Source organism: Aeromonas sp. 600886, assembly GCF_049174935.1.
GTDB classification, from domain to species: Bacteria; Pseudomonadota; Gammaproteobacteria; order Enterobacterales; family Aeromonadaceae; genus Aeromonas; species Aeromonas veronii_A.
The window spans coordinates 113,379-170,878 of the sequence record NZ_JAAKUB010000007.1; the positions used below are offsets into that span (position 1 = coordinate 113,379).

At 58.1% G+C, this 57,500-nt stretch carries 47 protein-coding genes (1 of these 47 only partly in view); 30 read left to right on the top strand and 17 right to left on the bottom strand.

Annotation, left to right across the window (positions count from 1 at the left end; all coding sequences use genetic code 11):
* The 8 genes from G5179_RS07855 to G5179_RS07890 all read left to right on the top strand — a co-directional run.
* Positions 1–1,396: the 3' portion of a nucleoside-diphosphate sugar epimerase/dehydratase gene (locus G5179_RS07855; RefSeq protein WP_227340924.1), read on the top strand. It extends 590 nt beyond the left edge of the window; 1,396 of the gene's 1,986 nt are visible here — the last part of the coding sequence; its start codon lies off the left edge, out of view; it ends in the stop codon at positions 1,394–1,396.
* A gap of 30 nt (positions 1,397–1,426) precedes the next feature.
* Positions 1,427–2,683: a lipopolysaccharide biosynthesis protein gene (locus tag G5179_RS07860; protein ID WP_421258151.1), complete on the top strand. Its 1,257-nt coding sequence runs from the start codon at positions 1,427–1,429 to the stop codon at positions 2,681–2,683.
* Between the two features lie 8 nt (positions 2,684–2,691).
* Complete coding sequence (locus tag G5179_RS07865; RefSeq protein ID WP_421171999.1) at positions 2,692–3,459, top strand: glycosyltransferase family A protein; 768 nt, start codon at positions 2,692–2,694, stop codon at positions 3,457–3,459.
* A 1-nt stretch (position 3,460) separates the two neighbouring features.
* Positions 3,461–4,555, top strand: coding sequence for a glycosyltransferase (locus G5179_RS07870; protein WP_421258152.1), 1,095 nt, complete (start codon positions 3,461–3,463; stop codon positions 4,553–4,555).
* Positions 4,552–5,685: a glycosyltransferase family 4 protein gene (locus tag G5179_RS07875; protein ID WP_227340920.1), complete on the top strand. Its 1,134-nt coding sequence runs from the start codon at positions 4,552–4,554 to the stop codon at positions 5,683–5,685. Before G5179_RS07870 ends, G5179_RS07875 begins: the two co-directional genes overlap by 4 nt.
* Before the next feature lie 18 nt (positions 5,686–5,703).
* The gene (locus G5179_RS07880) at positions 5,704–6,984 is read left to right on the top strand and encodes a sugar transferase (RefSeq protein WP_421258153.1); all 1,281 of its coding nucleotides are present in this window, start codon (positions 5,704–5,706) and stop codon (positions 6,982–6,984) included.
* A 17-nt stretch (positions 6,985–7,001) separates the two neighbouring features.
* Complete coding sequence (locus G5179_RS07885; protein WP_421258154.1) at positions 7,002–8,729, top strand: Wzy polymerase domain-containing protein; 1,728 nt, start codon at positions 7,002–7,004, stop codon at positions 8,727–8,729.
* 459 nt (positions 8,730–9,188) lie between these two features.
* Positions 9,189–9,599, top strand: coding sequence for an H-NS family nucleoid-associated regulatory protein (locus G5179_RS07890; protein ID WP_216954269.1), 411 nt, complete (start codon positions 9,189–9,191; stop codon positions 9,597–9,599).
* A 535-nt stretch (positions 9,600–10,134) separates the two neighbouring features.
* Here G5179_RS07890 and G5179_RS07895 read toward each other — a convergent pair.
* The 6 genes from G5179_RS07895 to nadK form a co-directional block, all read right to left on the bottom strand.
* Positions 10,135–11,499, bottom strand: a complete 1,365-nt coding sequence (locus tag G5179_RS07895) for an efflux transporter outer membrane subunit (protein WP_421258155.1) — start codon at positions 11,497–11,499, stop codon at positions 10,135–10,137.
* 2 nt (positions 11,500–11,501) lie between these two features.
* Entirely contained in the window at positions 11,502–13,475 is a 1,974-nt protein-coding gene (locus G5179_RS07900; RefSeq protein WP_421258156.1) for a MacB family efflux pump subunit, read from the bottom strand.
* Complete coding sequence (gene macA, locus G5179_RS07905; RefSeq protein WP_421258157.1) at positions 13,472–14,635, bottom strand: macrolide transporter subunit MacA; 1,164 nt, start codon at positions 14,633–14,635, stop codon at positions 13,472–13,474. Before macA ends, G5179_RS07900 begins: the two co-directional genes overlap by 4 nt.
* Before the next feature lie 250 nt (positions 14,636–14,885).
* Entirely contained in the window at positions 14,886–15,776 is an 891-nt protein-coding gene (locus G5179_RS07910) for a manganese-dependent inorganic pyrophosphatase (protein WP_323874835.1), read from the bottom strand.
* Positions 15,777–16,124: 348 nt separating this feature from the next.
* On the bottom strand, positions 16,125–17,789 hold the full coding sequence (recN, locus tag G5179_RS07915) for a DNA repair protein RecN (protein WP_227340913.1): 1,665 nt from the start codon (positions 17,787–17,789) through the stop codon (positions 16,125–16,127).
* Positions 17,790–18,039: 250 nt separating this feature from the next.
* On the bottom strand, positions 18,040–18,924 hold the full coding sequence (nadK, locus tag G5179_RS07920; protein WP_005338038.1) for an NAD(+) kinase: 885 nt from the start codon (positions 18,922–18,924) through the stop codon (positions 18,040–18,042).
* A 291-nt stretch (positions 18,925–19,215) separates the two neighbouring features.
* On the opposite strand from nadK, the gene grpE reads away from it, so the two are divergent.
* The 3 genes from grpE (at position 19,216) to dnaJ (ending at position 23,262) form a co-directional block, all read left to right on the top strand.
* The gene (grpE, locus tag G5179_RS07925; protein ID WP_005338036.1) at positions 19,216–19,791 is read left to right on the top strand and encodes a nucleotide exchange factor GrpE; all 576 of its coding nucleotides are present in this window, start codon (positions 19,216–19,218) and stop codon (positions 19,789–19,791) included.
* A gap of 298 nt (positions 19,792–20,089) precedes the next feature.
* Complete coding sequence (gene dnaK, locus G5179_RS07930; protein ID WP_103422676.1) at positions 20,090–22,018, top strand: molecular chaperone DnaK; 1,929 nt, start codon at positions 20,090–20,092, stop codon at positions 22,016–22,018.
* A gap of 101 nt (positions 22,019–22,119) precedes the next feature.
* Positions 22,120–23,262 (top strand): molecular chaperone DnaJ, encoded by a 1,143-nt coding sequence (gene dnaJ / locus G5179_RS07935; RefSeq protein WP_216954258.1) that lies wholly within the window; start codon positions 22,120–22,122, stop codon positions 23,260–23,262.
* Between the two features lie 113 nt (positions 23,263–23,375).
* Here the strand turns inward: dnaJ and mgtE are convergent, their stop codons facing one another.
* Positions 23,376–24,755 (bottom strand): magnesium transporter, encoded by a 1,380-nt coding sequence (gene mgtE / locus G5179_RS07940; RefSeq protein WP_216954257.1) that lies wholly within the window; start codon positions 24,753–24,755, stop codon positions 23,376–23,378.
* 1,192 nt (positions 24,756–25,947) lie between these two features.
* Here mgtE and G5179_RS07945 point away from each other — a divergent pair.
* From G5179_RS07945 to G5179_RS07965, 5 genes are all read left to right on the top strand, one after another.
* On the top strand, positions 25,948–27,453 hold the full coding sequence (locus tag G5179_RS07945) for a carbohydrate porin (RefSeq protein ID WP_421258158.1): 1,506 nt from the start codon (positions 25,948–25,950) through the stop codon (positions 27,451–27,453).
* Positions 27,454–27,568: 115 nt separating this feature from the next.
* The gene (locus G5179_RS07950; protein WP_421258159.1) at positions 27,569–28,525 is read left to right on the top strand and encodes an aminoimidazole riboside kinase; all 957 of its coding nucleotides are present in this window, start codon (positions 27,569–27,571) and stop codon (positions 28,523–28,525) included.
* Between the two features lie 83 nt (positions 28,526–28,608).
* Positions 28,609–29,973: a sucrose-specific PTS transporter subunit IIBC gene (locus G5179_RS07955; protein ID WP_421258160.1), complete on the top strand. Its 1,365-nt coding sequence runs from the start codon at positions 28,609–28,611 to the stop codon at positions 29,971–29,973.
* A complete protein-coding gene (locus tag G5179_RS07960) occupies positions 29,973–31,388 on the top strand; it encodes a glycoside hydrolase family 32 protein (protein ID WP_421258161.1) in 1,416 nt (471 codons plus the stop codon). The genes G5179_RS07955 and G5179_RS07960 overlap by 1 nt, the downstream gene beginning before the upstream one ends.
* Positions 31,389–31,415: 27 nt before the next feature.
* Positions 31,416–32,426: a substrate-binding domain-containing protein gene (locus tag G5179_RS07965; protein ID WP_100646367.1), complete on the top strand. Its 1,011-nt coding sequence runs from the start codon at positions 31,416–31,418 to the stop codon at positions 32,424–32,426.
* 92 nt (positions 32,427–32,518) lie between these two features.
* On the opposite strand, the gene G5179_RS07970 is transcribed toward G5179_RS07965, so the two are convergent.
* From G5179_RS07970 to G5179_RS07980, 3 genes are all read right to left on the bottom strand, one after another.
* Complete coding sequence (locus G5179_RS07970; protein WP_201990472.1) at positions 32,519–33,247, bottom strand: MgtC/SapB family protein; 729 nt, start codon at positions 33,245–33,247, stop codon at positions 32,519–32,521.
* Positions 33,248–33,475: 228 nt separating this feature from the next.
* Entirely contained in the window at positions 33,476–33,880 is a 405-nt protein-coding gene (locus G5179_RS07975; RefSeq protein WP_421258162.1) for a hypothetical protein, read from the bottom strand.
* Positions 33,881–34,302: 422 nt separating this feature from the next.
* Positions 34,303–34,488: a YgaP family membrane protein gene (locus tag G5179_RS07980; RefSeq protein ID WP_421258163.1), complete on the bottom strand. Its 186-nt coding sequence runs from the start codon at positions 34,486–34,488 to the stop codon at positions 34,303–34,305.
* Positions 34,489–34,576: 88 nt separating this feature from the next.
* Here G5179_RS07980 and G5179_RS07985 point away from each other — a divergent pair, with 88 nt between their 5' ends.
* From G5179_RS07985 to G5179_RS08025, 9 genes are read left to right on the top strand one after another with little or no spacing between them, the layout of a single operon-like run.
* Positions 34,577–34,891 carry an ArsR/SmtB family transcription factor gene (locus G5179_RS07985; RefSeq protein WP_005338008.1) on the top strand — a complete coding sequence of 105 codons (315 nt, stop codon included), beginning with the start codon at positions 34,577–34,579 and terminating at the stop codon, positions 34,889–34,891.
* Positions 34,891–35,304 (top strand): YeeE/YedE family protein, encoded by a 414-nt coding sequence (locus tag G5179_RS07990; RefSeq protein WP_064338373.1) that lies wholly within the window; start codon positions 34,891–34,893, stop codon positions 35,302–35,304. Before G5179_RS07985 ends, G5179_RS07990 begins: the two co-directional genes overlap by 1 nt.
* A 13-nt stretch (positions 35,305–35,317) precedes the next feature.
* Positions 35,318–35,788 (top strand): YeeE/YedE family protein, encoded by a 471-nt coding sequence (locus G5179_RS07995; protein WP_319889348.1) that lies wholly within the window; start codon positions 35,318–35,320, stop codon positions 35,786–35,788.
* 41 nt (positions 35,789–35,829) lie between these two features.
* On the top strand, positions 35,830–36,870 hold the full coding sequence (locus G5179_RS08000) for an efflux RND transporter periplasmic adaptor subunit (RefSeq protein ID WP_421258176.1): 1,041 nt from the start codon (positions 35,830–35,832) through the stop codon (positions 36,868–36,870).
* Positions 36,863–40,027 (top strand): efflux RND transporter permease subunit, encoded by a 3,165-nt coding sequence (locus G5179_RS08005; protein ID WP_421258164.1) that lies wholly within the window; start codon positions 36,863–36,865, stop codon positions 40,025–40,027. Before G5179_RS08000 ends, G5179_RS08005 begins: the two co-directional genes overlap by 8 nt.
* A gap of 27 nt (positions 40,028–40,054) precedes the next feature.
* A complete protein-coding gene (locus tag G5179_RS08010; protein ID WP_421258165.1) occupies positions 40,055–41,194 on the top strand; it encodes an efflux RND transporter periplasmic adaptor subunit in 1,140 nt (379 codons plus the stop codon).
* Positions 41,187–41,876, top strand: a complete 690-nt coding sequence (locus tag G5179_RS08015; RefSeq protein ID WP_421258166.1) for an ABC transporter ATP-binding protein — start codon at positions 41,187–41,189, stop codon at positions 41,874–41,876. The genes G5179_RS08010 and G5179_RS08015 overlap by 8 nt, the downstream gene beginning before the upstream one ends.
* Positions 41,877–43,091: an ABC transporter permease gene (locus G5179_RS08020; RefSeq protein ID WP_421258167.1), complete on the top strand. Its 1,215-nt coding sequence runs from the start codon at positions 41,877–41,879 to the stop codon at positions 43,089–43,091. It abuts the gene before it with no gap.
* Positions 43,091–44,290, top strand: coding sequence for an ABC transporter permease (locus tag G5179_RS08025; protein ID WP_100654134.1), 1,200 nt, complete (start codon positions 43,091–43,093; stop codon positions 44,288–44,290). The genes G5179_RS08020 and G5179_RS08025 overlap by 1 nt, the downstream gene beginning before the upstream one ends.
* Here G5179_RS08025 and G5179_RS08030 read toward each other — a convergent pair.
* Positions 44,287–46,749, bottom strand: coding sequence for a diguanylate cyclase domain-containing protein (locus G5179_RS08030; protein ID WP_421258168.1), 2,463 nt, complete (start codon positions 46,747–46,749; stop codon positions 44,287–44,289). The two genes, G5179_RS08025 and G5179_RS08030, sit on opposite strands and share 4 nt — an antisense overlap.
* A gap of 430 nt (positions 46,750–47,179) precedes the next feature.
* Here G5179_RS08030 and G5179_RS08035 point away from each other — a divergent pair, with 430 nt between their 5' ends.
* Positions 47,180–48,196 carry a lipoate--protein ligase A gene (locus G5179_RS08035; RefSeq protein ID WP_421258169.1) on the top strand — a complete coding sequence of 339 codons (1,017 nt, stop codon included), beginning with the start codon at positions 47,180–47,182 and terminating at the stop codon, positions 48,194–48,196.
* Between the two features lie 222 nt (positions 48,197–48,418).
* Entirely contained in the window at positions 48,419–50,113 is a 1,695-nt protein-coding gene (locus G5179_RS08040; RefSeq protein WP_421258170.1) for a pyridoxal phosphate-dependent decarboxylase family protein, read from the top strand.
* A gap of 144 nt (positions 50,114–50,257) precedes the next feature.
* On the opposite strand, the gene G5179_RS08045 is transcribed toward G5179_RS08040, so the two are convergent.
* The 3 genes from G5179_RS08045 to yiaY form a co-directional block, all read right to left on the bottom strand.
* A complete protein-coding gene (locus tag G5179_RS08045; RefSeq protein WP_421258171.1) occupies positions 50,258–50,887 on the bottom strand; it encodes an NAD(P)H-binding protein in 630 nt (209 codons plus the stop codon).
* A gap of 182 nt (positions 50,888–51,069) precedes the next feature.
* Positions 51,070–51,408, bottom strand: coding sequence for an outer membrane protein assembly factor BamE (gene bamE / locus G5179_RS08050; RefSeq protein ID WP_005337980.1), 339 nt, complete (start codon positions 51,406–51,408; stop codon positions 51,070–51,072).
* Between the two features lie 137 nt (positions 51,409–51,545).
* Positions 51,546–52,697, bottom strand: a complete 1,152-nt coding sequence (yiaY, locus tag G5179_RS08055; RefSeq protein WP_216954231.1) for an L-threonine dehydrogenase — start codon at positions 52,695–52,697, stop codon at positions 51,546–51,548.
* Positions 52,698–53,078: 381 nt separating this feature from the next.
* Between yiaY and udp the strand changes: the two genes are divergently transcribed.
* Positions 53,079–53,834 carry a uridine phosphorylase gene (gene udp, locus G5179_RS08060; protein WP_005337975.1) on the top strand — a complete coding sequence of 252 codons (756 nt, stop codon included), beginning with the start codon at positions 53,079–53,081 and terminating at the stop codon, positions 53,832–53,834.
* A 167-nt stretch (positions 53,835–54,001) separates the two neighbouring features.
* On the opposite strand, the gene G5179_RS08065 is transcribed toward udp, so the two are convergent.
* Positions 54,002–54,730, bottom strand: coding sequence for an RluA family pseudouridine synthase (locus G5179_RS08065; protein WP_421258172.1), 729 nt, complete (start codon positions 54,728–54,730; stop codon positions 54,002–54,004).
* A gap of 222 nt (positions 54,731–54,952) precedes the next feature.
* Between G5179_RS08065 and rihA the strand changes: the two genes are divergently transcribed.
* Together rihA and G5179_RS08075 are read left to right on the top strand one after the other, a co-directional pair.
* Complete coding sequence (gene rihA / locus G5179_RS08070) at positions 54,953–55,888, top strand: pyrimidine-specific ribonucleoside hydrolase RihA (RefSeq protein ID WP_421258173.1); 936 nt, start codon at positions 54,953–54,955, stop codon at positions 55,886–55,888.
* A gap of 33 nt (positions 55,889–55,921) precedes the next feature.
* A complete protein-coding gene (locus G5179_RS08075; RefSeq protein WP_335851567.1) occupies positions 55,922–56,389 on the top strand; it encodes a hypothetical protein in 468 nt (155 codons plus the stop codon).
* Between the two features lie 85 nt (positions 56,390–56,474).
* Here the strand turns inward: G5179_RS08075 and G5179_RS08080 are convergent, their stop codons facing one another.
* Both G5179_RS08080 and G5179_RS08085 read right to left on the bottom strand, forming a co-directional pair.
* Entirely contained in the window at positions 56,475–56,771 is a 297-nt protein-coding gene (locus G5179_RS08080; protein ID WP_005337957.1) for a winged helix-turn-helix domain-containing protein, read from the bottom strand.
* Complete coding sequence (locus tag G5179_RS08085) at positions 56,768–57,298, bottom strand: DUF1523 family protein (protein ID WP_005350438.1); 531 nt, start codon at positions 57,296–57,298, stop codon at positions 56,768–56,770. Before G5179_RS08085 ends, G5179_RS08080 begins: the two co-directional genes overlap by 4 nt.
* Positions 57,299–57,500 lie beyond the last annotated feature (202 nt).

Genomic DNA, 57,500 nt, shown 5'->3' on the forward strand with positions numbered 1-57,500 from the left:
CGTTTATCACAGTGCTCAGCTGCCAACTCTGATTGACCACCATGGGGTGCAGAAGATCTTGCTGGCTATGCCGAGCAGCACCAGGGCTCGTCGTCAGGAGGTGATTAATGCACTTGAGCCCCTCTCTTGCGAAGTGCTCTCTATCCCGGGAATGGCCGATCTGGTCAATGGCTCTGCTCGCATAGATCAGCTCAATGAGGTTTCCATCGACGATCTGTTGGGCAGAGATCCGGTAGAGCCTGTGACCACCTTGATGGAAGCCAATATCAAGGGCAAAGCGGTCATGGTGACAGGTGCCGGTGGCTCTATTGGTTCTGAGCTCTGTCGCCAAATCTTGCGGTGCCGTCCATCCACTCTGGTACTGTTCGAACTATCCGAATACGCCCTCTATGTCCTGCACAAGAACCTGCGGGAGCAGTGTCAGCGTGAAGAAATCGAAACGGATCTGGTGCCGTTATTGGGTTCAGTACAGCGCCAGCATCGTCTAAAAACGGTGATGCAGAGCTTCAGGATCCAGACCGTCTACCATACAGCTGCTTACAAACATGTCCCGCTGGTTGAGTTCAACATCATTGAAGGGGTACGTAACAATGTATTCGGCACTCTTTATGCGGCACAGGCGGCCATTGAGGCAGGGGTGGAAACATTCGTGCTGATCTCTACCGATAAAGCCGTGCGGCCAACCAATACCATGGGCGCCAGCAAGCGTCTGGCCGAATTGATCTTGCAAGCCTTGACCCGCGAGAAGCACAGCACCCGTTTTTGTATGGTGCGCTTTGGCAATGTTCTTGGATCTTCCGGCTCAGTGGTGCCGTTATTCAGACAGCAGATAGATAAGGGGGGGCCTATCACCCTGACTCACCCCGATATCATCCGTTACTTCATGACGATACCTGAGGCTGCCCAGTTGGTGATCCAGGCCGGCGCCATGGGGGAGGGGGGCGACGTCTTTGTGCTCGATATGGGGCAACCGGTACGGATCATGGAGCTGGCCAAGCGCATGATACGCCTCAGCGGCCTGACACTGCGTGATGAGCAGCGTCCCGATGGTGATATCGCCATAGAGGTGACGGGGTTGCGGCCGGGCGAAAAGCTCTACGAAGAGTTACTGATTGGTGATGATGCCAGAGGAACCGAACACCCCAGGATCATGGTGGCACAAGAGAGCTGGCTGCCCTGGTCCCGACTGCGCCCCTTGCTGGCCTCGCTGGATGATGCTTGTCACCGTTTTGATCAACAGCAAGTGCGCGAGATCCTGATGCATGCTCCTGCTGCATTCGAACCGACGGATGGTATCTGTGATCTGGTGTGGCTAGCGAAGCAGCAGCATACAATAACGGAGAACATCGTGAAGCTACCAGTACACAATGTTAATTTTTTGCTGGCTAGAAATTGAGTTACCTGTTTCTATAATGAGGCAACTTGGATGCGATTAGGCCTGGTTGTGGCATTTTATCGAGAATATGCCGCAATTATTACTAATGTTAGTATTCTATTATTTGAAAAAATGGTGACCATTGGGTTGGTTTTTTTTTGCGAGGGGGTAATTAGTCATCTACTCGGTGTGTCATTATATGGGAAATGGCTATATTCGCTTAATGCCGTCATTTTATTGTCATCAGTTACATTGATTGCCGGCTCGGAAGTTGTTGTTCCGGCATTAGTTCGGCATCCTCATTTGCGTTGGAAGATACTATCTTCAGTATTTGTTTTTCGTCTACTTTTCGCTTTGGTTGCTTTGCTTGTCACATTAATCTACGCAAATTTTATTGTCGCAGATCAAGATGTAAGATTAATGCTGATGCTATTGGCACTGGCGCTCATTTTTAATGAACCATTTTCAGTAATAGCCAACTACTATCAAGCCACCACAAATATAGGTGTTGTTGTAGCGATTCGTCTTGCAATTTTATTATTAAGGGTGCTTTTGGTAAGCCTCGCTTTTTTACTTTCATCTTATGTCATCATCTATTCAAGCAGGGCAATAGAAGCAATGTTTTTAGCTATGTCACTGAGTTGTGTTATTTATTTTAGAGGTGGCATCTGGGACTGGCATAAAAAAGTGGCAGTGGTAATGTTAAGTCGAGGTGGGGCGCTCTGGGTTCCATTAATGCTGATGCTGATTTATATGAGGATTGATCGCTTTTTCATCGAGCATTACTTAGGGTATGAACAACTAGCCATGTATGGTGTGGCTAGTCAAATGCTAGAGCAGGGCGTACTTGTACTTGGTATAGTTGTGCAGTCTATAGCCCCAATGATGTTATATGGGCGCAGAGTAAAAAAAATACATACGGTTTGTTTAGGACTGTTATTAGTTGCATGTATCTTGCAATTAATGGGTTGGTTATGGCTACATGAAATTGTCTATTTTATCTTTGGGAAAGATTATGAGTTAGCAGCAGATTTAGCCATTATGATGTTGCCTGCGCTTTCTTTTTTCGCTGTGGATAGCGTTTTAATGCAACGATTATACCGTGACAAAAAATATTTTTTGATAATGTGCAAGTGGTTCTTTCTATTAATTATAAGCATATTCAACTATTGGCTGTTGCTAAAAGTATTTCGTTCCGGTGACATTTACATCGTTTACATAACTAATGCTTTTTTGATGATGGCTGCGACGATGTCGATATACTTCATTCATCAATATAAAGGTTGCGTGTGTAAGGTCGTGCAATGATAACAATAATGACGCCAACTTATAACAGAGCATATGTTTTACCAAGGTTGTATGACAGTTTGTGTCAGCAGACAAGGCGGGACTTTGAATGGCTCGTAATCGATGACGGTAGCACTGATGGTACCGCCGAGCTTATTTTTGATTATAGAGTTAAATCTGACTTTCCAATCAATTATTTTTATAAAGAAAATGGAGGGAAGCATCGCGCTATAAATGAAGGTGTGGTTCATGCGACCGGTGATTGGATTATCATTGTGGATAGTGATGACTTATTAACTGGTGATGCTGTTGCCAAGCTATATGATGTTATGAATCATATTAGCTCGGAATTTGTTGGGATGTGTTTTAGAAGAGCAACATTATCTGGTCATATAATTGGTATCTCCGACACCGCATGGAGCAAGTCAATGGTAATGCAGCCCATCATGGCAGGGCATATATTACAAGGTGACTTGGCTTATGTTTTTCGCACTAATGTTATGCGTGAGTTTCCTTTTCCTCAGTTCCCGGGCGAAAAGTTTGTACCAGAGTTATATATATGGAATAAAATTGCCGATATAGGTAAGATAGTTTTTTATGTAGACCAAGTAATATACTTGTGTGAATATCTTCCTGATGGCTACACCTCAAATTTTAAAAAAAATCTAAGAAGTAATCCATGTGGTTTTGGTTTGTTTTATCGAGACCAGGTGATCCGAGATACTCGATTGTTCGGCAAGGTCAAAGCATGTGTCAGAAGTCTCCAGTGCATTCTTTACTGTTGGTTGAAGAGATAGCATGAAAATTGCGATGGTAATCACAGGCCTTGGTATGGGGGGCGCTGAACGACAAGTGTGCGATTTGGCAGATCAATTTATTAGGTTGGGCCACCATATATTAATTATCTCGATGACCAGTGAAATTAGCAATCGCCCACATTCGACTGCAGCAAACATCGTTTCACTGCAGATGAGGAAAACTCCATTTAGTGTTTTCAAAGCATACTGGCAGGCGATCAGGTTACTTAATCAATATAAACCGGATGTGGTGCATAGCCATATGGTGCATGCAAATATTTTTGCTCGGTTATTACGATTATTTGTATCATTTCCGAAGCTTATCTGCTCTGCACATAGTGTTAATGAGGGAAGAGGGTGGCGGATATTGGCATACCGGCTTACCGAAAGGTTATGTGATCTTAACACAAACGTAAGCCAAGAAGCTGTTGAGGCTTTTATTAAACAAGGTGCGGTATCTGCCGGGCGAATGAAAGTCATGTATAATGGTATTGATACGGAGCGTTTTTATTTTAACGCCACAGTCAGAAATAAATTACGCTCTCAGCTTGGGATTGATGACAATAACATATTGTTAATTTCAGTAGGCAGACTGACCGCTGCCAAGGACTATACAAATTTGCTTGTTGCATTTGCGATGTTATCTTCGAGATCCAATAATGTTAAGTTGGTCATCATAGGTGAGGGTGAGGAAAAAGAATACTTAACCACAATCGCTAGCGCACAAGGGATTAGCGAGCGAGTTCATTTCTTGGGGCTGCGCTATGATGTTGAAGATTGGATGAGTGCAGCAGATATATTTGTGTTGTCATCAGCTTGGGAGGGGTTTGGTTTAGTTGTGGCTGAGGCTATGGCTACTGAGCGGGTAGTGGTTGCCACCGATTGTGGTGGAGTGAGGGAAGTGGTTGGCTCTGCTGGATTGCTTGTCCCCTCTAAAAATAGTCAGCAGCTATTTACCGCGATTGAGCAGGCTATGATGCTTTCGCCGCTTGAGAAAGAGGTGATGACTAGGGAGGCTCGGATTCGGGTTATTAGCCATTATTCAATAGAGACTATCTGTCTGCGTTGGTTAAATTTGTACCAGGACTACACATGAGCAAACATCTTTGTATGGTGAGCAATACAGCGTGGTCAATGTGGAATTTTCGCCGCGGATTATTATCTGCACTTATACAACATGGATATCGCATAACCATTGTTGCTCCACCTGATAATACAGTTTTTTCGCTCTGTGATTTGGGGTGTTCATTTATACCGTTGGCACTATCCCCTAAAGGAGTCAATCCAATTGTTGAACTAAAATTAATATTTGATTTCGTAAGAATATATAGAAAAATTAATGCGGATTTAATTATCCATTATACGGTAAAACCAAATATATATGGTTCTTTTGCTGCACATCTTTGTCGCACACCTGCCTTGGCTATAACCACTGGGTTAGGATATGCCTTTATGAATGATGGTTGGGTGCCCAAAGTAGTAAGGTTGCTTTATAAATTCGCTTTTAAATATCCTAAGCTAGTCATTTTCTTAAATGAAGATGATCGCCTTGAATTTGTATCAAGACAGTTGGTAGATAAAAGAAAGACTCTGTTACTGCCTGGCGAGGGCGTTGATTTGAGTTTTTTTTATCCTTCAGAAAAATTTGCTGAAGATGACTCGGTTAGTTTTTTGCTCATTGCGCGGTTGTTATGGGATAAGGGGATTGGAGAATATGTAGCAGCCGCAAAGCAGATTCATATTCGTCATCCAAACATAAAGTTTAAATTGCTAGGCGATGTTCAGGCTGATAACCCACGAGCGATCGGATATGCACAGTTGCATGAATGGATCAATGACGGTGTGCTGGAATATCTCGGTACTACACATGATGTTAGGCCTATCATAATGGAAAGTGATTGTATTGTGTTACCTTCTTATCGCGAAGGATTGCCAAGAACTATGATCGAAGCTGCTGCAATGGCAAAGCCAATTATTGTTACCGATGTTCCTGGATGTAGAGATGTACTGCTACATGAGAAAACCGGGTTACTCTGTCAAGCTAGAAATGTTTCATCATTGGCTGATGCGATGATGACATTCATACGAATGACTACAGCTCAAAGAACCTTGATGGGTAATGCTGGGAGGCAATTAGTTAGTGCCAGATTCGATGAGAAAAAAATCATTGGCATATATTTTGACATATTGGCTCAGCATATCGATGGCGCTCAGCCCTGTGGTTGATAACTGAATGAGTTTTTCATGATAAATAATAGCTATTATCCATATGGTGGTCGTTGGTATGACCTTGTACGGTTTAATTATACAATAATGTTCTTTTTTACATCCTTGGTATCAACATTATTACCTGCATTTTTGTTTTGGGGCGAGGACTTTTGGAATTTCCTTGATGATGTAAAAATAAATTCACTTTTAGGAATCTTTATAACATGTATTACTACTGGTTTTTTCCTGAGTCGAGTGCTTTGCTATCCTGGAGTTAATGCTTTATCTTATATGATTCCAACAGTAACCGCTGTGTATGGAATATTATTCGGTGTGTTGCTGCTGTTTCGTCTTGAGTATAGTAGGCCAGTAATTATAAGCTCGTATATATTGGTTTTAGTATCTTGCTGGCTTATTTATTACTTAGGGGCACGATCTGGCAAGGTTAAGTATTCTATCATCCCGGTTGGTAATTATCAGAAACTGTGTGCCTTGACTGCTGTTGAATGGAATATTCTTCACAAACCCGATTTTTCTCTGTTTTGTGGTAATGCCGTAGTTGCTGACTTTCACTCATCTGATTTGACGAGTGAATGGCAAAGGTTATTAACTGATTTCGTTTTGTTAGGGATACCAATCTATCACAGCAAAACTATATATGCATCATTAACAGGCCGAGTGAGCGTTGAGCAATTATATGAAAATGACTTGGGTTCCGCTATTCCCTCGTTGTTTTATTTCTTTTTAAAAAGACTAGCTGATCTTTTGGTTGTTATAATGGCACTCCCCTTTTTTATGCCGGTGTTACTTATAACAGCAATATTAATAAAGCTGGAAAGCCCTGGCCCTGTTTTCTTTAAGCAAAAGAGAGTTGGGCTGGGTAATAAAGATTTTGTAATATATAAATTTCGTAGTATGCATGACAGTTCATCATCAGACAATGCATATTTTGCTCAGGAGGTTGACAAACGGATTACTCGTGTTGGTAATTTTATTCGTAAATATAGAATTGATGAGCTCCCGCAATTCTTTAATGTTCTTAAAGGGGATATGAGCTTGATTGGTCCACGGCCTGAACAGCGTTTTTTTGTGGAGAGGTTTGAGTCTGAATTACCATTCTATATGTATCGTCATATGGTTCGTCCTGGTATAAGTGGATGGGCTCAGGTGATGCATGGCTACTCAGCTGATACAGATAGTACTCGTATAAAATTAGAATATGATTTTTATTATATTAGAAATTTTTCGCTTTGGCTTGATCTATTAATAGTAATCAAAACTATTAAAACAATGCTGACAGGGTTTGGGGCTCGTTGAGTATACGGAAATAATATATGAGCAGCTTGTATTGGATTTTATCTTCATTATACTGGTTACTTGGAGTGCATTTTTTTATGCACAACCCGGGAGGAGCAGGGCTATATCTGCCCTTTAACGCATGGGGATGGGTGTTTGCCTCGCTGGCTATTGGATTAGGATTGTGGCAAGTGACGTTACGCCAGCGTCTGCTCTTTTCTCCATTACAAGCGGGCTTATGGATAGGGGCACTCTTGCTACTGCTGCCGATGTTCTATCCAGGTTTTGCACTCAGGGATTATGCCATTCCCAGATTATTGGGGCTTTTTGCTGGTCTGCTGTTTTTATTCGGGCTCTATCAATGGCGCTTCAATCGGTTGCAGCGTGATCGCTTGCTCTATATCGTCCTGATAGCGATCGCGATGGAGGCTTTACTCGGTCTGATACAGTTCTATCTGTTGACACCCGGTAACTGGATTGGCTACGACACTAAAACCAATCGTCCTTACGGGATCTTTCAACAGCCAAACGTGATGGCAACCTTTATGGCAACTGGTCTTGCCCTTGCTATTTGGCTGGAATTACGCCGAGAGGGTGGTCGTTTGCTGATGGCTCTGCGCTATGGCGTCATTCTATCAGCAACACTGTTGCTGGTTGTTTTGCAATCCCGAGTGGGTCAACTTGGCGGTCTGCTAGCTCTGTTTTTATTGATACCGCAACTCCATCGCCATCGATTGCTATGGCGTATGTTGGCGCTGGTTATTTTTGCGGTGGCCCTTGGCCTGCTATCACAGTACTGGATGGCAGGCGCAAAGCGCGGGTTGGAGATTTATCAATCTGGTGGTATGCGATCTATTTATTGGCCTTATGCAGCCAAGCTGATTGCCGAAGCACCATGGAGTGGTTGGGGATACGGCAGTTTTGAATCTGTTTTTCTCCATCACTACATGGCTGATAAGGCGCTGAATCCATCTATGGTGCAGATTGAGTACAATCTTGACCATCCCCACAACGAATTCCTTTATTGGGCTGTTGAGGGAGGGGTGGCTCCCATGGTTGGTATGGTGATTATGGGGTGCGCATTATTGTGGCGCCTTACGAAGGTGCGTTGGGTAAATGCCATGGCACTGCTTGCCCTGGTGACACCGATATTGCTCCATACTCAGACGGAATATCCCCTTTACCATGCAATCGTGTTGTGGTGGTTGTTGCTGACGCTGATCTATGTCGTTGACACCGAGATTGAAGAAACCCGTTTCGTGAGTTGCGGTAGCCCATCGTGGTTGGACATTGAGTATCGCCCCTGGTTGTTGCTCCGATTTATGGCAATAGCTATCCCTCTATTGGTTGTCCCATTTATGCTGACAGCCCTTCATACTGCCTGGGTCGTCACCAAATACGAGCGGGGAGGTTATAAGGAGCCGACGCTCTTGCTGGAGATTATCAATCCTATGGCATGGCTGACACGAGTTGAATTTGATGTGAACTCGGTTCGTCTGATGGTCGGTTTGCAGACAAACAACAAGGATGAACTGGAAGCTTATCTGGAGTGGGGGCAGGCCTTCGTACTTCATACACCACGTGCTAATATATACACCAATATGGTGACAGCACTTAACGCTCTGGGTCGCAAAGAGGCAGCCGATGCGATGCGTCTGGAAGCGCTCAGACTCTATCCTGCGGAACCTCTGCTGAGTGGCTCTGTAGCTATACCGGTGATCAGTGGTGTTGATCAATCTGCACAAAGTAATGCTCGCGCAAATTAGCGTAATTTAACAACCGGGTAAGATCGGTTATGTTAAAAAACAGATTGTTTATTTGTCTTTAGATATATGGGCTGGTGTTGTAAGCTTATGATTTTTATGGATAAAAATTATGGCCTTTTAAGTCGTCGTTGCTGAGGAATTGCTTTGTGGCTTTTTTATTTCACCTTGATGGGTAACTGGGCGGGGGGGGGAGGGCATATCGGGTGTCACTATAAAGAGAATCTTCTGACTGCATGCAGTGGGATATTAATGAGCCCTGTAATATCTGAGATCATCATCTGTCAGATTGTATAGCAATCACAACTGAGCATTGATTTGTTATCACGCTTCGCGTCAAGAGAGTATGGTGAGTGAAAAATAAAAAAAAGGAGTGTAAATACAGAAAACGGTATGTTGTTATCAATTGTCCATGCTATTCTGACACGGTAATCCCTGTGACCGACTTTTTGTGAGGAAATAATGAACGAGTTTCTGAAAGTTCTGCTGAACATTCGCAGTCTGCGTGCGGCTGTTCGTGAGCTGCCGTTTGAGCAACTGCTGGAAGCTAAAGAGAAGTTTGACCTGGTTTACCAAGAGCGCGCCGATTCTGTTGAACAGGAGCGTGCTGAACAGGAAGAGCGTCAGCGCAAGCTGAATGAATTCACCGAAATGCTGCAGCAGGCTGGTATTGATCCTCGTGAGCTACTGGCGACTGCCGCTGCTCCGGCTGCTGCAACTGGCGCAGCCAAGAGCAAGCGAGCTCCGCGTCCGGCTAAATACAAGTACGAAGAAGATGGCCAGGAAAAAACCTGGACCGGTCAAGGCCGTATGCCGAAAGCCATTGCTGCTCAAGTAGCATTGGGTAAAGACCTGAACGATTTCCTGATCTAATTCGTCAGGTTCAGAGATTGAATAATGCCGCCCTCGGGCGGCATTATTTTTGCCGTTTTACTCGTGGTTATCCAACCAGTATTTCCACCTCATTGTTATCTGCATTCCTCGTTTGTATCCTTTCTCTCTCGCCTTACCCGCAGTTCCTTTACTCAATATCATTCGTTGTTTACGATTAATTTTGTCCTGTGGCTCACCAACGCGATATCGCTATTTGTATGCGTTGTGCTGATACGAGCTTCGGATATGTTTCTCACGATTCACGGTGCGTCGTTCGGCAAGAGAGAAAGCCCTCTGCAGATGAAATATCCGGTAATCGTTATCTCCGTTCAGGGAGCGTGAGGGATAGAGAGCGCCCCAAGGTAAGGCCGGGATATTCTGGGTCGCCAATGCATGTAATTGGCTGCGCTGTCATACCTGCCCCTGATGATGGGCAATGGAGTTCGGTTGCCGTGTGGGCGAGGGAATTCTGTGCGGTCTATGGCGATGGCATCCCCCACTCTGCCGGCAGAGTGGGGGATGGCCAGGTGAAGTGCTATCGGGGCATCACACTATCGCTGCCACCCAGCGCACGATAGATTTTGGCAGTGGTGGTGAGCTGCTCTTTTTGCTGGGCCAGCAGGCTCTGCTGGGCATCCCACAGCCGGTTCTGCTCATCAAGCCAAGCCTGTACACCGGTCGCACCCGCCTGGAAGCGAGCCTTTGCCAGGCGTTCGGCCTCCTGGGCATAACTCAGCTGCTCCTGCAGATAATCGAGTCGCTGCTGGCCATAGTGGCGGGCGGACAGATTGTCTTCCACTTCCACCAGTGCGGTGTAGAGCTGTTTGCGAAACTCGGTTTCAGCGATCTGGTAATCCAGCTTTGAGCTTTCGATGGCGAGCTGGGTGCGGTTGTATTCAAGGAAGGGGAGGGTAAGGCTGGCTCCCAGCGTACCAACCGGATTTTGCAGCACTTGCGCCAATCTATCGGATGCGGTGCTGGCGCTGCCGGTCAGGGTCAGGCTGGGGTAGAAGCTGGTGCGGATCTCATCCCCTTTAGCCAGCGTCTTGCGCAGCCGCAATTCGGCCGCTTTGACATCGGGGCGGCGGGCCAGCACATCGGCCGGAATACCCACCGCAAGTTCAGGAATAGCCTGCTTTGCAAGGGAAGCGGGTGCATACTCCAGCGGCCCGTTGCTGCGGCCCAGCAACAGACGCAGGGCATTGCGAGCCTGCTCCTGCTGCGCCTTGAGGGAGGCCAGCTCAGCCTGCTTGCCTGCCAGTTGCTGGCGTGCCTGCGCCAGATCGAGTCGGGTGATGGCGCCTGCCTGGTATTTGGTTTGGGTCAGCTGCTCAGTTCGCGTCAGGTTGGCCAGCTGCTGTTCTCCGAGTGCGATGGCAGAGCCGAGATAGCCGAGCTGCCAATACTGCTCCAGAGTATTGCCAATCAGCAGGAGTCGGGTGCTGGCGAGATCCTGCTCGCTTGCCGCCGCCTCCCAGCTTGCCTGATCTCGCACCGAGGCAAGCTTGCCCCACAAATCCACATCGTAACTGAGGCTCAGCGAGGGGCCCAGACTGTTGGTGCCTTTGCCGCTTTTCAGATCCTTGTTGCCACTGGCTGCGATAGTGCCATTGACCGAGGGGGTGAGGTTGGTATCGGCCTGCTCGGCGCCCAGTCTGGCGCTTTTGAGCTTGAGGGCCGCCACACGCATGTCCGGGTTAGCGGCCAGAACCGCCTCGACCAATTTGTCGAGCTGGGGATCATGAAATTCCCGCCACCAGGGGCCAGCCTGCGTAGCCAGTTGGGTGCCCTCTGCCTGTTGCCATGTGGGGGCAATCGTCAGCTCGGGTCTTTGATAGGTGCTGTGCTGACTGCAGCCGCTGAGGGCCATGCAGAGAGCCAGCCAGGAGAGTTTGTGCATTGTTATTCCCTCGCCAGTGCGACAACAGGGTCGAGCCGAGCCGCATTGCGTGCCGGCAGGTAACCAAACAGGATCCCGATGAGTGACGAGCAGCCAAAGGCCATCAGGATGGAGAAGAGCGAGAACTGCATCTTGATGGAGTCCACCAGCAGTGAAAAGAGCGCGCCAATGCCTAGCGATAGGCCGACGCCGAAGATCCCCCCCAGCAGGCTCACCATCACGGCTTCAATCAGGAACTGCTGCAGAATATCTGACTGGCGGGCGCCCACGGCCATGCGAATGCCGATCTCGCGGGTGCGTTCGACCACCGACACCAGCATGATGTTCATCACGCCCACCCCGCCGACGATCAGCGAGATCACCGCGATGGCCGAGACCATCAAGGTCATGGTGGCGGTGGTTTTCTCCACCGATTTGATGATGCTGTCGCTACTGAAGGTGAAGAAATCCTTCACCCCGTGACGCTTGGTGATCAACTCGATCACCGCCTGCTCGGCCAGTGCCGGTTGTACCCCGTCTTTGACCCGGATGGTGATCTGGCTGAAGTGGTGCTGCGAGATGAGGCGACTCATCACCGCGCTGTAGGGCAGCCAGATATTGACTGACTGGCTGGTGGGGCCAAAGCCGGTCTCCTGCGAAACCACCCCGACAATCCGCACCGGCAAGGTGCCGACCAGTACTACCTTGCCTACAGGATCCTCCTTGCCAAGCAGACTGGTAATACTCTTTTTGTCCACCACGGCGACGGCGGCACGCTGCTGGATATCTTGCCACTCCAGTAAGCGACCACTGACCAGCGTCATCCCTTTCACCTTGAAATAATCGTTACCGACCCCGGTCACGTTGCCGCTGTTGGTCTTGTTGCGGTAGCGCAACTGGCCGGAGCTGCCGATCTCGGGGCTGGCGCCCGCAAGATAGGGTTGCCCCAACAGGGCATCGAGATCCCCCTTGTTGAGGGTCTGGATGCTGGCCATCTTCTCATCGCCCCATCCTTTACCCGGGAAGATTTCGATGGTGTTGGTGCCCATCGCATTGATCTGGTCGATCACCTTGGCGCGCGCCCCCTGACCAAGAGCGACCACGCTCACCACGGCGGCGATACCGATGATGATGCCGAGCATGGTGAGGAAGGTGCGCATCCGGTGGGCGAGCATGGCATGGATCGCCATCCGTCCCGCTTCCCGATAACGATCCCAGTCGTGGCCCTTGGCGCCTGTAGTGGGCTCTATTTTTTGAGGGGCTACAGCGGTGGCTGGAGCCAACACGGCCGTTTGGCAGGGGCCGCTATCTTGTTCAATCCGACCATCCTTGAGAGTGATGATCCGGTCGGCATGGCTGGCCACGTTCATATCGTGGGTGACCAGAATGATGGTATGGCCCTGAGCGTGCAGCTCCTTGAGGATCGCCATCACCTCCTTGCCGCTCTGGCTATCCAGTGCGCCGGTCGGTTCATCGGCGAGGATCACTTCGCCGCCATTGGCCAGCGCCCGGGCGATACTGACCCGCTGCTGCTGACCGCCGGAGAGTTGGCCCGGGGTATGGTGGCTGCGATCGGCCAGACCCAGTCTGCCCAGCAGCTGACGCGCACGTGCCTGGCGATCCGGGCGACTGGTGCCAGCATAGACGGCTGGGATCTCCACGTTGGCGGCGGCATCGAGGTGGGGCAGCAGGTGGTAGCGCTGAAAGATAAAGCCGAAGTGGTGGCAGCGCAGTCGGGCCAGCGCCAACGCATCCATGGTGGCGGTGTCCTGACCGCGAAACAGGTACTGGCCGCCGCTCGGGCTATCCAGACAACCCAGCAGGTTCATCAGGGTCGACTTACCGGAGCCGGACGCGCCGACAATGGCGATCATCTCTCCTGCCGTGATGGTGAGGTCAAGAGGGTGGAGCACGGTGACTTCGCTGTCGCCGCTCTGGTAGCGTCGCTCGACCCCTTTCAGCTGGATCAACGGCAGCTGGTTCAGGGGCTCACTCATAGCATCACCGCCATCTCATCATTGTCGGCGGGGGCTCCGTGATTGAGCTGCACCTCCTCCTTCTCACTCAGCCCGCTGATCACTTCAATGCGGATCTCGTCCTTCATACCGGTCTTGATATGACGGGTTTCGGTTGTCTCATCGTCATTGATCACGGTGACTTCATACTCGTTGTCCCCCAGCGACTTGCCGAGGGCGGTTTGCGGCACAGTGAGCACCTGCTTGCGCTCGCCGAGCACTATGGTCACCTGGGTGGTCATTGCCACCCGCAGGGTATGATCGGGATTGGGCACATCGAACAGGGCGTAGTAGTAAACGGCCGCATTGCTGGTGGTGGTACCTGTGGTGGCCTGATCGTTAATATTGGTAGGCGCTAACTCCACGGCGCGAAGGGTACCCTGATAGCGGGTATCCGGATCGCCGATCAGGGTGAAATAGACCGGCATGCCGGCTTTGACCTTGGTGACATCAGCTTCGGAGATCTGCGCCTTGACCGTCATGGTCTCGAGGTTGGCCAGCTTGAGCACGGTCGGCACCGTCTGGCTGGCAGCCAGGGTCTGGCCCTGACGGGTCACAATGCTGATGACGGTGCCATCCATCGGCGCCAGGATCTTGGTGTAGCCCAGCTCGGTCTTGGCCCGATCAACCTTGATCAGGGCATTGTCGATATTGGCCTGGCTGTTTTGCAGTTCGGCGCGGGTGACCGCCAGCAGTGCTTCGGCACTCTCCAGATCGGCCCGTGAGCTCGCCTCCTGCTTGAACATCTGCTGCTGGCGCCGCCAGGCGAGCTCGTTCTGTTTGAGTTGTGCCTGCTTGATCTTGAGCTGGGCGCGGTTGCTGGCAAGCTCCGCCTCGGCCGTCTTGAGGTTGTTCTGGGCAATCAGGGGATCGATCTCGGCCAGCAGGTCTCCCTGCTTGACCTGATCACCAGCCTCGACGGCCAGCTTGGTAACCTGACCGGAGACCTGGGCCCCCACATCCACCTGCTCCACGGCCTGCAGCACACCACTGGCCAGCACGGTCTGGGCAATATCCTCGCGGGTCACCTGAGCGGTTAGCATCGCCTTGGGTGGTTGACTGGGCCAGAGCAGCCAGCCGATGAGTACCACGGCGATCAGCATGGTGATGGCCAGGGTTCTCTGCTTGGGGGTTATGTTCATCGATCACCTGAATGGAAACGGAAAAGGTTGTGCGCGGCGATTATCCTGCAGCAAAGCCCTGATAAATAACAGCCGCAAATATGTAAGCAAAGTTATGGCGTTAACTGTCAATAAGCCGAGAAAGGAGTAAGCGATAGACCGCAGTCGTGAGCAAGATGGTCAACAAGAGGGTGGGGAGTGCGGCTGGCGGTGGCGATGAAAAAGCCCTGCGCAGAGGCAGGGCTTTGGAATAGGTGATGGCGAGGGAGGATCAGGCCTTGGCCAGCAGATCCATCACCCAGGGCAGACCCTGCTTCTTGCGGCTGACAAAGCCCGGGTGGTAGCTGGACTCTGCCGGTACTTTCGGGTGTGCAGTAAAGTAGATGCGGCTGGCTGCGGCCGTCAGGTCAGTCACCATCAGCACGAAGAAGTCGAGCCCTTCGCCTTCAACACGGTGTGCCATCTCTTGCAGCAGAGTGTCAATCTGGTCGGCAAGCTGTTGTTCGCTGCCCACTTCAATCTGGCTCATGATGAAGTTCAGACCTTCGGCCTGGAATGCTTTCTCATCCTGCTGCAGCAACTGCGCAGGAGTGAGGCCGCTCAGGTCGGTTTTTGCCATCAGCAGCTGTTGACCGAACTCGGCCAGCGATACTTCGGCCAGCGGTGCCAGACGCTCACAAGCGATCTTGTCCTGCTCGGTGGTGGTCGGCGAGGTGAGACAGAGGGTGTCGCTCATGATGGCACCCAGCATCAGGCGAGCCTGGCTGCGGGTCACGGTGCCTTGCTGGCTCAGCAGATCGAAGGCGATGGTGCAGGTGCAGCCGACGGCCCGGATCCAGGCATCCAGCGGAGACTGGGTGACCAGAGTGCCGAGACGGTGGTGATCCACCAGACCCAATACATTGGCTTGTGCCAGTGTGGCGGGGCCCTGTTCCAGATCACTGAAATCCACCAGCCAGACATTTTCACCGGTCAGATCTTTGGTCAGCAACTCGGGTTCGCTGACGCCAGCCTGCTCCAGAATAAAACGGGTTTCGGTGCGCAGGTCACCCAAACGCCATGGGGTGGCCTGACGGCCCTGGCCATTGAGCCAGTCGGTGATAACCAGCGCACTGCAGATACTGTCGCTATCAGGATTCTTGTGACCAAAAACGTGGATCATAGACAAAGCCTCACAATTGGATACCCATAAAGGGGGGCAACACTATGCGAAATCCGCCACATGAAGGCAACCGGATCCACGCCCATGTTGCTGCCAGCTTCGCCTAACTCGCCATTTTATTGATCTGGGTCGGTAATCCTGACGCGAGTTCGGTTCTCACAGTTGGCTATTGGCTATTGGCTATTGGCTATTGGCTATTGGCTATTGGCTATTGGCTATTGGCTATTGGCTATTGGCTATTACTGACTGCGCAGGCCATAGCTCTCGCCTGTGCCTGTGCCTGCGCAGTCAGCATGTTCTGTCAGCGCTATCAGTCGCCATCGCTGCAAATGGGCTTTATTGCCTGATTCAGCGACGCAGCAGCTCGCGAGCATTGGCCAGGGTGTTGTCGGTGATCTGGTCACCACCGAGCAGGCGCGCCAGCTCATTGAGACGGGCATTCTGGTCGAGCGAATCCATCCGGGTTTCGGTGGTTTTGCCATCGGTATGCTTGCTCACCACCATATGCTGGTGGCCGTTGCCTGCCACCTGAGGCAAGTGAGTGACCACCATCACCTGGGTTGACTCGCCGAGCTGGCGCAGCAGGCGACCCACCACGGCGGCAGTTGGGCCGCTGATCCCCACATCCACTTCATCGAAAATCAGGGTCGGAGTGGAGACCTTGCGGGCGCTGATCACCACGATGGCAAGGCTGATACGCGACAGTTCACCGCCGGAGGCCACCTTGCCAAGCGGCTGGATCGGTTGGCCCGGGTTGGTGGTGACCATAAATTCCACCCGATCTATACCCAGCGGAGAGAGGCTGCTCTGGGCATCGGGGCGCACCTCGATGGCAAAGCGGCCATCGGGCATCGCCAGTTCGTGCATGCTGCTGGTTACCTTGGCGCCCAGCTCCTGGGCGTAACGCTGACGGCTCTGACTCAGGGCTTCGGCGGCCTGGACAAAAGCCTGACGGGCCTCGGCCAGCTCATCTTCCATCCCCTCTAACCGCTCTTCATCGGAGTTGAGGCGAGCAAGATCAGAGGCCAGCTCCTGATGGTACTGAGCCAGATCCGCCGGTTTGACGTGGTGCTTGCGGGCCAGATTGATCGCCTTGGAGAGGCGAGCTTCCAGCTCGTTGAACCGCTCGGGATCCAGCTCCAGCCGATCGAGGTAGCTGCGCAGCTCGCTGTGGCTCTCCTGCACCCCGATCAGTGCTTCGTTAAGCATCTCCAGTACCGGGGTGAGGCGGCTGTCCATGCTGACCAGCCCCTCGGCACGATCGACGGCTGATTGCAGCAGCCCTGCGATAGTGGTCTCTTCGTTGTCATAGAGCAGGTCGAGGCAAGCCCCGCACTCCTGCATCAGCTCGGTGCCGTTGGCCAGACGCTGGTGCTCCTCTTCTATCTCTTCGAACTCCCCTGGTTGCAGGGCGAATTCGTCTAGCTCTTGCACCTGATACTCGATCAGCTGGCGGCGGGCTTCCCGCTGCTGCTGCTCGGCCTTGAGCCGGTTCAGCTCGTTTTGCAGTTGACGCCACTGCTGATAGTGCTGGCGCACCTCATCGAGCAGCAGATGGTGGCCGGCGTAGCCGTCGAGCAGGGCGAGCTGGTAGTCGGGTTTGAGCAGCATCTGGTGGGCATGCTGACCGTGTACGTTGACCAGCAGCTGACCCAGATTCTTGAGCTGGGTGAGGGGGACGGGCACGCCGTTGATATAGCTGCGTGAGCGGCCCTCGGCAGAGATGACTCGCCGCACGATACACTCACCTTCGTTTTCCAGTTCGTTGGTGGCGAGCCAGGCGCGGGCGGCCGGGTTGTTGTCCAGCAGGAAGCGGGCGCTGACCTCGCTTTTGTCGCTATCGGGTCGCACCATGCCGGCTTCGGCCCGCTCTCCAAGGCAGAGACCGAGAGCGTCGATGGCGATGGATTTACCGGCACCGGTCTCACCTGTGATGCAGGTCATGCCCGGTTGCAGATCGAGTTCGAGAAACTTGACGATGGCGAAGTTGTTGACGGTCAGCTGGGTCAGCATGGTCTCATCCTGTATAGGTCAACATTACTGTGTATGCATCCAGTATATACTGGTCTTATATACAGTAAAGAGGGCTCCGTCATTTTTAACAAAGGAAAGCCGCGCCAGTGCGGTATGGCTATGAAAATGCGGTACTGACTATTGGGACGCGGTACGGATATGAGAGTGCAGGGGACGTTGCCACGACAGAAAAGAGAAGGGCGCCAATTCAGGCGCCCTCTCTGGCAATGCCGTTGTCGGTCAGCGCCGATTAGAACAGCTTGCTGCCCCAGCCGAGCTTGTTGCGCAGCACGTGGAAGTAACTGTAGTCGAGCGGGTGAACCAGATGAAGCTGATGATGGCTCTTCTTGATGAGTATCTCGTCCCCCGGGTGGACCGCCAGCGTCACCTGGCCGTCACAGCTCACCTGCATGGCATCGTCCTGATTGTCCGGCGAGACCAGCAGCCGTACTTCGCTGTCGGCATCGAGCACTATGGGGCGACTGCTCAGGGTGTGCGGGAACATGGGTACCAGCGTGATGGCGTTGAGTTTGGGGGTGAGGATGGCGCCGCCCGCCGACAGGGAGTAGGCGGTCGAGCCCGTCGGGGTGGCCACTATGATGCCGTCCGAGCGCTGGCTATACATAAAGCTGCCATCGATATAGACCTCGAACTCGATCATGTGGGCGATCTTGCCCGGGTGCAGTACCGCCTCGTTGACCGCCAGATTGCTCGACTTGCGCTCGCCGTGGCGATAGACCGAGGCTTCCAGCAGGAAGCGGTGTTCGCTCTTGTAGTGACCGGAAAGCACCTGCTCCAGCGGCAGCAGATAATCCTGCGGCGAGAGATCGGTCAGAAAGCCGAGGTTGCCCCGGTTTACCCCGATCACCGCCACATCGAAGCGCGATAGTACCCGCGCCGCCCCCAGCATGTTGCCGTCGCCGCCCACCACGATGGCGAGATCGGCCTGCTGGCCCAGCTGCACCAGATCCATCACGTTTTCATCGAGGATGCTCAGGGTCTGGGCGACCCGGCTCTCCACCAGTACCCGAAAGCCGCGGGCGGTCAGGTATTGATGCAGGCCGGTCAGCGTCTGGTTGGCCCCCTCATGGTGGGGTTTGCCAATCAGGGCGATGGTTTTGAACGGAGAATCCATAGTCAGTCAGATCTGGGATGGGTATTGCGGGCCAGTATACAGTGCTTTGCTCCGCTTGTGACGCTCTCCCGTGTGAGGGTGCCGGCTATCCCCTTGAGGCTAATGGTTAAACGGTGAGCGGTAACCCGGATAAACCGATGGTTGCAGCTATTCAGCAACCCAGATTGCCCTTTACCCCTTGAAAGCCGGGGATGCATCCCCATAATAGCGCCAACATAGTCGGTCTGTTGTCGTCCGGTCGCTCAACCAGACGTCAGGGCCCTCATAAGTAACCCCGGAATTGGAGATGTCATGAACCACGAAGAGCAAAAGGTTGAAGCGATGGAGCAAGTGGAAGCCCAGCCAGTCGAGCCGACCGATGTAGACAGTGAAGTGACAGCCGAGCAGGCCCGTATTGCCGAACTGGAAGCGCAGCTGGAAACCGCCATCCAAAAAGCGGCGGAAGAGCGTGAACGCGCCCTGCGTACCGCCGCCGAGATGGAGAACCTGCGTCGTCGTACCGAGCTGGATGTGGAGAAGGCGCACAAATTCGCTCTGGAGAAGTTCGCCAATGAACTGCTGCCGGTGCTGGACAACCTTGAGCGTGCAATCGAACTGGCCGACAAGGAGAACGAAGCCCTCAAGCCGATGATCGAAGGTGTCGAGCTGACCCTGAAATCCATGCAGAGCGGCGTGGCCAAGTTTGGTCTGGTGGCGCTCGACCCGATCAACCAGCCGTTTGACCCCAACGCCCATCAGGCGATGAGCATGGTGCCGAGTGCCGATGTGGCGCCGAACACCGTGATCGCCGTAATGCAGAAGGGCTATGACCTCAACGGTCGGGTGATCCGTCCGGCCATGGTGATGATCGCCAAAGCGGTCGACTGATTGGCTGTGGGTGCCCGAGCCCGCCCTGTGGCGGGCTTTTTGTTTCGCAGTGCAGCACCTGTTCATCTTGCCCGGTTTTACGGCTCAACGTGACCGCGCAACCATGACAAAAGGTGTGGTTTTTTAGGGTTGGGGCTTGAAGCTGCGTCTGGCGACCCCATATAGGTAGCAAGGCCGCGGCGGCACAAAAAATTTGATGCCGGGAGCTTGAAAGCCAGATTGGCTGCCCCCACCTAGCCGTTAACGCATTAAGGCGAGTTCCTCGCCAGTTTATTCAAAGTATTTGGAGATTCGTCAAATGGGTAAAATCATCGGTATTGACCTGGGTACTACCAACTCCTGCGTCGCTATTCTGGATGGCGACACTGCTCGCGTGATCGAGAACGCAGAAGGCGATCGTACTACTCCGTCCATCATTGCCTATGCCGATGATGGCGAGATCCTGGTTGGTCAGCCGGCCAAGCGTCAGGCCATCACCAACCCGAAAAACACCCTGTTCGCCATCAAGCGTCTGATCGGCCGTCGTTTTGAAGATGACGAAGTGCAGCGTGACCTGAAAATCATGCCGTACGCCATTGCCAAGGCCGACAACGGTGACGCTTGGGTTGAGGTGAAGGGCAAGAAAATGGCACCGCCGCAGATCTCTGCCGAAGTGCTGAAAAAGATGAAAAAGACCGCCGAAGACTACCTGGGCGAGCCGGTAACCGAAGCAGTTATCACTGTTCCGGCATACTTCAACGACGCCCAGCGTCAGGCCACCAAGGATGCCGGTCGCATCGCCGGTCTGGATGTTAAGCGCATCATCAACGAACCGACTGCAGCTGCTTTCGCTTACGGCGTAAACAAGGTCAAGGGCGAGCGCAAGGTTGCCGTGTATGACCTGGGTGGCGGTACTTTCGATATCTCCATCATCGAGATCGACGAAGTCGAAGGCGAAACCACCTTCGAAGTACTGGCGACCAACGGTAACACCCACCTGGGTGGTGAAGACTTCGACAACCGCGTCATCAACTACCTGGTTGACGAGTTCAAGCGTGAGCAGGGCATCGACCTGCGCAACGACCAGCTGGCTCTGCAGCGTCTGAAAGATGCCGCCGAGAAAGCCAAAATCGAGCTCTCTTCTGCCCAGCAGACCGACGTCAACCTGCCGTACATCACTGCAGATGCCACCGGTCCGAAGCACATGAACATCAAGGTGACCCGCGCCAAGCTGGAATCCCTGGTAGAAGACATGGTGAAGGACTCTCTGGAGCCGGTTCGTGTTGCCCTGAAAGACTCCGGTCTGGCAGTTGGCGAGATCGACGACGTGATTCTGGTTGGTGGTCAGACCCGTATGCCGCTGGTTCAGAAGACCGTTGCCGAGTTCTTTGGCAAAGAGCCGCGTAAAGACGTCAACCCGGACGAAGCCGTGGCCATGGGTGCTGCCATCCAGGGCGCCGTACTGTCCGGTGACAAGACCGACGTACTGCTGCTGGACGTTACCCCGCTCTCCCTGGGTATCGAAACCATGGGTAGCGTGATGACTGCGCTGATCGAGAAGAACACCACCATCCCGACCAAGAAGTCCCAGGTGTTCTCCACTGCCGAAGACAACCAGTCTGCCGTGACCATTCACGTGCTGCAGGGTGAGCGCAAGCGCGCCAGCGACAACAAGTCTCTGGGCCAGTTCAACCTGGAAGGCATCCGTCCTGCACCGCGTGGTCTGCCGCAGATCGAAGTGACCTTCGACATCGATGCCAACGGTATCCTGCACGTCTCTGCGAAAGACAAAGAGACCAACAAAGAGCAGAAGATCACCATCCAGGCCTCCTCTGGTCTGTCTGATGACGAGATCGAGCGCATGGTACGCGAAGCCGAAGCCAACGCGGCCGAGGACAAGAAGTTTGAAGAGCTGGTACAGGCTCGCAACCAGGCTGATGGTCTGGTCCACTCCGTACGCAAGCAGATCACCGAAGCCGGTGAAGCCCTGCCTGCCGACGACAAGACCAAGATCGAAGCTGCTCTGAGCGAGCTGGAAGCGGCCATCAAGGGTGACGACAAGGCTGCCATCGAAGCCAAACAGCAGGCCCTGCTGGAAGCGTCCCAGAAGCTGATGGAAATTGCCCAGCAGCAGGCTCAGGCCCAGGGTGCAGCCGGTGCTGATGCCGGTCAGTCCTCTTCTTCTGCCAAGGCTGACGATGACGTAGTCGACGCCGAGTTCGAAGAAGTGAAAGACGACAAGAAGTAAGCCCTACCCAGATGGGCGAAGCAGGCTTCGCCCATCGGCTTGGTCAATGAATTCACGGGCGTTGGGTAACCAACGCCCGTCTGCGTAACCACAGGATGAGTATGTCGAAGCGCGATTTCTACGAAGTACTGGGTGTGGCGAAAGATGCCGACGATCGCGAGATCAAGAAGGCGTACAAGCGCCTGGCCATGAAGTATCACCCGGATCGTAACCAGGGTGATGCCGCATCCGAAGAGAAGTTCAAAGAGGTCAAGGAAGCCTACGAGGTCCTGACCGATGCCAACCTGCGTGCCCGTTACGACCAGTACGGCCATGCCGGTGTCGACCCGAGCCAGGGTGGCGGTGGCCACGGTGGCTTTGGCGGCGGTGCCGACTTCGCCGACATGTTTGGTGACGTATTCGGTGACATCTTCGGCGGTGGCCGTGGTGGTGCCCGTCGTGGCCCGGCCCGTGGCTCCGACCTGCGTTACACCATGGAGCTGACGCTGGAAGAGGCGGTACGCGGGGTCTCCAAGGAGATCAAGGTGCCGACTCTGGTCCACTGCGAAGTCTGTAACGGCTCCGGTGCCCACACCGGCAGCAGTGCCCAGACCTGCCCGACCTGCCACGGCTCCGGCCAGGTGCAGATGCGTCAGGGCTTCTTCGCGGTGCAGCAGGCGTGTCCGCACTGTCACGGTCGCGGCAAGATCATCAAGGATCCGTGCCGCAAGTGCCACGGTGAAGGTCGCTACCAGCGCACCAAGACCCTGTCGGTGAAAATTCCGGCGGGTGTCGATACCGGCGACCGCATCCGTCTCTCCGGTGAAGGGGAAGCGGGGGAAGCGGGAGCTCCGGCAGGGGATCTCTACGTACAGGTGCACGTCAAAGAGCACGAGATCTTCGTGCGTGACGGCAACAACCTCTACTGCGAAGTGCCCATCAGCTTCACCGCAGCTGCCCTGGGTGGCGAGATTGAAGTGCCGACCCTGGATGGCCGCGTCAAGCTCAAGGTCACTCCGGAGACCCAGACTGGCAAGATGTTCCGCATGCGTGGCAAGGGCGTGAAGTCAGTACGCTCCGGTCAGGTAGGGGATCTGATGTGCAAGGTGGTGATCGAGACTCCGGTCAACCTCACCGAGCAGCAGAAAGAGCTGCTGCGCCAGCTGGACGAATCCTTCAGCGGTGCCGCTGCCAAGACCCACAAGCCGAAATCGGAAGGCTTCTTCGAAGGGGTGAAACGCTTCTTCGACGATCTGACCAAGTGATGGCATAGACCCGTGTCGATATAAAGAGAGAGGGAGGCGTGATGCCTCCCTCTCTTTTATCTTGAACTATCGGAGATGGCGGTGGTTTGGCTGCCCCCATCTGCTGTGCGCTGTCAGGCAGCAGCCAGTGACCCACCGAGGAAGGCATAGGCGAAACCAAAATAGATCAGCACGCCCAACAGATCCATGATCGAGGTGAGCATGGGGGAGCTGAGGGTTGCCGGATCAGTCCCCATCTTCCGTGCGGCAAACGGCAGGACCAGACCAAGCAGGCTGCCAACCACAGTCACCGTCATGGCAGAGAGGCTGACAATCATGACGATGTCCCAGCCGATGCTCTTGCTCCAGAATGCCATCACCCCTTCCAGCAGGGCGACACCCAGCCCCAGAGCCATTGCGACGGGCAGATCGCGCCGCAGCACGAAAAAGAAGTCACGCATGCTCAGCTTGATCTGACCCATGCCCATTGCCCGGATCACCAAGGTGGCCGACTGGCTGCCCGAGTTGCCCCCCATGTCGATAATAGGGGCAATAAAGGCTGCGAGGATCAGTACTTCGCTGATGAGTTCTTCCTGAGCGGCGACCAGATTGCTGGTCAGTATGCCGAATACGGTCAAGACCGCCAGCCAGAAGAATCGGGCGCTGAACATGTTAAAGGTGCTGGATGCGCGAAGATCAAGTTCGGGACCTCCCAGCGCAGCCGTACCACCGAAGCGGGCAATCCGGTTGGCATCTTCCTCTTCGGCAACATCCATTGCATCATCCACGGTCACCATGCCGAGCAACTGCTGATCCTGATTCAATACGGGGAGGGCCAGCAGGTTGTAACGGGCGATCATCTCCGCGGCTTCGCCTTTGGGGGCATCGGCCTGAATACTCACCAGCTCGCGCTGCATAATGGCCGAGATGGGGGTTTTGCTGTCGGCGAGAAACAGTTCGCGCAGGGAGACAACCCCGATGAGGCGGCGCATTTCATCCACGACATACAGGGTATAGATGCTCTCCCTGTCGGCAGCAGTGCTGCGCAGCCGTTGCAGCCCCTCTCCCACAGTGATGTCAGCCGTCAGGCTGGCACAATCCGAGCTCATGATGGAGCCGACGAGGTTTTCCGGGTAAGAGGCCAACCGTTGCGTATCCTCACGTTCTTCATCTGTCATCGCATCGAGCAGGGTCTGGCGCAAGGCTGCGGGCAGACGATTGTAGAGATCGGCTCTGTCATCGGGGGATAGGCGGGTACACAACTCCTCCAATTGGGGCTTGGCCATGGAACGTACCAGGCTGGCCTGAATATCGCTGGGCAGATGGCGGAAGATGCGTGCGGCACGCAATGCAGGAACCAGATTGAGAAAGGTATGAATATGTTTATCTGTCAGGCGGTTTATCGCTTGTGCCAGATCGACCTCATGAATATTCAGGCTGAGACTCTGGATCCCCATACGATCCTTGTTTTGCAGCAGTACATACAGTTGTTGGTGAATATCTTGGTATTGCATTTATATATCCTTTAATACATCAGCCTGGAAAATAGAAAATAGAATTCCGACTGACATCACATCAGCAAAAATAGATAAGGAAATAACGCCCGAAAATTAATCCGGACTAGTCGCCGATACCGGCTCCAGGGTCAGGGTCCATGACACACCTCCTGATTGATGTAAAGAATCGTCATATGCTTACCCGTCAATAGCCACGCATGGGGAATGAACAGGTGTTGCACTCGGCACAAGTAAATGAAGGTGGAGCGGATCGCGGGACGGTCGTCGCCCGGCTAGCGGCTGTTGCCATCTCCCATGCCACCTTGTCAAAAGCCTTGTGGCTACTGACCTGCAGCGATAGAGGTTCGCCATCGTTGACGCACGCCAGAGGCGGAAAAACATGGCGTGATGAGGTAACAGTGGTAATGACATGGTGACCCTGATATCAGGAGAAGACCCATGCAGGCATTATTTACGCATCCAGTCTGTAGCATTGGATGGCGTCAGTAACAGACATCGAGTGAATACAGGGAAGGAATTGCACTCAGGTGCAAATAAACCGCTCTCCGCATAGTGCGAGATAGCGGCAGAACAATCTGCGGGGATCTCGCGACTCAGGTATTGGCTGACGAGCTCAACAACCTACTGTCATCTGATGAATTGCCCACTGATGGTCTCCGTTATTAATCAATGCTGCGATGCTACTGGAATGGTTCTTATTGGTAAATAATTAATCCACCGCCAGAAACATTTAGAAACATCTTTATTGATATTTTGGTAATTGAACGACAGGAATGTCGCGTATTCAGCCATATCGCATGCGTGATCGGTATTATTTATGCTGCTTTGTAGCCGAACCTGATGGTGTAATGCGTGTAACAATCTCCACCAACAGAATGACGCATAGGGTATGCCGATACTTGGCAGACCCATCGCCAGCACCCTGATCCGGTTGGTGGTGAGGTGACCCCCTTCCTATTCACATTGTCAGGGTCGCTGCTCGCAGAATCGGGATCCGCCTTATTGAGTGGATCCTGATGAGGGATCCTCCTCACAACTCCCGCCAATTCCTGCTGTACAAATGTTATCCCGCTCACACTGTTGCTGAAACGGTTTAGTTGTCATATTGAGTTAGCTAAATTGGTTTAGCTATGCTCTGGCTGTCGATAACAACAGCGCCCGTCCGGGCCACAGATGACAGGTGAGGAAGATGATGATGTTCAAGAGCAAGTTGGCGCTGGCGGTAGCGCTGGGATTGGGGATGAGCAGCCCGCTGTGGGCGGCGCAGGCGAGTATTGCAGGTGAGAGTGTCGAGGCCAGATTGGCGGCGCTGGAGGCGCGGGTACAGGCAGCCGAAGCGAGAGCCGAGGCGGCAGAGAGCCGTGCCAGTCAGGCGGAAGTGAAGGCGAGCGCGGCGAGCGAGCAGGCTCAGGTGGCCGACAACCGCAGCCAGCAGGTGGATGAGAAGACCGCTGGTGCCCAGGGCTTCGAGTTTCACGGCTACGCCCGCTCGGGCCTGTTGGTCAACGGCAATGGCAACGGCGGGCGCGGCGGCCCCTACATCACGCCAGCCGGTTCGGTGGGCGGGGCCGTAGGTCGCCTTGGCAATGAGGATGACACCTATATGGAGGCCAACCTGCTGAAAACCCAGACCTTCGAGGATGGCAGCTGGGCCCGCTACAAGCTGATGCTGGCTGACGGGGTAGAGACCAGCAACGACTGGACTGCCAGCGATTCGAGCCTCAATACCCGTCAGGTGTTTGCCGAGATAGGCAATCTGGCGAGCTTCAACGGCCCCTTCAAGAATGCAGTATTGTGGGCGGGCAAGCGCTTTGATCGGGACAACTTTGACATCCACTGGCTCGATTCCGACGTGGTGTTCCTGGCCGGTACCGGCGGTGGCGTTTACGACGTGCAGCTGGCCGACAGCTGGAAGGTCAACTTCTCCCTCTATGGTCGCGATTACGGCGACATCAGCGCCAGCGGTCTTTCCGATATCGAGAGCTACATCCTCACCATGAACAACCGCGTCGGCAACTGGCAGTGGATGGTGAACGGCCTCTCGGCCAAGGACAATGACGCCCGCATCAATGACAAGGGGGCGGGCAGCGAGGCGGCGGACAAGGGGGCACACACCCTGCTGGCCTACCACGGCGAGAGCTTCTTTGGCCTCAACCCAGGGTTTGCCAAGGCAGCGGTGCTGTACGGTCATGGGCTGGGGGCCGAGGTCAAGGGGCTGGGCTCTGACAGCGAGCTGCTGCCGGACGCCGATGCAGTGCGGGTCGCCGTGTTTGGCGCTACCGATCTCAACTCGCGCTGGCGTTTTGCCCCGGCCCTGCTGGCCGAGCAGAGTCAGGATCGCTACGTGAAAGGGGACGAGTACCGCTGGCTCACCGTCAATACCCGGGTAGCGCAGGTGCTGAGCCAGAACGTCGAGCTGGTCTACGAGGCAGCCTGGCAGTACATGGATCTCGATCCCAAGGGTTACAAGGGCCGCCAGGCGGTGAACGGCAACTTCACCAAGCTCACCTTCGCCCCCACCTTCAAGGCGCAGACCGCCGGTTTCTTCGAACGTCCCGAACTGAGGGTGTTCGCCAGCTGGATGGACTGGTCCTCCGAGCTCGACAACTACGCTAGCGACGATGCCATGGGCCAGAGCAACTTCACCGCCGGTGGCGAGTGGAACTTTGGCGTACAGATGGAAACCTGGTTCTAGTTCGTTATCCCGATCACAAAAATGGCAGTCGGTGCCGAGATCTGTTGGTTGGCTAAAACGGTTTAGCTGATAATGCCAGCCAACAGAACAGAGTTCGGGTTTGACCGAGGATCCGATGCAGCAGTGGAGTAGCAAGGTGACGAATCGAGTGTGGGTAATGGGGGATGCGGTGGTGGACTTGATCCCGGAAGGGGCGTTGCACTACCTCAAGTGTCCGGGTGGCGCGCCCGCCAATGTGGCGGTTGGTGTGGTACGGCTGGGTGGCGATGCGGCCTTTATCGGCCGGGTCGGTGCCGATCCGTTCGGCCGCTTTATGGCCGACACCCTGAGCGGGGAGGGGGTGGATGTGGCCGCGCTGCGGCTCGATCCAGACCATCGCACCTCTACCGTGCTGGTGGCACTGGATGATGAGGGGGAGCGCAGCTTCACCTTTATGGTGCGCCCCAGCGCCGACCAGTTCCTCACCCCGGATGAGTTGCCCCGTTTCGATGCCGGTCAGTGGTTGCTGACCTGCTCCATCGCGCTCGCCAACGAGCCGGTACGCACCAGCTGCCTGCAGGCCATGGCGGCCATCAAGGCGGCAGGCGGGCGGGTCTGCTTCGACCCCAACCTGCGCCCCGAGGTGTGGGGCAACCCCGCCGAGATGCTGCCGCTGGTGCGTCAGGCAATTGCACAGGCGGATGTGGTCAAGCTCTCCATCGAGGAGCTGCAACTGCTGAGCGGCGAGGATGATCTGGCTGCCGGGCTTGCAACTCTCTCTGGCCCGGCGCTGGTGCTGGTGACCCGGGGAGCGGCCGGTGTGGTGGCCCGCCTTGATGGCGAGTTGCTGGAGTGGGTGGGGCAGAAAGTGACGCCCATCGACACCACGGGGGCGGGGGATGCCTTTGTCGCCGGTCTGCTGGCGGCGCTGGCCGGGCGCTCGTCGCTGCCGACGCAGGCCGAGCTGCCCGCCATTCTGGCTCAGGCTCACGGCTGCGGGGCGCTCGCCACCACCGCCAAGGGGGCCATGACGGCGCTGCCGACACGCTCCGAACTGGATGCCTTTTTGCGATCAGACGCAAGCGGCTGTTGAGCTGAGGCTAGAAGCCCGGCTCGACAGCCCCTACTCTCATGTGACAAGGGCCCGCCAGCGTGGCGGGTCATAAGAGGAAGAATATGAATATCAGTGCGATAGCCAAGGATCTGGTGCCCCTGCTCGGGGGCAAGGAGAATATCGTCAGTGCTGCCCACTGCGCCACCCGGCTGCGGTTGGTGCTGGCCGATGACAGCAAGGTAAACAAGGCCGCCATCGACAAGCTGGAGGGGGTCAAAGGGTGCTTTAGCAACGCGGGCCAAATCCAGGTGATCTTCGGCACCGGCTTGGTCAACAAGGTCTATGCGGAGTTTGTGGCGCTGACCGGCGCCGGGACGGCCAGCAAGGCGGAGCTGACCGACATGGCGGCGGCCAAGCTCAACGTGGCCCAGCGGTTGGCGCGAACTCTCTCCAACATCTTCGTGCCGATCATTCCGGCCATCGTCGCCTCAGGTCTGCTGATGGGGCTGCTCGGCATGGTGCGCACCTACGGTTGGGTCAATGCCGACAGCGCCCTGTTTGTGATGCTCGACATGTTCAGCTCGGCGGCCTTTATCATACTGCCGATCCTCATCGGCTTTACTGCGGCGCGGGAGTTTGGCGGCAATCCGTACCTCGGGGCGACCCTTGGCGGCATCCTCACCCACCCGGCGCTGACCAACGCCTGGGGCGTGGCCGGTGGCTTCAAGACCATGGATTTCTTCGGGCTGGATGTGGCCATGATCGGCTATCAGGGCACCGTCTTCCCGGTGCTCTTGGCGGTCTGGTTTATGTCCCATCTGGAGAAACAGCTGCGCAAGCGCATCCCGGATGCGCTGGATCTGATCCTCACGCCGTTCCTGACCGTCATCATCACCGGTTTCGTGGCGCTGCTTTTTATCGGCCCGGCGGGTCGGGTATTGGGGGATGGCATCTCGTTCGGTCTGAGTGCCCTCTATGAGCAGGCGGGCTGGCTGGCGGGGCTGGTGTTTGGCGGCACTTACTCGCTTATCGTCATCACCGGCATCCACCACAGCTTCCATGCCATCGAGGCGGGGTTGTTGGCCAATCCGCAAATTGGCGTCAACTTCCTGCTGCCCATCTGGGCCATGGCCAACGTGGCACAGGGTGGGGCTTGCCTCGCGGTCTACTTCAAGACTCGTGATGTGAAGATCAAGGCCATTACCGTGCCGGCTGCCATGTCCTGCCTGCTGGGCATCACCGAGGCTGCCATCTTCGGGGTGAACCTGCGCTATATCAAACCTTTCCTTGCCGGTCTGTTTGGCGGGGCCTGCGGCGGCGCCTACGTGGTGGCGGCCAAGGTGGGGATGACGGCGGTAGGGCTGACCGGTATTCCCGGCATGGCCATCGTCCAGCCCATGAGCCTTATTCATTACATCATCGGGCTGGTGATCGCCTTTGGTGCCGCCTTCGCAGCCTCCTACCTGCTCAAGTACAAGGTGGAGTGATGAAGGAAAGCGATCTTCTCAACCAGATTGTCCGGTCGCTGCTGGCCGGACAGCTCAAAGCGGCGGCCGATCCCCATCGGCCCCGCTGGCATCTGGCAGCCCCGGTGGGGCTGCTCAACGACCCCAACGGTTTTATCGAGCACGACGGGCGCTACCACCTCTTCTACCAGTGGAACCCGCTTGGCTGCGAGCACCGCAACAAGGGCTGGGGCCATGTCACCTCTACCAATCTGCTGCACTGGCAGCACGAGCCGGTGGCGCTGTTGCCCACCGAAGCCTATGAGAGCCACGGCTGCTATTCGGGCTCTGCGGTGAGCGACGAGCAGGGGCATCTGACCCTTATCTACACCGGCAATGTCAAATACCCGGATGGCAGCCGCACCGCCTATCAGTGTCTGGCCCGCGCCGACTGTGAGGGTAGTTTTGCCAAGCTGGGGCCTGTGCTGGAGCTGCCCGCAGGCTACAGCGGCCATGTGCGCGATCCCAAGGTGTGGCACGACGGCCAGCAGTGGCTGATGGTACTGGGAGCGCGCACCCTGGATGACAATGGGGAAGTGCTGCTCTATCGCGGCGACACACTGCAAAGCTGGCAGCGGGTGGGCCCCATCGCCGGTAGCGGGCGAGGGGGGCTGGGTGAGTTTGGCTATATGTGGGAGTGCCCGGATCTCTTCCCGCTGGGGGAGCGCCATGTGCTGATCAGCTGCCCGCAGGGGATTGCTCCGGCAGGCGAGGATTATCGCAACCTCTACCAGTGCGGCTGGCTGGCGGGCAACTTCGACGGCGAGCGCTTTGAGCACGGGGCTTTCCACGAGCTGGACAGGGGCTTCGAGTTCTATGCCCCCCAGACCACTCAGGACAGTCAGGGTCGCCGCCTTTTGTTCGGCTGGCTGGGGTTGCCGGAGGAGAACGAGATGAGCCAGCCCACGGTCGCTCATGGCTGGATCCACCAGATGAGCTGCCCGCGGGAGCTGTTCTGGCAGGATGAGTGGCTCTGCCAGCGGCCGGTGACGGAGCTGGCGGCATTGAAGGGAGAGTTGACCCGTTTCGAGGGGACGCTTGGCGAGTTTCCGGGGCTGGCCATCGACTCGGCCTGGCTCGATATGGAGCTCTGCGGTGAGGGGAGTCTCTGGTTTGGTGCCGTGGCTGAGCTGGTGTGGCAGCAGGGGCGCATCACCTTGCGGCGCCAGAACTGGCAGAGCAGAGCGTGGGAGACCCGCAGCAGCCCATGGGCTGGCGGGCGGATCACTGTGCTGTGCGATCGCTCCAGTCTGGAGTGCTTCATCGATGAGGGTCGTCACAGCCTGTCGGCGCGCTACTTCCCCGGGGAAAAGCCGCAACTTTCATCAGGTAACGGCGATGATGGCTGCAAAATTTGCCTCAATCACTGGCCGCTGTCGGCATGCCTAGTACAATAGCCCGGTTCTAGTCAGCCGGGAGGCCAGGTGGAGAAAAAGAAACGGATCACGATTGCCCAGATCGCCGAACTGGCGGGGGTGTCCAAGGCGACCGCCAGTCTGGTGCTCAACGGGAAGAGTGCGGAGTACCGGATTGCCGACGATACCCGCAAGCGTATTCAGGCGGTGGCGGAGGAGTGTCACTACCTGCCGAGCTTTCATGCCCGCTCCCTGCGCGAGACCCGCAGCTACACCTGGGGGCTGGTGATCCCCGATCTCACCAACTTCGGTTTTGCCCGCATCGCCCGCGCCCTCGAGGCCCACTGCCGGGAGGCGGGCATTCAGCTGCTGATCGCCTGCTCCGAGGATGATCCCGCCCTTGAGCAGCGGGTGGTGGACAACCTCATCAGCCGCCAGGTGGATGGGCTGATTGTCGCCTCCAGCGGCCACAGCGATGACATCTATGCCCGCATCCACGACCGCCTGCCGGTGGTGCAGCTCGACCGCCATATTGGCGAGTCGCGCCTGCCCATGGTGATCTCCGATGCCTGCAAGGCGACAGCCGAGCTGGTGCGGGACATGGCCAGCGAGTGCGGAGAGGAGATCTACTACTTCGGCGGTTTGCTGGATCTCTCCCCCAGCCGTCACCGGCTGGCGGGCTATGAGCTGGGGCTCCATCGCGCCGGTTTTGAAGCCGATGCTGCCCGGGTGCGCCATCGCGACTACCAGCCGAGCTCCGGTTATCAGCTGATGGCTGAGCTGGTGGCCGAGCTGGGAGCCCCTCCCAGGGGGCTCTTTACCGCCTCCTTTACCCTGCTGGAAGGGGTACTGCGCTACCTCAACGAGGCGGGGTTGATGGAGACAGGGATGCGGCTGTGCACCTTCGACGATCACGACCTGCTCGACTGCATTCCCATGCGAATCGACTCGGTGGCGCAGGATTGTCCGGCGCTGGCCCTCGCCGCTTTCGAGCTGATGCAGCAACTGATTGCGGGCAATCCCCCGGCGCAGACTGCCCAGGTGATCACCCCCAGGGTGCGCTGGCGCAGCCGCCGCTAGCCACTCTTCGCCCATCCCATATGAGAAAGCCCCGCCATTGCTGGCGGGGCTTTTTGCCGTTGGTGGATGGAGCCATGACTCTGATCGACAACTCAATCCGTGGTGCTGGCGCGCCAGAATATCTGCTTGATATGGGGATGAATGCCGAGTTTCACCATCAGGGCGTCGAGCTCGTCACCATCGATGGAGGTAGCCAGCAGCACCGCCGAGATCTCCAGATCCCTCTCGCCAAACGGCTCGATGTCGAGCTCGCTCATGGGATAGTTGGCCTGCTCCAGCATCTCCTCGAGCCAGTGCAGCACCTCCTTCTGATGCTCGCGCGGGGTCAGGGCTGTCACCTTGTAGGTAACTTCTGTGTCCAGATTGTCTACCGGGCGACGGTTGATCTGGTTGACCAGCGGTCTCAGCAGGGTGTTGGCGGCCAGCACGAACAGGGCGCCCAGAATGGCCTCCATGGCGAGCCCGGCGCCACAGGCGGCGCCGACAGCAGCGACACCCCACAGGGTGGCGGCGGTGTTGATGCCACGGATATTGCCCGACTCGCGCATGATGACGCCGGCGCCGAGAAAGCCGATGCCGGAGACAATATAGGCCACCACATGGACCACGTTGTAGTTGCCGCCGTGCAGGTCATAGATTCGCTGGGCCAGGCTGACGAACAGGGCGGCTCCCACGGCGACCAGCACGTTGGTGCGCAGGCCCGCGGTACGTTGGCGGTACTGGCGCTCCAGCCCGACCAGACTGCCGAGCACAAAGGCGAGCAGCAGGCTAGCCAGAGTGTCGAGCAGTGAGAGCATGTCTAGTTGTTGCCACATCTTCATGGCGTACTCCTTCTTATGAAAGCTGGCTTGGCACAATCCATGATGAAACGCCGGGTGGCGGATGGATCAGAGGGGGATTGAGCGGATGGCCAGCAGAAAAACGCAGCGTCCCGGGTTTAGCTTCCGGGGCGCGAGCATCATCAGATGCCCTGACGCTCGGAGAGGACGCAACAAGTGGGGCCAGCGTGGCTGGCCCCTTGAACGGTCGTTAGTGCAGCAGGATGCGCGTCAGTTGAGTTCGGGAGTCGTGTCGATGCGCGGACGCAGCTCCCAGCGCACCGGATGCGCTACTCCGACCTGATGAACAAACTGCACCAGATAGCGGCGCTGGGGTGGAGTGCAGTGCACATTGAGCACCAGCTCTCGCCCGCCGCTGCGACCCGGTTTCATCGATTGCATCGGTTGCAGTCCGGCCGGTTGCAGGGTGTGGCTCACCATATCCAGCACTTGCTCCATATCGGCGCGATCCTCGCAGCGGATCTGCAGCCTATAGTGGTGCTGGCGCGGTTTGCCGCCCAGCCAGCGTGGCAATATGCCGCGCCCCAGCTTGCTCAGCAGGGGGTGAGCCCAGGTTGCAACAGAACCTGTTGCGACCACGCGATCCGCAGCCGGTTTGATTGAGATAAAACGCATAGCAGCCTCCTTGTGGGAAGCAGAAACTATGCAGGCAAGGTGTCATGGCAAAGCCAGATCACCTGACGTCAAGTGTGAAAAAAGAGAAGAGGGGAGTGGATTTCCGCTTCTCGCAGGGTTGCGAGCATGCGGCAGAGAAAGACCTGCGGCTAGCTCGCGACCTTGGTACCGACGATGAGGGTCGGTCTACAACTGTCACTTGATGAGTTGCCCACTGATGGTCTCCGCTGTGTTAAGAACGGCAAAATGGTACTCATCCAGAGCGGTGAGGTAAAGCCTTATCGACCTTCCAGCAACATTTAGATACAAGTTTGTCAATAATGGGGCCGACTGGCTACCTCCATAAGCATCAGGGAGCGACGATAGCCATCGCCGCGCGATGACGCCCCGCTAGCAGGACCGCCCCTGTCTTACGCGACCTGTTACTTCAGCCCCAGGCGCTTGAGGAGCATGGCGGCCGGGCAGAAACCGGTGAATGCGCTCTGGATCAGGTTGACCCCGACAAAGGCACTCAACCAGACAAAGCCCGGATGAACCCAGGTGGTAAGGATAAGCGAGAGCAGCAACATGCAACCCGCGACGACTCTGACTCCGTTATCTACTGTCATGGTCTTTCTCCTTATCTACTTTAGATGTTGCTAATTTAGTGTTGTTTTATACAATAGAACAAATATCAGCAATTGCTAATTTACTCTTATGAGCCAATTCGACGAGATGAACAGACATGCGACAGCCGCCGCCTCCCTGCTCAAGGCGTTGGCTCATCCCGAACGCCTGATGGTGCTCTGCCAGCTGGTGGAGGGGGAGAAGGGGGTCGGGGAGCTGCTGGCCCATAGCCAACTCGGGCAGTCGGCCTTTTCCCAGCAACTTTCGGTATTGAAGCGCTACGGCTTGATTCGTTCGCGCAAGGTCTCCCAGCAGATCTACTACTCGCTGGTGAGCGAGGCGGCGGCCGATGTGCTGGGAGCGCTGCAAACCCATTTTTGTCACTCAGAAAATAAGGAATCTTGATGATGGAAAGCCAATGGCTGCTCTCTTTGGGCGGCGGCATGCTGGCGGGGCTGTCGGCCCTGATCCTGATGTTGTTCAACGGCCGGGTGGCCGGGATCAGCGGCATTTTGGCCGGTGCGCTGCAACACCGTGCACCGTGGCGGGTGCTGTTTCTGCTGGGGCTGGGGGCGGGCGCCTGGTTGGCGCTGACTCTGGGTTGGGCCACCATGCCCGCATTCACCACCTTGCCCGGTTGGCCGGTGGTGCTGCTGGCCGGTCTGCTGGTCGGCATCGGTACCCGTCTTGGCAATGGCTGCACCAGCGGTCACGGCATCTGTGGTATGGGGCGGCTCTCCCTGCGCTCCATCGTCGCCACCCTGACCTTTATGGCAGCTGGCTTTATCACCGTCTTCGTCACTCATCATCTGCTGTAAGGGGCTGATCGCCATGAAGTTGCTGACAAGTTTGTTTGCGGGTGTGTTGTTCGGACTGGGGATGGCCATCTCCGGCATGATGGATCCCGCCCGGGTCACCGGTTTTCTCGATCTGGCCGGGGCCTGGGATCCCAGCCTCGCCTTTGTGATGGGAGGGGCCCTTCTGGTCTTTATGCCGGGTTATTTTCTGCTGGTGAAACCCCGTCGCCAGAGTGTGCTGGGGGAGCCCATCGTCGCCGTACCGGCTCCCAGGCTGGAGCGCCGGCTGATCGGCGGTGCTGCACTGTTTGGCATCGGCTGGGGATTGGTCGGTATCTGCCCGGGGCCTGCTCTGAGTCTCATTTCCAGCGGGCAGCCCATGATAATGTTGTTTATAGCGGCCATGGTGGCCGGGATATTGCTGTTTGACAGAGGGCTGGCCAGGGTGCTGACCAAGGCGCCAGTTCCGGGAGTGGATAAGGTACGCCAGTCCCATACCGCCTGATCCCGTGAAGTGACAGATTACGCCAGGGAAGGAGAGTAATGATGGAAAAGATCCGGTTGCTGGGGATCACCTTGTTGGTGATGACATCGCAGGCCATGACATCCCCCCGGGCCTTTGCCGCGGACGGGGAGCCAGAGCCCTTGTTGACAGTGGCGCCACAGCCGGTGACCGACTGGCTGACGCTGGATGGCACCGTCAGTGCCATCAATCAGGGGACGGTGGCGGCCCAGACCAGCGGCCGGGTCTCCCGTATGCTGGTGGATGTGAACGATCAGGTGCAGGCGGGGCAGCCGCTGCTGGAGATCAGCGGCAAGGAGCAGTTTGCCGCCGTCACGGGGGCCGAGGCGCGGCTGGCGCGGGCGCAGGCCCAGCAAGTGGAAGCCGAGCGCCAGCTCGCCCGCTTTCAGGCGTTGATTACCAAGGGGGTGATCACCCGCGCCCAGCTCGATAATGCCCAGGCGACTGATCGCGCCGCCCGCGCCGAGGTGAACGCTGCCGATGCGGCCCTCACTCAGGCCCGCGAGGCCTACGGTTATACCCGCATTCTGGCCCCTTACGCCGGAGTGGTGACCAAACGGCTGGTAGAGCTGGGAGAGACTGTCGCCCCCGGTACCCCGCTGCTCTCCGGCTTCTCCCTCGACACCTTGCGGGTGGAGGTGGAGTTGCCCCAATCCGCCCTGACGCTGGCTCGTGAGCCTGCGGATGTGCAGGTGCTGCTGCCGGATGGCAAGTCTGTTACCCCGGTCAAACTGACCCGCTTCAACTATGCCGACAGCCAGAGCCACGCCTTCAGGTTGCGCCTCGACTTGCCGCCGCAAACTGCCGGGGTATTGCCCGGCATGTGGCTCAAGGTGCAGCTCAAACAGGGTGAACGTCAGGTGTTGCAAGTGCCGGATCGCGCCCTGCTGCGGCAAGGGGAGTTCAACGGCGTCTATCTGCAGCAGCCCGCGGGCTGGGCCCTGACGCCGGTGCGGGTCGGCCATTGCTTTGAAGGGCAGTGCGAGATCCTGGCCGGGCTGCAAGCCGGTGACAAGCTGGCCCCCGATGCCTGGGCGCAGCAGCAGGAGGTGGCCCATGAGTAGCGAGCTGAACGGCAACAAGGAGAGGCTGGGGCCTGCCGGTCGGCTGGCTGCGCTGTTCCAAGGCTCGGCCATCACGCCGCTGCTGGCGCTGGTGGGGCTGTTGCTCGGCCTGTTTGCGGTGCTGGTGACTCCCAAGGAGGAGGAGCCGCAGATCGATGTCACCTTCGCCGATGTCTATATTCCCTTCCCGGGAGCCACTCCGGCTGAAGTGGCCTCTCTCGTCACCACCCCTGCCGAGCAGGTGGTCTCCCAGATAAAGGGCATTGATACCCTCTACTCTTTTTCCCAACCCGATGGCGCCCTGCTGGTGGTGGTGTTCAAGGTGGGGGTGAGCCGCGAGCAGGCCATCGTCGATCTCAACAACCAGCTCGACTCCAACCGCGACTGGTTGCCACAGGGGATCGGAGTCGGTCAGCCGCTGGTGAAACCCCGGGGGATCGATGATGTCCCTATCGTCAGTTTGACCTTATGGAGCAAAGAGGGGAGCAAGCAACTGGGGGCTCCCGAGTTGACCCGGGTCGCCCATGAGTTGGAGACCGAACTCAAGCGCATTCCCGGTACCCGCGATATTTACACGCTGGGCAGCCAGAGTGCCGTGTTGCGGGTGATGCCGGATCCGGCGGCCCTCAGCGCCCACGGCATCAGCTGGGGCGAGCTGAGCCAGCGACTGGCGGCCGCCAATCAGGTGGGCACGACACAGGCTATCGAGCAGAACAACAGTGAGATCAAGGTGCAGGTGGGGCAGTTCCTGCAAAGTGAGCAGGAGGCCCGCGAGCTGGTAGTGGGGCTGCACGACGGCAAGCCGGTCTATCTGGGAGATGTGGCCAAGGTCTCTCTGGGTCAGGAGACCCCGACCAAACGCAGCTGGATGGGGCAGGGGCAAGCCAGTTATCCGGCGGTGACCCTGGCCATCGGCAAGCAGCCGGGCCAGAACGCGGTCGATGTGGCCAAGCGGGTGGAGGCGCGGGTCGAGAGCCTCAAGAATCGACTCATCCCGGCTGGCGTCGAGGTGACGGTGACCCGGGACTACGGCGTCACCGCCGAGACCAAATCCAACACCCTCATCGGCAAGCTGATTTTTGCCACCACGGCGGTGGTTCTGCTGGTACTGGTGAGCATGGGTTGGCGCGAGGCGCTGGTCGTTGGCATTGCCATCGTCATCACCCTGGCACTGACTCTCTTCGCCAGCTGGGCCTGGGGCTTTACCCTCAACCGGGTGTCGCTGTTTGCGCTGATCTTCTCCATCGGCATTCTGGTGGATGACGCCATTGTGGTGGTGGAGAACATCCACCGCCATCGCGGTTTGGGCAAGGGGTCGCTCAAGGATCTGATACCGGGTGCGGTGGACGAGGTGGGGGGGCCGACCATACTGGCGACCCTGACCGTGATTGCGGCCCTGCTGCCGATGGCCTTTGTCAGCGGCCTGATGGGCCCCTACATGAGCCCCATCCCCATCAATGCCAGCATGGGGATGCTTATCTCCCTGCTGGTGGCCTTTATCTTCTCCCCCTGGCTGGCGAGCCATTTGCTCAAGGGTGAGGTGCACGGTGCCCACGGTGAAGCCAAGGCGGGTCTTTTTCACCGGCTGATGACCCCTTTTCTGATCGGTGATGGCGCCAAGAAGGCCAGACGCAAGCTCTGGCTAGTTGTGTTGCTGCTGGTCGGGGCGGCTACCGCCATGCCGGTGGTGCAGTGGGTGGTGCTCAAGATGCTCCCGTTTGACAACAAGTCGGAATTTCAGCTGGTGCTCGATATGCCGGAGGGGGCGACCCTGGAGCAGACCGAGCGCACCCTGCTGGCGGTTGGGCGGGAGCTTGCCAAGGTGGAGGAGGTGAAGGATTACCAGATCTACGCCGGTACCGCCGCCCCCATCAATTTCAACGGGCTGGTGCGCCACTACTTTATCCGCAGCGGCGCCAACGTGGGGGATATTCAGGTCAATCTGGTGGACAAGCATGAACGGGATCGCAGTAGTCACCAGATTGCCCAGTCGGTTCGGGAGCCGCTGCAGGCCATCGCCAGTGCGGCAGGGGGCAACCTGAAAGTCGTTGAGGTGCCGCCCGGCCCGCCGGTCTGGTCCCCCATCGTTGCCGAGATCTATGGCCCGACTCAGGCCGCCCGCGAAGCGGCCGCTCGCGCCGTACAGGCCCGCTTTGTAGCCACGGCGGATCTGGTGGATGTGGATATCTATCTGACAGACCCGCAGCCCAAGTGGCGGCTGGTGGTGGATCGCAGCAAGGCGGCCCTGCTCGGGGTCGATCTCGGGGATCTTGTGAACACCCTCAATGGCGGGGTGGGTTATCAGGATGCCAGCTGGCTGCAGGGGCACGGCGCCAAGTATCCGGTGCCGATCCGCATCGAACTGGCTCCCGGTGACAAACGGGATCTGGCGGGCGTACTGGCCCTCAAGGTGCGCAGCCAGAGCGGCCAGTTGGTGCGGGTCTCCGAGCTGGTGAGTCGCCGTGATGAGGTGGCCCCCAGCTATATCATGCACAAGAACATGCAGCCCATGGTGATGGTGGTGGCCGACATGGGTGGCCATACCGACAGCCCGCTCTACGGCATGTTTGCCGCCGGCGCCGATATTGACCTGCCCCAATATTACGTGCAGCAGCCCGACAAGCTGGGGGAGGTGGCGCTGTTGTGGGACGGGGAGTGGAAGATCACCTACGAGACCTTCCGCGACATGGGGCTAGCCTACGCCGTGGGGATGATCCTCATCTACCTGCTGGTGGTGGCCCAGTTCCGCTCCTATCTGGTGCCGCTCATCATCATGGCTCCCATTCCGCTCACCATCATCGGGGTGATGCCGGGCCACGCCCTGCTGGGGGCCCAGTTTACCGCCACCTCGATGATCGGGATGATCGCCCTGGCCGGGATCATCGTACGCAACAGCATCCTGCTGGTGGACTTTATCGAGCAGCAGCGCCGTGCTGGGGTGGCGTTCGAGCAGGCGGTGATCGAAGCGGCGCAGGTACGGGCCAAACCCATCATGCTGACGGCGTTGGCGGCGATGATCGGAGCTCTGTTTATCCTCGATGATCCCATCTTCAACGGACTGGCCATCAGCCTGATTTTCGGGATCCTGGTCTCCACTTTGCTCACCCTGGTGGTGATACCCTTGCTCTATTATGCCCTGCTCTCCCGACGCTCATGACGGGAGTCACTAGCGAAAGGATGCGCGATGAAGAGAGGTTGGTTGTGGTGGGGAAGTGGCGCTGTGGTAGCGGTGGCTGCGGCAGCATGGTGGTGGCGACCGCAGCCGACGCCGATCAGGCTGGCAGAGGTCGGGCGGGGGGATGTGTTGGTCACTGTGGTCAACACCCGGGCTGGCACCATCAAGTCGTGTCAGCGGGCCGGGCTCAGTCTGCCCGGTGGCGGCGTGGTGGAGCAGATCGCCGTCAAGGCCGGGGAGCGGGTAGCCCGGGGAGATCTGCTGCTGACCCTCTGGAGTGACGATATTCACGCCGATCTTGCCCGTGCCCGTGCCCAGCAGGCGCTCGGCAAGACCCAGCGCGAGGAGCGTTGCAGCGAGGCGGCCTACTACGAGCGGGAGGCCAACCGGCTGGCCACCTTGCTGGCCAAAAACCTCACCTCCCGCACCCTCGCCGAGCAGGCCCAGAATCTGGCCGATACCCGCCGCTATGTCTGCCGCGCATCCCGTCAGCAGGAGCGGGTCGACGAGGCGCAGGTCGCCCAGGTGGAGGCTCGCTTGAGCGAGCGCCGCCTGCTGGCGCCGTTTGCCGGTGTGGTGGCAGAGGTCAACAGCAAGTTGGGCGAATACATGACTCCCTCACCGCCCGGAGTGGCCATGCCTCCGGTGATCGATCTTATCGATGATAACTGTCTGTATGTCTCAGCCCCCATCGATGAGGTGGATGCCGCCCGCCTCAAGGTGGGCCAGTCAGCCCGGGTACTGCTCGATGCCATGCCCGGGCGCGATTTTGCCGCCACCGTCACCCGTATCGCCCCCTATGTGAAGGAGTTGGAGAAGCAGGCCCGCACCGTGGAGGTGGAGGCGGCGCTCACCGCTGTGCGCACCGATGTCCCCCTGCTTATCGGCTACAGCGCCGACCTTGAGGTCGAGGTGACCCGCGCCACCAATGTGCTGCGGGTAGCGGCCAGCAGCCGGGCCGACGATGGCAGTGTGCTGCGGCTGGAAGGGGATAAGCTGGTGCGGGTGGTACCCCGCTGGGGCGTGGAAAACTGGAACTGGATTGAGGTGGCCGAGGGGCTCGCCGCCGGTGATCGGCTGGCAGCCCAGCCCGGACAGATTGTCGGGGAGGGCCCTTTCAGCGCCGCCACGGAGCAGACGGATGAGTGATCTCATTCGCCTTGAGGCCGTCAGCCGTCGCTTCACTCTGGGGGGGAGCGAGGTGGCTGCCCTCGATCGTGTATCCCTGCGGGTTGCCGAGGGGGAGTATCTGGCGGTGATGGGCCCCTCGGGATCCGGCAAATCGACCCTGCTCAATGTGCTGGGGCTGCTGGATCGGCCCGACGAGGGGCGCTACTGGCTGGGGGGCGAGGACACCGCCACCCTGTCAGAGCCGGCGCTGGCCCAGCTGCGCGGCCATCGCATCGGTTTCGTGTTCCAGTCGTTTCACCTCATCTCCCGCCTCACCGCCCGTGAAAACGTCGAGCTGCCGCTGATGCTGTGCGGGATCGCCCCCGCCGAGCGCCATCGCCGAAGCCAGCAGTTGCTGGGGGATCTGGGGCTGGAGAACCGGGCCGGACACCGCCCTGCCGAGCTCTCCGGCGGTCAGCGTCAGCGGGTAGCCATCGCTCGGGCCATGGCAATGGCGCCGCGGCTGATCCTGGCCGACGAGCCCACCGGCAATCTCGACTCCCGCTCAGGGGAGGAGGTGATTACCCTGCTGGAGGAGCTCAACCGGGAGCAGGGGATCACGCTGGTGGTGGTAACCCACGACCCGCGCCTCGGTGATCGGGCGGGCAGGCGGATCCTGATGAACGATGGCCGCATCAACATTGATAGCGGCGGTGGCTGAATGCGGCGCCCCGATGTGATCCGCTTTGCCGCCGTGGCGTTATTGCGTCAGCGTTCACGGGCGCTGGTCTTGATCCTGGCGGTGAGTCTGAGCGTCACCTCGGTGCTGCTGCTCACCGCGCTGGGGGAGGGGGCGAGGCGCTATGTGGCCGACCAGTTCAGCTCTCTTGGCAAGGATCTGTTGGTGATGTTCCCCGGCCGCAAGGAGACCACCGGCGGGCTGCCGCCGGTCACCGGCAACAGTCTGCGGCAGATCACTCTCGATGATATGCACTATCTTGGCCAGCACCAGCCAAACGTGCGACTGGTGCCGCTGGTGATGGGCTTTGCCGAGGCCAAACAGGGGGCACGGCTGCGCCAGACCATGCTGCTTGGCAGCAGCAACGGGCTGCGCGATACCCACGGGCTGGAACTGCTCTCCGGTCGCTGGCTACCGGGGGATGCCGCAGAGGATCGGCCGGTCGTCCTGCTCGGGGTCAAGGTGGCCCGTGAGCTGTTCGGTCAGGCCGATCCGGTCGGTCAGTGGCTGCGTTTTGACAATCGCCGCTTTCGGGTGGTGGGGGTCTTCACCAGCCAGAGCAGCAATCTGGGGATGGATATGGCCGAGGCCGCGCTGATCCCGGTCGGTAGCGCCATGCGGCTGTTCAATACCGAGGGGCTGTTTCGGCTGCTGATCCAGCCGCTGGCGGGGCAAGCGGTGCCGCCGCTGGTCAAGCGACTGGAGCAGCTGATGCAGGCGCGCCACGGGGTGCTCGATGTGACCGTGGTGCGCCGCGACGCCATGCTGGCCACCTTCTCCACCATTCTCTCGACCCTCACCCTGGCGGTTGCCGGCATCGGTGCCATCAGCCTGCTGGTCTCCGGCATCATGATGATGAATCTGGCGCTGATCAGCACCCGCCAGCGCACCGGCGAGATCGGTCTGCTCAAGGCGCTGGGGGCCGACAGTCGCCAGATCCGCCAGCTGTTTTTGTGGGAGGCGCTGCTGCTGAGCGGCAGTGGCGCGCTGTTTGGCACGGTCTTGGGCTATGCCCTGATTGGCCTCGCTGGAGTGATTTGGCCCGGATTTCCGGCGGCGGTCCCTCTGCTCGCTACTTTCTGCACCATACCGGCGGCCCTGCTGACCGGGCTGTTTTTTAGCTGGCTGCCCGCCTCCCGGGCGGCACGGCAAGATCCGGTCAGCAGCCTGCGCAGCGGGCAGTGGAGCGGTGGCTGATGCGCGCAGCTGATCTGCTGTTCTGGCTCTGGCGCGCCTTGCTGGCGGGGCGCAGCCGCAGTCTGCTGTCGGCGCTCGGCATCGCCATCGGGATCGCTTCGGTGACCCTGCTCACCGGCATCGGCGAGGGGCTCAGGCTTTATCTGCTCGACAGCTTCTCCCAATTTGGCACCCGGCTGATCGCCGTGACCCCGGGCAAGACCGAAACCGCCGGCGGCCCGCCCGGTATCCTATCCAGCAGCCGTCCTCTGCTGCTGGAGGATGCCGATGCCCTCGCCAGATTGGCAGGGGTAGAGGCGGCGCTCCCTGTGGTACAGGGGCAGGGGGAGGTGCGCAGCCGCGGATTGACCCGCAGCACCGCCATTCTGGGCACAGGTCCGGCGGCACTCTCAGGCTGGCGACTCACCCTGGTGCAGGGGCGTTTTCTGCCCGCGGACGACAGTGCCATGCCCCGCGCCTATGCGGTGCTGGGGGCCAAGGTGGCGGCGGAGCTGTTTCCCGGCGGCGATGGGCCGGGCAGTTTGCTACGCGCCGGTGATCGCCGTTTTCGAGTGGCCGGGGTGCTGGCGCCCAAGGGGCAATTTCTCGGCTTTGATCTGGATGACATGATCTATCTGCCCGCCGCTCACGCCCAGGCGCTGTTCAATAAGGAGGGGCTGCAGGAGATCGACGTCATCTATCGCGCCGGGCAGGCGGAGGCCGAGATCACCGCCCAGATCAGGCGGGTGCTGATCGCCCGCCACGGCGCCGAGGACTTCACCCTCACCTCCCAGCAGGACATGCTGACCAGCCTCGACAAGATCCTCTCCATCATCAAGCTGGCGGTTGGCGGGCTCGGCATTATCTCGCTGCTGATCGGGGCGGTCGGCATCTTCAGCATCATGAGCATCGCCCAGCAGGAGCGGATCCCCGAAGTGGGCTTGCTGATGGCATTGGGTTGTCCACGGCGGCGCATTCTATTGCTGTTCCTGCTCGAAGCCGTGGTGCTGGCGCTGCTGGGCGGAGCCATGGGGCTGGCCCTGCTCGGCGGGCTCAAGCTGCTGCTCACCCTGCTGGCGGCTGGGTTGCCGCTCACCCTCCATCCTCTCTATCTGCTGCTGGCGCTCGGTTGCAGCGCACTGGTCGGCCTATTGGCCGGGGTCGCTCCTGCGCTTCGGGCTGTGCGTCTCGACCCCGTGGTTGCCCTGCGGGGTGACTAGGCGATCCCTTCTGCGATCGACACGCTGCGCTCAGATCTGAACAGGGGGAAGTAGCGGCGATCCGCCTGACTCATGTGGCCGACTACCAGCTCCTGAATGATGAAGTTGAGCAGCTCGTCGTTGCCCAGTCTCCCCGCTTTGGCGGCGTGCAGCAGCTGACCTGCCTTGTTGAGCAGGCGCTGGTGATCCTGACGGTGGCTGACGAGTTCCTGATAGTCGATCTCCGCCAGCATCTGCTCTTCAAAGGCGAAGTGATGGCGGGCCATGTCGAACAGGCTCTCCAGACTCTCCAGAAACGGGGCCGGATCCTCGTGCTGATCTTTCATCCGCTCCAGCAGCCGGTTAGTCAATACGAAGAGCTGGCGATGCTCGGCATCGATGCGCGGGTGACCGCACTCGTGGTCGGGTTGCCACAGCAGGGCGCCCTGCTCGGGATCAAGGCCCTCGGTAAAGAGGCAGACCCGGCCGCGGCCGCGATTCTTTGCCTGATACATGGCCTGATCGGCGTGGTGCATCAGGGTTTTGGCATCCTCCCCATGCTCGGGATAGAGCGCCAGCCCGATACTGCTGGAGATGAGCAGCTCCTGCCCCTCTAGCTGGAACGGATGGCGCAGCTGCTGGTGCAGCTTGTCGGCCACCGCCAGCACTTCGTCGCCACTCTCCGGCAGCAAGATAACGAACTCGTCGCCCCCCAGCCGTGCCACCAGATCCTGTTTGCGCACGCAGTGGCTCATCCGCTCGGCCACCATATTGAGCAGAATATCCCCGGTCTCATGGCCGAAGGTGTCGTTGATCGGCTTGAAGTGATCGAGATCGATAAACATCAATGCCAGCGGACGGGGCGTCTCCTGCTCCATCAGCTCCTTGAGCCGTTGCTGCAGCAAGCGGCGATTGGGCAGCCCGGTGAGGGGGTCGTAGAAGGCGAGGCGGCGCATCATCTCCTCTCGCGCTGCCCGCTCGGTGATATCCCGGGTGACCCCGAGGATCGCCTCCGGCTGGGCATTGTGGTTGCCATGGAGGGTGGTGATGGTCTCGGTCGCCACCAGATGGCCATCCTTGTGGCGCAGCTGGGTGCGAATGACCCGGCGAGTCTGGTCATGTTCCCCTCGCTGCCAGGCCTCCAGAGTGGCGGAGATCTCCTCGCGCAGCAGCTGCCTTGAGGCATCCGGCAGCAGCTGTTTGAGGGGCAGGGCAAACAGCTCGGGGGCCTCGTAGCCGCTCAGGGGGGCGATAGCCGGGCTGACATAGCGAAAGCGCAAGCTGGCGGCATCCATGGTCCAGATCACATCGGCGCTGTTCTCCGCCACGAAGCGATAGTGCTGCTCGCTCTGGGCCAGTTCACGGGTCAGCCGCTGGCGATCCCGCGCCTCCTGGCGCAGGCGCAGATAGAGGTGCAAGAAGATGCCGAGCAGGGTCATCAGGGTAAAGGTGATGAGCATGGCCACCGCCACGCTCTTGTCGAGCAGCAGCCGTTGCTGGCGCAGCCGCTCCTGCGCCGGGTCGTAGATAAAGCGGTCGAGGTTGGGCAATACCGTGAGCATGCCCGCTTCCAGATAGGTTTTGGCGATCTGCAGCCAGCGCTCCTGCTGCATGTATCCAGGTTCGATCAGATCCGGCTGCATCAGCGCTCTGGTTTCGCGAGCCTCGAACTCCAGCTGTTCACGGCCAGCCCCGGTAGGGTACTGCTCCATGATCAGGTTGATCATCTCTTCGGGGTGGTCCATCGCATAGCGCCACCCCTTGAGGCTGGCCTGCTGGAAGGCGTAGACCCGATCCTGTCGGGTGATCAGCTCCCGCTCGGAGGTAAACAGGTTGTCGCCGTAGAAGTCAAAGTCGATGGTGCGCGGGCTGAAGACCCGATAGGGGATACCTCTTTGCTGCAGATAGAAGGGCTCGGTAGTGCTGTAGGCGCTGATGGCATCCACCTTGCCCGCCAGCAGTGCCTGTATCCCCTGTTTGTAGGGGAGGGTGACCCAGTCGCGGCTGCGGGTCTGGTGAGAAAGGTAGGTCAGCAGCTCGTTGGAGCCAGGCTCCAGCATCAGTCGCTTGTTGGCCAGATCGGCCGGGTTGCGAATATCTGGCCGATCCAGCGTGAGCAGGATCAGCGGCGAGTGCTGCAGCAGGGCGGCGAGCACCACCACCGGACGACCGGCAGCCCGATCCAGCAGCAGATCACTGCCGCTGATGCCAAAATGGGCCTTTCCCGAGATCACCTCGCTGACCACATCGGTGCGGGAGTCCGCTTCGCGCAGGGTGACATGCAGACCGGCCTCCCGATAAAACCCTTTGGCGATGGCCGCGTAGTAACCGGCAAACTGGAACTGGTGTTGCCACGGCAACTGGACGATGACCTGCTCGCCGGCTCGCACGGGGGGAGAGGTCAGGGTCGCGATGACCATACCGACCAGCATTGGCAGAAACCAGCTCAGGGGCTGGCGGGGGGCTGCGTTCTCCGTCATACAACGTTTCTCTCGGGAGCGGTGTCTAGGCTAGATTCAAGCAATTTTGTGTCACCTGCAAGGGGAGAAAAGGCGTTTGCAATGGGGTATAGGGGGGGTGGAAAGTCATTTTTGTGTCGTTCATCACACGGGATGGATACATGCCGCTTTTTTGCAAGTTATGTGACCAATAAGAGAGTCATATGGCCTATCGAAGTGGTCGCATTCTAGCCACTTTTTCCCGTTTTTATCGTTGTCATTGTGGCTTGACTGCATTTTTTCCGTGGTTGCACGTCAAGCTGTGTCGTTATATCAATAGATACTTTTATGGGGCGGTCAGGTGTGACGCAAATGTGTCGCGGCTGCTGCGCACCGGTTAATGTGCAACGGCTCAGTGATGGTACCCCGTCAGTGTTATCATGCTGCCCCCAGTTCCGGATAAGGTCTTTTTATGTCCCGCTTGCGTCTGCTTGTCTCCGACTCTCACGATCCCCTGTTCAATCTGGCCGTCGAGGAGTGCATCTTCCGCCAGATGGACCCCGGCCAGCGGGTGCTGTTCCTCTGGCGCAATGCCAATACCGTGGTGATCGGTCGTGCCCAGAACCCGTGGAAGGAGTGCAATACCCGCCGCATGGAAGAGGACGGGGTGACCCTGGCGCGTCGCAGCAGCGGTGGCGGCGCCGTGTTCCACGACCTTGGCAACAGCTGCTTCACCTTCATGGCGGGCAAGCCGGAGTATGACAAGAGCGTCTCCACCGCCATTGTGCTGGACGGGCTCAAGCGATTGAGGATCGAGGCCTTTGCCTCCGGTCGCAATGATCTGCTGGTGGCCACCCCGGACGGAGAGCGCAAGGTATCGGGGTCGGCCTATCGGGAGACCTTGGATCGCGGGTTCCACCACGGCACCCTGCTGCTGGACGCCGATCTCGGCCGCCTTGCCAACTACCTCAACCCCGACCCCAAGAAGCTGGCGGCCAAGGGGATCACCTCGGTGCGCAGCCGGGTGGCCAATCTGTGCGAACTGCAGCCGGGGATCGACCATCAACAGGTGAGCGAGGTGCTGCAGGAGGCCTTTTTCCATCATTACGGTGCGCGAGTTGAGCCCGAGCATATCTCCCCGGAGCAGATGCCGGATCTGCCCGGTTTTGCCGAGACCTTCGCCCGTCAGCGCAGTTGGGAGTGGAACTATGGTCATGCCCCGGCCTTCAGCCATCTGCTGGAGGAGCGGTTCAGCTGGGGCGGTGTGGAGCTGCACTTTGATGTGGAGAAAGGGGTTATCACCCGGGCGCAGCTCTTTAGCGATACTCTGGAGCCGGCCCCGTTTGATCTGCTGGCGGCCGAACTGGCGGGTTGTGGCTATCGACCGGACGCTGTTGCCGCGCGCCTGCAGCCCTGGCTGGCGGCCTTCCCGCAGCAGCAGGGCGAGCTGGCGGAGTTTGCCGAGTGGCTGTTGGCCTCCCTGCGTTGAGGGGGCGCTGTGCTGATGGCGGTCCGTTAGTGAGGGCGCTGTCAGCCAGGATGGGAGCAAGATCACGAAATCTAAAGAGGCGCCTCAAAGGCGCCTTTTTGCCAGCCCTTGTGATGGCTGATACATGACAAAAAGTAGGGTAGGCCATTAGATATTGTCACTGTCGGCCCCGCTGGCACAGGGGTATAACGGCCGCACATTTGCTGTACTAATGGTATAAAAATGAGTGACTTAGTTTACTTGCAAGACGAAAGCGTCAATGCCGTTCACCCCGATTTCTCCGCCCGTTTCGCCACAGTCAAAGCCAACTTTTTCTCGCGCAATCCCGATCTCTGGCCCGTTTTTCGCGAACCCGGATTTGCCACCCTCAACGAATTTCGGGCCCGTGGTCTGGCGCCGGATGCCCGCCTGAACGCCTGGCCTGATGGCCGTGCACGCCTGGCCGATCTCTGCGAGACCATGCCGGTGCCCGCCACCATGCGCACCCCAGGCGAGCCGATGGCCGAGCTGCTGTTTGCCGCCGCCCTGTCGAAGGATTGGGAGAACCCCTCCAGCGTCGAGAACGTCATCACCATGTCGGCGGATCCCGCCATCTACGGCGCCCAGCTGGGCATTCTTGCCAACCCCAATCTGGTCTACTCCGAATACGCCGGGGTGGCCGAGGAGCTGGAGAAGAAGGTAGTGCGCCAGATTGCGCTGCTGGCAGGTTACGACCCGGCTCGCGCCACCGGCATCTTCACCCAGGGGGGGACCTTCTGTAACCTCTACGGCTACCTGCTCGGCATTCGCAAAACCTTGCCGGAGGCCAAGCACAAGGGGCTCGGTCACTATCAGGATTACCGCATCATCAACTCCCAGGGCGGTCACTACTCCAACATCACCAACCTCTCCCTGCTCGGGGTCGATATCGAGAACAAGACTATCCGCATTCAGGTGGGGGAGAACAACGACATCGATCTCGACCACCTCGAGCGCACCCTGACCGCCTGTTTTGCCCTGAAACACGTGGTGCCCACCATCATGCTCACCATGGGCACCACCGACACCTTCGGGGTGGATCAGGTGAAACCCGTGTTCGAGCTGCGCAATCGCTTGTGCGAGCAGTTCGAGGTGGCGGTCAAGCCCCATATCCACGTCGATGCCGCCATCGGCTGGTCGATGATCTTCTTCCTGGGTTACGACTTTGTCGCCAACCCGCTCGCCATCAACAGCGCCACCCTGGCGGGGATCGAGCGCAACGTGGCACGCTTTGCCGAGCTCAAATATGCCGACTCCTTTACCGTCGACTTCCAGAAGTGGGGCTATGTGCCCTACACCTCCAGTCTGGTGATGATCAAGGAGCAGGATGACCTCAAGGCGATGGAGAATGACCCGGAGAATTTCTCCTACTTCGAGCGGGACATTCAGGGCCAGACCCACCTGCAATCCACCATCGAGTGCTCCCGTGGCGCGAGTGGTCTGTTCGGTGCCTATGCGGCGCTCAACTACATGGGGGTCGAGGGGTATCGCACCGTGCTGGCCCACTGCCTGCAAAATGCCAACTACTTCCGCTTCCGGTTAAGCCAGCTGGGCAACGTCATGCTGGTGGCGCAGGAGAATCAGGGGCCGAGCGTCGGCTTCAAGATCTACAACCCCGAGTGGGTGAGCGATCCGGAAGCCGAGTTCGCCTTCGAGCTGGCCCGCTCCAGCGACCCTGCCTATAAGGCGCGGCTGCAGCGTAACACCGACTATCACCGCAGCCTGTTCAAGGGGCGCGGCAAGGTGGGGCTCTACACCAACTGGGTGGAGGCGGTGGCCCATTCCGACTATGACGCCCGCGGCAAATACTCCTACATCGCAGGGGAGAAGGCGGTCTTTATGAACCCCGCCTGCACCCGCGAGCAGATCGACACCTTTATCGACCATATTCGCGGTTGATGGATGTTGCCCTGACAGCCGAGTGCAGCCTGTGATGGCAAGAGGCGGTCAGGGTTCCTCGCCAACAGATAAACAAAGGGCAAGCCAATTGGCTTGCCCTGCTGTTTTTACGGCATAGAGCTTAAGTAGTGGGGAAGGCCGGGTTCAGAGGGCCAGCAGTTGCTCGTTTTCGACAATCTCGCACCCGGCGGGCAGTTTCGAGAGGGCGATCATGGCGCGAGCCACCTGACTGGCCTCGATGGCGCGCCAGCGGGCGAGCTTGCCCACTAGCAGCGGCCGAAACAGCGGGTAGATGGTCTGAAAAATCTGCTCGGAGAGGCGCGGTGGCTGGCGATCCCCGAGCAGCATAGCGGGCCGCACGATGGCGAGCCGTGGCCAGGATTGGGCCAGCAGGGCCTGCTCCATCTCCCCCTTGGTACGCGTATAGAGAGCCGGGGACGATGCGCTGGCCCCCATGCTCGAGACCACGATCAGCCGTTGACAACCGTGGCGGCGGGCCAGCTCGGCAAAGGCGACCACATAGTCGAGATCGACCCGGCGAAACGCCTCGGCAGAGCCCGCTTCCTTGCGGGTGGTACCGAGGGCACAGAAGGCGATATCCACCGGGCGGGAGAGGGTGACGCTGGCCAGATCATCAAAATTGACCGGCAGCCAGTGGTGCGCCTCCTTGCCCGGCTTGCGACAGAGCAGGGTCAGTTCATGTTCGGCAGGCAGTTGCTGCACCAGTTCGCGACCGATCAGGCCGCTGGCTCCGGCAATCAGGATCCGGCTCATGGGGATTCTCCCTGTGTCATTCGATGGTGTTGATGCCATGGTGGCGGCTCATCAGCATCAGGCAATTTGCGAGCAGCTGCAATGGGTGAGATGACACTGTATCCCCTGACAGGATCACGGGCAGGATGAATTACGCGGGGCTGGATAAAACAAAACCGGCGCGAGGCCGGTTTTGCGGGATATCAGAGCGGGGTATTGAAAGCTGCTGGCAGCGGGAAGTCACCCGTCACTGTGGTCAGCCTGTCATTGGCGAAGGTGACGGTGAGCTCTTTGCGCTCCTTGTCGCCGTGGCCCGGCTGGAATTCATAGAGGTAGTACCAGGTGTTGGGGTCAAAGCCGTCACGCAGCATGGGGGTCCCCAGTACATAGCTGACCTGCTCGCGGGTCATCCCCTGGCGCAGTTTGTCGACCTGTTTTTGTTCCACATAGTTGCCCTGGGGAATATCGATACGATAGACCAGGCTGCAACCGGAGAGGGTGAGGGCGGTCAAAGCCGCGGCAATCAGGTGTTTCATCCGCATATCGAGTTCAGATCATCCATACAGTCTTTTTTGGCTCGGCAAATCATACCGACTCCCTCCACGGAAGTAAAAAGCCATTGATCCATCAGCCAATAAAAAGGGCCGCACTGCGACCCTTTCTGGCAATCCGGTGGCCTTTACATCGCCGCGCGGAAGATGGCGACGATCTCGTCGTGGCTCGCCTGTTTCGGGTTGGTGAAGCCGCAGGCATCTTTCAGGGCGTTGCTGGCCAGGGTATCGAAGTCATCGGCCTTGACGCCGAGTTGCTCCAGACCGGCCGGGATCTTCACATCCAGCGCCAGCTGCTTGATGGCGGCAATGGCAGCGGCGGCGCCCTGTTCGTCGCTCATGGCGCTCACGTCTACCCCCATGTAGCGGGCCACATCCTTCAGACGAGCCGCGCTCACCTGGGCGTTGAACGCCTGAACATGGGGTAGCAGCACGGCGTTGCAGACACCATGGGGCAGGTCATAGAAACCGCCCAGCTGGTGGGCCATGGCGTGCACATAGCCGAGGCTTGCGTTGTTGAAGGCCATGCCGGCCAGGAACTGGGCGTAGGCCATCTGCTCGCGGGCATGCAGGTCATCGCCGTGGTGAACGGCGGTGCGCAGGTGCTTGGCAATCAGCTCGATGGCCATCACGGCGCTGGCATCGGTCACCGGGGTGGCGATGGTGGAGACATAGGCTTCGATGGCGTGGGTCAGGGCATCCATGCCGGTGGCGGCGGTGAGACCAGCCGGCTTGGCCAACATTAGCTCGGGATCGTTGACTGACATCAGCGGGGTAACGTGCTTGTCGATGATGGCCATTTTCACGTGGCGCGCTTCGTCGGTGATGATGCAGAAGCGGGTCATCTCGGAGGCGGTACCGGCAGTGGTGTTGATGGCGACAAGCGGCAGTTGCGGCTTGGCGGAGCGATCCACCCCTTCGTAATCCTTGATGTTGCCACCGTTGGCGGCGACCAGCGCGATGCCCTTGGCACAGTCGTGAGGCGAGCCGCCACCCAGCGAGATGACGCAATCACAGCCGTTGGCCTTGATCATGGCCAGACCCGCTTCGACGTTGCTGGTGGTGGGGTTGGGTTTGGTCTCATCGAAAACAGCGCTTTCAATGCCATGTTCAGCCAGCAGGGTGGTGAGCTTGGCAACCACACCGATCTGGTTGAGGATTTTGTCGGTGACGATCAGCGCCTTGCGATAGCCGTAACCCTTGATATCGGCGGCAGCCTCTTGCAGACAGCCGGCACCCATCAGGTTGATTGCGGGAATATAGAATTTGAATGTAGCCATGATGGACTTCCTATAGTTAGCCATTAAGTGGTAGTTGAGAGCTAGGCTACCATCTAGAAAGGGATACAAAAGCATCTTGTTTACAACTTTACGGGGTCGATCACGAGTCGTTAATTAAGCGCTGAACCAGGCTTGACTTTCCCGCATCTGACTCGATTTGCAGAAAAACGTTTGTCAATTATTTCATTGAGTTAGCAAACGTTTTGCGCAATGTTTGTCACTGTCAATGCGTGGAAGTGTGAGGCGCTTCAAGGAATTGGAAAGCGCTTTCGACCATAGTTGGCGCCTCCCCGAAGAGGGGGTAAAGGCTTGAAAGTATCATAAAGAATCATCTTAACTTGTGCCCTGACCATGCTGGCAGGGGGCAACCAGGAGTCCAATATGTCTGATGTATTTCACTTGGGTTTGAAGAAAGCGGATCTGCAAGGCGCCACCCTGGCGATCGTCCCCGGTGACCCCGAGCGCGTGAAGCGTATCGCAGAGCTGTTGGATAACCCGGTGCACCTGGCCAGCCATCGTGAATTTACTACCTGGCGCGGCGAGATGGACGGCAAGGCCGTGATCATCTGCTCTACCGGTATCGGTGGCCCGTCCACCTCCATTGCAGTGGAAGAGCTGGCCCAGCTGGGCATCCGCACCTTCCTGCGTATCGGCACCACCGGCGCCATCCAGCCGCACCTGAACGTGGGTGACGTGATCGTGACCACCGGCTCCGTGCGCCTCGACGGTGCCAGCCTGCACTTCGCACCGATGGAGTTCCCGGCTGTTGCCGACTTCGACTGCACCACAGCGCTGGTCAACACCGCCAAAGAGATGGGCTCCAAGCTGCACATCGGTGTGACTGCCTCCTCTGACACCTTCTACCCGGGTCAGGAGCGTTACGACACCGTATCCGGCCGCGTAGTGAGCCGTTTCCAGGGTTCCATGAAAGAGTGGCAAGCCATGGGCGTGCTGAACTATGAGATGGAGTCCGCAACCCTGCTGACCATGTGCTCCAGCCAGGGCCTGCGTGCCGGTATGGTGGCTGGCGTTATCGTCAACCGTACCCAGCAGGAAATTCCGAACGCCGAAACCATGGCGAAGACCGAATCTGATGCCATCAAGATCGTACTGGGCGCTGCCCGCAAGCTGATCTGATAGCCCTCTTTGTAACAAAGAGTACCGAGTGGGGGGTGGGGGCCGTTGCGAAAGCGCGGCCCCTATCTTTATCTGCCGTTTACCGCTTTTCCTCTTCCGTCACCCCTTTCACTGATCCCGTCGCACTTGCGCTGGTTGTCTCTGCTGGCAGCCTCTACCTATTGCCCCTAAAAAGGCGCTGCACAGCGGATCTGCATCGGCTCGCCGCTCACCGGATGAGCAAAATCCAGCTCGCTGGCATGCAGCATCAGCCGCGGCGCCTGTTCGCAGCCGGGTGGCAGCAGGCCGCCATAGAGATCGCAGCCGAGGATGGGGTGGCCCAGCAGCTGGCTGTGGATGCGCAGTTGATGGGTGCGGCCGGTCTCTGGCACCAACCTCACCCGGGTCAGGGGAACGGTTTGCCCCTGCATCTGCTGTGTCAGCCGCTCAGTCACCCGATAGCGGGAGCGGGCGGGTTTGCCGCTGGCGGCGCAAATCTTCATCAGCGGAAAGAGGGCCGGATCCTTGGCGATGGGGGCGTCGATAACTCCTTCGTCGTCAATCAGATGACCGCAGAGCAGGGCGCTGTAGGCCTTGCTCACCGCCCGTTGACTGAACTGCTGGCAGAGCAGGGCATTGATGGCCTTGTTTCTGGCGACCACCATGATGCCTGAGGTGCCAAAATCGAGGCGATGCACCAGGGTGCAGCCTGGGAAATCCTGCACCAAGCGATAGTGCACCGAGTCGAGGTTCTGCGGATTTTTGCCTGACAGACTCAGCAGGCCGCTCGGCTTGTTGATGAACAGCAGGTGTTCATCCTCGAACAGGATCTCGATGGCGGCATTGCAGGGCGGGGCAATAAAGGTGTCGACGATAACGGACATAGGTGGCACAGGCTGGAAATGGGGTGCGATCATACCCGAACCGGCGCGGCCGGGCGAATGGGCGGTGCGCTGCCTCGGAAAATGAACGGCATGACGCCATACAAACTTTTGATAGTGAGCTGTGTTGAGCTAGGTGGCGTGCCGTGCAAACCGCCCAGGTCAGCAACAAGGCCCCGTTTTGTGACCCCCTCCCGAGTTAATCCGAGGCTTGCTTGTTAAGGTATGGCTCCCTGTTATGTTGTAAGGACTCATCCCATGGCACTGCCCGTTATTCTCGATTGTGATCCCGGCCACGACGATGCCATCGCCCTGATTCTGGCGCTGGCCAGCCCTGAACTGAAGGTGCTGGCGGTTACCACCAGCGCGGGCAACCAGACGCCGGACAAGACCCTCAACAATGCCCTGCGCATTCTCACCCTGCTGGGACGTGACGATATTCCGGTGGCGGCGGGGGCACCGAAACCGCTGGCCCGCGAGTTGATCATCGCCGACAACGTCCACGGCGAGTCGGGCCTCGATGGCCCCAAGTTGCCGGATCCCGCCTTTGCACCGCAGGCCATGACGGGGATCGAGCTAATGGCCAGATGTCTGCGCGAGAGCACGGAGCCCGTGACTCTGGTGCCGACCGGCCCGCTGACCAATATCGCCCTGCTGCTGGCAGCTCACCCCGAGCTAAAGAGCAAGATCGCCCGCATCGTGCTGATGGGGGGCGCCGCAGGGGCCGGCAACTGGACGCCAGCGGCGGAATTCAATATTTATGTGGACCCGGAAGCGGCCGATATGGTCTTCAAGTCGGGTATCCCCATCACCATGTGTGGCCTCGATGTGACCCATGAGGCGCAGGTGATGGATGAGGATATCGAGCGGGTGCGCGCCATCACCAATCCGGTGGCCCAGTGCGTGGCCGAGCTGCTCGACTTTTTCATGATCTACCATCGGGACCCCAAGTGGGGATTTGCTGGCGCACCGCTCCACGACCCCTGTACCATTGCCTGGTTGCTGGCTCCCGAGCTGTTCCACGGGGTCGAGTGCCGGGTCGATATCGAGACCAGCGGGGAGCATACCGTGGGGATGACGGTGGTGGATCGTTATGGTCTGACCGGCAAGCCAGCCAATGCGCTGGTATTGTTGGGGCTGGATCGTCCGGGCTTTATCGATCTGCTGGTGACGCGGCTGCGGGCGTTTGACTGAGCGCCGGTTCATTTTTGCAAGAAGGGGCGGGGAATGTGGAAGAGAGGCTTGGTGCTGCTGGCCGGGTTGCAACTGACAGGCTGTGCGACGCCATTCGAGCGGATGTGGCAGGGGCTGGCGACCTGTGAATTTACCGATCTCTATGTGGATGAGACGGGCAGGGCCGCCAATCTACAACTGGCCAATTACACCCCCTACAAGGTGAGCGACGGCTTTGCTTGGTACAAGGTGCACGAGGAGCTGCACGGCTTGCCGGTGGTCGGTTTTATCGTGCCGGCCTCCAGCTTCGAAGTGCACGCTCTCTTTGTCGATACCCCCATTGCCAACGCCCGCCGGCTGACCCACAACGCTTACGGCAGCGAGTTTAGCGACGAGCAGAAGCACAACGAGGGCTCAGCCCCTCTGCTTTTGCGCGATCCCAACAACCCCAAGCGCTCCATCATCGACTGCACCCGCGGCGAGTCTGACGGGGAGCTTGAGGATTCGGCCATGCCCGAGTAGGGCGCCTGTCATGCCATCGGCCTGAAAAAAGAGGGGCCAGCCTTGCCGGCTGGCCCCTCTTTTTTATTGTTGCTCAGCGCCCGGATCAGGGGTAGCTCAGCGTCTCTTTGATAAGAGGCAGCTGGGCCTTGATCCACGCCGGGTTGATGGGGCCCCAGTCGCTGATGCGGTAGTGCCCCTGCAGGTGGCGAGCCCCCTCGGTCTGCTCGAAGGCGCAGCTGATATCGAGTTCGGCCAGCGCCGTCAGGGTATCCTGCGCGGTGCGACGCGGCATGCCGGTCGCCTCCATGATGGCGGGCACCGTATCCGTGCCCTGGCTGATCAGCCAGGCCACGTAGAGGCGGCGGTAGAAGCTGGTGCGGGTCTTGCTCGGCTCGCTCATAGCTCGTCCTCGAGACGATCGAAGTAGCGCCAGGTTGCGATGGCGGCTTTGCCCATCACCAGTGCCCAGAGGCCGAACCAGAACCAGCGGAAGAAGCTCCAGGTGGAGGCGTCAGGCTCGGTACTCTCAATCTTGGTGACGTTGGGGAACATGGAGAACATGTTCACGCGCCATCCGTAGGAGGTAATGATGGCCAGGCGTTTCTCGAACTCCATGGACTTGGCCTTGGCCTGGACGTCGGCGGCGTTGAACTTGAAGTAGAAGGGCCAGCCCCACTCGGTATCTTCATTGCGAAACACCCGGATCTTCTCGCCGGGGCGCTCGGTGTAGATGTAGTAGACATCGGTGGTGGGGCCGTCAGCCGGGTTCTTCTGGCTGATGGGGCCATCCTTGTCGGTGCGCTTCACCTCGACCCCTGTGATGGTGGCGATGGTGTGCTCCGGCAGGTAGTAGTCGAGCCAGGCGGCGGAAATGAGGGCGATGAGCCCCAGGGCGATAAAAGCGGGTTTCTTGAATCTCAGGCTCATGGTGTGCTCACGTGAGGGGGGAGTAACGTGCCTCTACCATACCGATATTTGACAGGGCAGCCCAGCCCCTTATGGCACCAACGGCCAAAAAATGGCGTTTAAAACAGAGACAAAGCCATTGCTCCATGTCTAGTCCTGAAATAGGTTTACACATTTTCAACTAGCATTTCTCTACTCAGAACCCCCTATGTACCGCATCGGG

Bases quoted from the DNA above. Each gene is read 5' to 3' on its own strand.
- G5179_RS07860 (WP_421258151.1), top strand. From the start codon at position 1,427: ATGCGATTAGGCCTGGTTGTGGCATTTTATCGAGAATATGCCGCAATT.
- G5179_RS07865 (WP_421171999.1), top strand. From the start codon at position 2,692: ATGACGCCAACTTATAACAGAGCATATGTTTTACCAAGGTTGTATGAC.
- G5179_RS07870 (WP_421258152.1), top strand. From the start codon at position 3,461: ATGAAAATTGCGATGGTAATCACAGGCCTTGGTATGGGGGGCGCTGAA.
- G5179_RS07875 (WP_227340920.1), top strand. From the start codon at position 4,552: ATGAGCAAACATCTTTGTATGGTGAGCAATACAGCGTGGTCAATGTGG.
- G5179_RS07880 (WP_421258153.1), top strand. From the start codon at position 5,704: ATGATAAATAATAGCTATTATCCATATGGTGGTCGTTGGTATGACCTT.
- G5179_RS07885 (WP_421258154.1), top strand. From the start codon at position 7,002: ATGAGCAGCTTGTATTGGATTTTATCTTCATTATACTGGTTACTTGGA.
- G5179_RS07890 (WP_216954269.1), top strand. From the start codon at position 9,189: ATGAACGAGTTTCTGAAAGTTCTGCTGAACATTCGCAGTCTGCGTGCG.
- G5179_RS07895 (WP_421258155.1), bottom strand. From the start codon at position 11,499: ATGCACAAACTCTCCTGGCTGGCTCTCTGCATGGCCCTCAGCGGCTGC.
- G5179_RS07900 (WP_421258156.1), bottom strand. From the start codon at position 13,475: ATGAGTGAGCCCCTGAACCAGCTGCCGTTGATCCAGCTGAAAGGGGTC.
- macA (WP_421258157.1), bottom strand. From the start codon at position 14,635: ATGAACATAACCCCCAAGCAGAGAACCCTGGCCATCACCATGCTGATC.
- G5179_RS07910 (WP_323874835.1), bottom strand. From the start codon at position 15,776: ATGATCCACGTTTTTGGTCACAAGAATCCTGATAGCGACAGTATCTGC.
- recN (WP_227340913.1), bottom strand. From the start codon at position 17,789: ATGCTGACCCAGCTGACCGTCAACAACTTCGCCATCGTCAAGTTTCTC.
- nadK (WP_005338038.1), bottom strand. From the start codon at position 18,924: ATGGATTCTCCGTTCAAAACCATCGCCCTGATTGGCAAACCCCACCAT.
- grpE (WP_005338036.1), top strand. From the start codon at position 19,216: ATGAACCACGAAGAGCAAAAGGTTGAAGCGATGGAGCAAGTGGAAGCC.
- dnaK (WP_103422676.1), top strand. From the start codon at position 20,090: ATGGGTAAAATCATCGGTATTGACCTGGGTACTACCAACTCCTGCGTC.
- dnaJ (WP_216954258.1), top strand. From the start codon at position 22,120: ATGTCGAAGCGCGATTTCTACGAAGTACTGGGTGTGGCGAAAGATGCC.
- mgtE (WP_216954257.1), bottom strand. From the start codon at position 24,755: ATGCAATACCAAGATATTCACCAACAACTGTATGTACTGCTGCAAAAC.
- G5179_RS07945 (WP_421258158.1), top strand. From the start codon at position 25,948: ATGATGATGTTCAAGAGCAAGTTGGCGCTGGCGGTAGCGCTGGGATTG.
- G5179_RS07950 (WP_421258159.1), top strand. From the start codon at position 27,569: ATGCAGCAGTGGAGTAGCAAGGTGACGAATCGAGTGTGGGTAATGGGG.
- G5179_RS07955 (WP_421258160.1), top strand. From the start codon at position 28,609: ATGAATATCAGTGCGATAGCCAAGGATCTGGTGCCCCTGCTCGGGGGC.
- G5179_RS07960 (WP_421258161.1), top strand. From the start codon at position 29,973: ATGAAGGAAAGCGATCTTCTCAACCAGATTGTCCGGTCGCTGCTGGCC.
- G5179_RS07970 (WP_201990472.1), bottom strand. From the start codon at position 33,247: ATGAAGATGTGGCAACAACTAGACATGCTCTCACTGCTCGACACTCTG.
- G5179_RS07975 (WP_421258162.1), bottom strand. From the start codon at position 33,880: ATGCGTTTTATCTCAATCAAACCGGCTGCGGATCGCGTGGTCGCAACA.
- G5179_RS07980 (WP_421258163.1), bottom strand. From the start codon at position 34,488: ATGACAGTAGATAACGGAGTCAGAGTCGTCGCGGGTTGCATGTTGCTG.
- G5179_RS07985 (WP_005338008.1), top strand. From the start codon at position 34,577: ATGAGCCAATTCGACGAGATGAACAGACATGCGACAGCCGCCGCCTCC.
- G5179_RS07990 (WP_064338373.1), top strand. From the start codon at position 34,891: ATGATGGAAAGCCAATGGCTGCTCTCTTTGGGCGGCGGCATGCTGGCG.
- G5179_RS07995 (WP_319889348.1), top strand. From the start codon at position 35,318: ATGAAGTTGCTGACAAGTTTGTTTGCGGGTGTGTTGTTCGGACTGGGG.
- G5179_RS08000 (WP_421258176.1), top strand. From the start codon at position 35,830: ATGGAAAAGATCCGGTTGCTGGGGATCACCTTGTTGGTGATGACATCG.
- G5179_RS08005 (WP_421258164.1), top strand. From the start codon at position 36,863: ATGAGTAGCGAGCTGAACGGCAACAAGGAGAGGCTGGGGCCTGCCGGT.
- G5179_RS08010 (WP_421258165.1), top strand. From the start codon at position 40,055: ATGAAGAGAGGTTGGTTGTGGTGGGGAAGTGGCGCTGTGGTAGCGGTG.
- G5179_RS08015 (WP_421258166.1), top strand. From the start codon at position 41,187: ATGAGTGATCTCATTCGCCTTGAGGCCGTCAGCCGTCGCTTCACTCTG.
- G5179_RS08020 (WP_421258167.1), top strand. From the start codon at position 41,877: ATGCGGCGCCCCGATGTGATCCGCTTTGCCGCCGTGGCGTTATTGCGT.
- G5179_RS08025 (WP_100654134.1), top strand. From the start codon at position 43,091: ATGCGCGCAGCTGATCTGCTGTTCTGGCTCTGGCGCGCCTTGCTGGCG.
- G5179_RS08030 (WP_421258168.1), bottom strand. From the start codon at position 46,749: ATGACGGAGAACGCAGCCCCCCGCCAGCCCCTGAGCTGGTTTCTGCCA.
- G5179_RS08035 (WP_421258169.1), top strand. From the start codon at position 47,180: ATGTCCCGCTTGCGTCTGCTTGTCTCCGACTCTCACGATCCCCTGTTC.
- G5179_RS08040 (WP_421258170.1), top strand. From the start codon at position 48,419: ATGAGTGACTTAGTTTACTTGCAAGACGAAAGCGTCAATGCCGTTCAC.
- G5179_RS08045 (WP_421258171.1), bottom strand. From the start codon at position 50,887: ATGAGCCGGATCCTGATTGCCGGAGCCAGCGGCCTGATCGGTCGCGAA.
- bamE (WP_005337980.1), bottom strand. From the start codon at position 51,408: ATGCGGATGAAACACCTGATTGCCGCGGCTTTGACCGCCCTCACCCTC.
- yiaY (WP_216954231.1), bottom strand. From the start codon at position 52,697: ATGGCTACATTCAAATTCTATATTCCCGCAATCAACCTGATGGGTGCC.
- udp (WP_005337975.1), top strand. From the start codon at position 53,079: ATGTCTGATGTATTTCACTTGGGTTTGAAGAAAGCGGATCTGCAAGGC.
- G5179_RS08065 (WP_421258172.1), bottom strand. From the start codon at position 54,730: ATGATCGCACCCCATTTCCAGCCTGTGCCACCTATGTCCGTTATCGTC.
- rihA (WP_421258173.1), top strand. From the start codon at position 54,953: ATGGCACTGCCCGTTATTCTCGATTGTGATCCCGGCCACGACGATGCC.
- G5179_RS08075 (WP_335851567.1), top strand. From the start codon at position 55,922: ATGTGGAAGAGAGGCTTGGTGCTGCTGGCCGGGTTGCAACTGACAGGC.
- G5179_RS08080 (WP_005337957.1), bottom strand. From the start codon at position 56,771: ATGAGCGAGCCGAGCAAGACCCGCACCAGCTTCTACCGCCGCCTCTAC.
- G5179_RS08085 (WP_005350438.1), bottom strand. From the start codon at position 57,298: ATGAGCCTGAGATTCAAGAAACCCGCTTTTATCGCCCTGGGGCTCATC.